General features: G+C 69.1%; 56 protein-coding genes, 1 tRNA gene and 1 other RNA gene (2 of these 58 running past the window's edge). 31 read left to right on the top strand and 27 right to left on the bottom strand.

What is annotated here, in order from left to right; translation table 11 throughout:
• On the bottom strand, window positions 1-2,153 hold the 5' portion of the coding sequence (locus tag CXY76_RS18685; RefSeq protein WP_104167133.1) for an Ig-like domain-containing protein. The gene continues 37 nt to the left of window position 1, outside the view; the window shows 2,153 of its 2,190 coding nt (coding positions 1-2,153); the start codon lies at window positions 2,151-2,153; its stop codon lies off the left edge, out of view.
• Window positions 2,154-2,433: 280 nt separating this feature from the next.
• On the opposite strand from CXY76_RS18685, the gene CXY76_RS18680 reads away from it, so the two are divergent.
• From CXY76_RS18680 to CXY76_RS18665, 4 genes are read left to right on the top strand one after another with little or no spacing between them, the layout of a single operon-like run.
• Window positions 2,434-3,054, top strand: a complete 621-nt coding sequence (locus CXY76_RS18680; RefSeq protein ID WP_104167131.1) for a TetR/AcrR family transcriptional regulator — start codon at window positions 2,434-2,436, stop codon at window positions 3,052-3,054.
• Window positions 3,051-4,298 (top strand): alanine racemase, encoded by a 1,248-nt coding sequence (locus CXY76_RS18675; protein WP_104167129.1) that lies wholly within the window; start codon window positions 3,051-3,053, stop codon window positions 4,296-4,298. The genes CXY76_RS18680 and CXY76_RS18675 overlap by 4 nt, the downstream gene beginning before the upstream one ends.
• Entirely contained in the window at window positions 4,295-5,605 is a 1,311-nt protein-coding gene (locus tag CXY76_RS18670; protein ID WP_104167127.1) for a D-arabinono-1,4-lactone oxidase, read from the top strand. The genes CXY76_RS18675 and CXY76_RS18670 overlap by 4 nt, the downstream gene beginning before the upstream one ends.
• A complete protein-coding gene (locus CXY76_RS18665; protein WP_104167125.1) occupies window positions 5,602-7,056 on the top strand; it encodes a glycoside hydrolase family 1 protein in 1,455 nt (484 codons plus the stop codon). Before CXY76_RS18670 ends, CXY76_RS18665 begins: the two co-directional genes overlap by 4 nt.
• A gap of 70 nt (window positions 7,057-7,126) precedes the next feature.
• Here CXY76_RS18665 and CXY76_RS18660 read toward each other — a convergent pair whose 3' ends face one another.
• Window positions 7,127-7,861 carry an ABC transporter permease gene (locus CXY76_RS18660; RefSeq protein ID WP_104167123.1) on the bottom strand — a complete coding sequence of 245 codons (735 nt, stop codon included), beginning with the start codon at window positions 7,859-7,861 and terminating at the stop codon, window positions 7,127-7,129.
• A complete protein-coding gene (locus tag CXY76_RS18655) occupies window positions 7,858-8,592 on the bottom strand; it encodes an ABC transporter ATP-binding protein (RefSeq protein ID WP_104167121.1) in 735 nt (244 codons plus the stop codon). Before CXY76_RS18655 ends, CXY76_RS18660 begins: the two co-directional genes overlap by 4 nt.
• 149 nt (window positions 8,593-8,741) lie before the next feature.
• Between CXY76_RS18655 and CXY76_RS18650 the strand changes: the two genes are divergently transcribed.
• Together CXY76_RS18650 and CXY76_RS18645 are read left to right on the top strand one after the other, a co-directional pair.
• Window positions 8,742-9,308 (top strand): LemA family protein, encoded by a 567-nt coding sequence (locus tag CXY76_RS18650; protein ID WP_104167119.1) that lies wholly within the window; start codon window positions 8,742-8,744, stop codon window positions 9,306-9,308.
• Between the two features lie 10 nt (window positions 9,309-9,318).
• Window positions 9,319-10,203 carry a M48 family metalloprotease gene (locus CXY76_RS18645; protein ID WP_104167117.1) on the top strand — a complete coding sequence of 295 codons (885 nt, stop codon included), beginning with the start codon at window positions 9,319-9,321 and terminating at the stop codon, window positions 10,201-10,203.
• 4 nt (window positions 10,204-10,207) lie between these two features.
• Here the strand turns inward: CXY76_RS18645 and CXY76_RS18640 are convergent, their stop codons facing one another.
• Window positions 10,208-11,413, bottom strand: a complete 1,206-nt coding sequence (locus CXY76_RS18640; RefSeq protein WP_104167115.1) for a winged helix-turn-helix domain-containing protein — start codon at window positions 11,411-11,413, stop codon at window positions 10,208-10,210.
• A 144-nt stretch (window positions 11,414-11,557) separates the two neighbouring features.
• On the opposite strand from CXY76_RS18640, the gene CXY76_RS18635 reads away from it, so the two are divergent.
• From CXY76_RS18635 to ilvA, 6 genes are read left to right on the top strand one after another with little or no spacing between them, the layout of a single operon-like run.
• Entirely contained in the window at window positions 11,558-12,697 is a 1,140-nt protein-coding gene (locus CXY76_RS18635) for an ABC transporter substrate-binding protein (RefSeq protein WP_104167113.1), read from the top strand.
• Window positions 12,698-12,704: 7 nt separating this feature from the next.
• On the top strand, window positions 12,705-13,547 hold the full coding sequence (locus CXY76_RS18630) for an ABC transporter permease subunit (protein WP_233200036.1): 843 nt from the start codon (window positions 12,705-12,707) through the stop codon (window positions 13,545-13,547).
• Window positions 13,544-14,416: an ABC transporter permease gene (locus CXY76_RS18625; RefSeq protein WP_104167111.1), complete on the top strand. Its 873-nt coding sequence runs from the start codon at window positions 13,544-13,546 to the stop codon at window positions 14,414-14,416. The genes CXY76_RS18630 and CXY76_RS18625 overlap by 4 nt, the downstream gene beginning before the upstream one ends.
• A complete protein-coding gene (locus tag CXY76_RS18620) occupies window positions 14,413-15,507 on the top strand; it encodes an ABC transporter ATP-binding protein (RefSeq protein ID WP_104167109.1) in 1,095 nt (364 codons plus the stop codon). Before CXY76_RS18625 ends, CXY76_RS18620 begins: the two co-directional genes overlap by 4 nt.
• A gap of 9 nt (window positions 15,508-15,516) precedes the next feature.
• The gene (locus tag CXY76_RS18615) at window positions 15,517-16,806 is read left to right on the top strand and encodes an AI-2E family transporter (RefSeq protein WP_233200034.1); all 1,290 of its coding nucleotides are present in this window, start codon (window positions 15,517-15,519) and stop codon (window positions 16,804-16,806) included.
• Window positions 16,803-18,059, top strand: a complete 1,257-nt coding sequence (ilvA, locus tag CXY76_RS18610) for a threonine ammonia-lyase (RefSeq protein ID WP_104167107.1) — start codon at window positions 16,803-16,805, stop codon at window positions 18,057-18,059. Before CXY76_RS18615 ends, ilvA begins: the two co-directional genes overlap by 4 nt.
• 61 nt (window positions 18,060-18,120) lie before the next feature.
• Here ilvA and greA read toward each other — a convergent pair whose 3' ends face one another.
• Both greA and CXY76_RS18600 read right to left on the bottom strand, forming a co-directional pair.
• Entirely contained in the window at window positions 18,121-18,609 is a 489-nt protein-coding gene (greA, locus tag CXY76_RS18605; RefSeq protein ID WP_104167105.1) for a transcription elongation factor GreA, read from the bottom strand.
• Between the two features lie 167 nt (window positions 18,610-18,776).
• Window positions 18,777-19,172 carry a DUF4307 domain-containing protein gene (locus CXY76_RS18600; RefSeq protein WP_158253943.1) on the bottom strand — a complete coding sequence of 132 codons (396 nt, stop codon included), beginning with the start codon at window positions 19,170-19,172 and terminating at the stop codon, window positions 18,777-18,779.
• Window positions 19,173-19,248: 76 nt separating this feature from the next.
• Here CXY76_RS18600 and mca point away from each other — a divergent pair, with 76 nt between their 5' ends.
• Both mca and CXY76_RS18590 read left to right on the top strand, forming a co-directional pair.
• The gene (mca, locus tag CXY76_RS18595; RefSeq protein WP_199190359.1) at window positions 19,249-20,112 is read left to right on the top strand and encodes a mycothiol conjugate amidase Mca; all 864 of its coding nucleotides are present in this window, start codon (window positions 19,249-19,251) and stop codon (window positions 20,110-20,112) included.
• On the top strand, window positions 20,109-20,372 hold the full coding sequence (locus CXY76_RS18590; RefSeq protein ID WP_104167101.1) for a hypothetical protein: 264 nt from the start codon (window positions 20,109-20,111) through the stop codon (window positions 20,370-20,372). Before mca ends, CXY76_RS18590 begins: the two co-directional genes overlap by 4 nt.
• A gap of 15 nt (window positions 20,373-20,387) precedes the next feature.
• On the opposite strand, the gene CXY76_RS18585 is transcribed toward CXY76_RS18590, so the two are convergent.
• Window positions 20,388-21,089, bottom strand: coding sequence for a hemolysin III family protein (locus CXY76_RS18585; protein ID WP_104167099.1), 702 nt, complete (start codon window positions 21,087-21,089; stop codon window positions 20,388-20,390).
• A gap of 76 nt (window positions 21,090-21,165) precedes the next feature.
• Here CXY76_RS18585 and CXY76_RS18580 point away from each other — a divergent pair, with 76 nt between their 5' ends.
• The 3 genes from CXY76_RS18580 (at window position 21,166) to CXY76_RS18570 (ending at window position 24,639) form a co-directional block, all read left to right on the top strand.
• On the top strand, window positions 21,166-21,945 hold the full coding sequence (locus CXY76_RS18580; protein ID WP_104167442.1) for an isoprenyl transferase: 780 nt from the start codon (window positions 21,166-21,168) through the stop codon (window positions 21,943-21,945).
• Window positions 21,942-23,090, top strand: a complete 1,149-nt coding sequence (locus tag CXY76_RS18575; protein ID WP_233200032.1) for an aminotransferase class V-fold PLP-dependent enzyme — start codon at window positions 21,942-21,944, stop codon at window positions 23,088-23,090. The genes CXY76_RS18580 and CXY76_RS18575 overlap by 4 nt, the downstream gene beginning before the upstream one ends.
• A gap of 199 nt (window positions 23,091-23,289) precedes the next feature.
• Window positions 23,290-24,639 (top strand): PhoH family protein, encoded by a 1,350-nt coding sequence (locus tag CXY76_RS18570; RefSeq protein WP_369826183.1) that lies wholly within the window; start codon window positions 23,290-23,292, stop codon window positions 24,637-24,639.
• A 71-nt stretch (window positions 24,640-24,710) separates the two neighbouring features.
• Here CXY76_RS18570 and CXY76_RS18565 read toward each other — a convergent pair whose 3' ends face one another.
• From CXY76_RS18565 to xseA, 5 genes are read right to left on the bottom strand one after another with little or no spacing between them, the layout of a single operon-like run.
• Window positions 24,711-26,126: an aspartate ammonia-lyase gene (locus tag CXY76_RS18565; protein ID WP_199190358.1), complete on the bottom strand. Its 1,416-nt coding sequence runs from the start codon at window positions 26,124-26,126 to the stop codon at window positions 24,711-24,713.
• Between the two features lie 52 nt (window positions 26,127-26,178).
• The gene (locus tag CXY76_RS18560; RefSeq protein WP_104167097.1) at window positions 26,179-26,817 is read right to left on the bottom strand and encodes a carbonic anhydrase; all 639 of its coding nucleotides are present in this window, start codon (window positions 26,815-26,817) and stop codon (window positions 26,179-26,181) included.
• Window positions 26,814-27,491, bottom strand: coding sequence for a DUF4245 domain-containing protein (locus tag CXY76_RS18555; RefSeq protein WP_104167095.1), 678 nt, complete (start codon window positions 27,489-27,491; stop codon window positions 26,814-26,816). Before CXY76_RS18555 ends, CXY76_RS18560 begins: the two co-directional genes overlap by 4 nt.
• Window positions 27,488-27,745: an exodeoxyribonuclease VII small subunit gene (locus CXY76_RS18550; protein WP_369826182.1), complete on the bottom strand. Its 258-nt coding sequence runs from the start codon at window positions 27,743-27,745 to the stop codon at window positions 27,488-27,490. Before CXY76_RS18550 ends, CXY76_RS18555 begins: the two co-directional genes overlap by 4 nt.
• A 15-nt stretch (window positions 27,746-27,760) precedes the next feature.
• Complete coding sequence (xseA, locus tag CXY76_RS18545) at window positions 27,761-28,987, bottom strand: exodeoxyribonuclease VII large subunit (protein ID WP_233200030.1); 1,227 nt, start codon at window positions 28,985-28,987, stop codon at window positions 27,761-27,763.
• Between the two features lie 131 nt (window positions 28,988-29,118).
• Here xseA and CXY76_RS18540 point away from each other — a divergent pair, with 131 nt between their 5' ends.
• Window positions 29,119-30,159, top strand: coding sequence for a 4-hydroxy-3-methylbut-2-enyl diphosphate reductase (locus CXY76_RS18540; protein WP_104167432.1), 1,041 nt, complete (start codon window positions 29,119-29,121; stop codon window positions 30,157-30,159).
• 6 nt (window positions 30,160-30,165) lie between these two features.
• On the opposite strand, the gene CXY76_RS18535 is transcribed toward CXY76_RS18540, so the two are convergent.
• Together CXY76_RS18535 and fbaA are read right to left on the bottom strand one after the other, a co-directional pair.
• Window positions 30,166-30,753, bottom strand: a complete 588-nt coding sequence (locus CXY76_RS18535) for a DUF6264 family protein (protein ID WP_104167093.1) — start codon at window positions 30,751-30,753, stop codon at window positions 30,166-30,168.
• A gap of 13 nt (window positions 30,754-30,766) precedes the next feature.
• Complete coding sequence (fbaA, locus tag CXY76_RS18530) at window positions 30,767-31,792, bottom strand: class II fructose-bisphosphate aldolase (RefSeq protein WP_104167091.1); 1,026 nt, start codon at window positions 31,790-31,792, stop codon at window positions 30,767-30,769.
• 227 nt (window positions 31,793-32,019) lie between these two features.
• Here fbaA and glpX point away from each other — a divergent pair, with 227 nt between their 5' ends.
• The gene (glpX, locus tag CXY76_RS18525; protein ID WP_199190380.1) at window positions 32,020-32,952 is read left to right on the top strand and encodes a class II fructose-bisphosphatase; all 933 of its coding nucleotides are present in this window, start codon (window positions 32,020-32,022) and stop codon (window positions 32,950-32,952) included.
• Window positions 32,953-32,970: 18 nt separating this feature from the next.
• Here the strand turns inward: glpX and CXY76_RS18520 are convergent, their stop codons facing one another.
• From CXY76_RS18520 to CXY76_RS18510, 3 genes are read right to left on the bottom strand one after another with little or no spacing between them, the layout of a single operon-like run.
• A complete protein-coding gene (locus CXY76_RS18520; RefSeq protein WP_104167087.1) occupies window positions 32,971-33,639 on the bottom strand; it encodes a pentapeptide repeat-containing protein in 669 nt (222 codons plus the stop codon).
• Window positions 33,639-34,088, bottom strand: coding sequence for a nitroreductase family deazaflavin-dependent oxidoreductase (locus tag CXY76_RS18515; RefSeq protein WP_104167085.1), 450 nt, complete (start codon window positions 34,086-34,088; stop codon window positions 33,639-33,641). The genes CXY76_RS18520 and CXY76_RS18515 overlap by 1 nt, the downstream gene beginning before the upstream one ends.
• Window positions 34,089-34,093: 5 nt before the next feature.
• Complete coding sequence (locus CXY76_RS18510; protein ID WP_104167083.1) at window positions 34,094-35,329, bottom strand: MFS transporter; 1,236 nt, start codon at window positions 35,327-35,329, stop codon at window positions 34,094-34,096.
• A gap of 41 nt (window positions 35,330-35,370) precedes the next feature.
• On the opposite strand from CXY76_RS18510, the gene prfB reads away from it, so the two are divergent.
• The 4 genes from prfB (at window position 35,371) to smpB (ending at window position 39,193) form a co-directional block, all read left to right on the top strand.
• Entirely contained in the window at window positions 35,371-36,477 is a 1,107-nt protein-coding gene (prfB, locus tag CXY76_RS18505) for a peptide chain release factor 2 (RefSeq protein WP_088456692.1), read from the top strand.
• A gap of 80 nt (window positions 36,478-36,557) precedes the next feature.
• A complete protein-coding gene (gene ftsE, locus CXY76_RS18500) occupies window positions 36,558-37,733 on the top strand; it encodes a cell division ATP-binding protein FtsE (RefSeq protein ID WP_104167081.1) in 1,176 nt (391 codons plus the stop codon).
• Window positions 37,730-38,644: a permease-like cell division protein FtsX gene (ftsX, locus tag CXY76_RS18495; protein WP_104167079.1), complete on the top strand. Its 915-nt coding sequence runs from the start codon at window positions 37,730-37,732 to the stop codon at window positions 38,642-38,644. Before ftsE ends, ftsX begins: the two co-directional genes overlap by 4 nt.
• Before the next feature lie 72 nt (window positions 38,645-38,716).
• The gene (gene smpB / locus CXY76_RS18490) at window positions 38,717-39,193 is read left to right on the top strand and encodes an SsrA-binding protein SmpB (protein ID WP_104167077.1); all 477 of its coding nucleotides are present in this window, start codon (window positions 38,717-38,719) and stop codon (window positions 39,191-39,193) included.
• A gap of 39 nt (window positions 39,194-39,232) precedes the next feature.
• On the opposite strand, the gene CXY76_RS18485 is transcribed toward smpB, so the two are convergent.
• A complete protein-coding gene (locus CXY76_RS18485; RefSeq protein WP_104167075.1) occupies window positions 39,233-41,062 on the bottom strand; it encodes an HNH endonuclease signature motif containing protein in 1,830 nt (609 codons plus the stop codon).
• A 360-nt stretch (window positions 41,063-41,422) separates the two neighbouring features.
• On the opposite strand from CXY76_RS18485, the gene ssrA reads away from it, so the two are divergent.
• Window positions 41,423-41,808, top strand: a transfer-messenger RNA (tmRNA) gene (ssrA, locus tag CXY76_RS18480).
• Between the two features lie 83 nt (window positions 41,809-41,891).
• On the opposite strand, the gene CXY76_RS18475 is transcribed toward ssrA, so the two are convergent.
• Window positions 41,892-42,728, bottom strand: coding sequence for a class II glutamine amidotransferase (locus CXY76_RS18475; protein ID WP_104167073.1), 837 nt, complete (start codon window positions 42,726-42,728; stop codon window positions 41,892-41,894).
• Window positions 42,729-42,925: 197 nt separating this feature from the next.
• On the opposite strand from CXY76_RS18475, the gene CXY76_RS18470 reads away from it, so the two are divergent.
• A complete protein-coding gene (locus CXY76_RS18470) occupies window positions 42,926-44,074 on the top strand; it encodes a YbdK family carboxylate-amine ligase (protein ID WP_158253942.1) in 1,149 nt (382 codons plus the stop codon).
• A 2-nt stretch (window positions 44,075-44,076) separates the two neighbouring features.
• Here CXY76_RS18470 and CXY76_RS18465 read toward each other — a convergent pair whose 3' ends face one another.
• The 7 genes from CXY76_RS18465 to CXY76_RS18435 form a co-directional block, all read right to left on the bottom strand.
• Window positions 44,077-44,955 carry an ABC transporter ATP-binding protein gene (locus tag CXY76_RS18465; RefSeq protein WP_104167069.1) on the bottom strand — a complete coding sequence of 293 codons (879 nt, stop codon included), beginning with the start codon at window positions 44,953-44,955 and terminating at the stop codon, window positions 44,077-44,079.
• A complete protein-coding gene (locus tag CXY76_RS18460; protein WP_104167067.1) occupies window positions 44,952-45,998 on the bottom strand; it encodes an iron chelate uptake ABC transporter family permease subunit in 1,047 nt (348 codons plus the stop codon). Before CXY76_RS18460 ends, CXY76_RS18465 begins: the two co-directional genes overlap by 4 nt.
• Window positions 45,995-47,026, bottom strand: a complete 1,032-nt coding sequence (locus tag CXY76_RS18455) for an iron ABC transporter permease (protein WP_233200028.1) — start codon at window positions 47,024-47,026, stop codon at window positions 45,995-45,997. The genes CXY76_RS18460 and CXY76_RS18455 overlap by 4 nt, the downstream gene beginning before the upstream one ends.
• Window positions 47,027-47,028: 2 nt before the next feature.
• Window positions 47,029-47,991, bottom strand: coding sequence for an ABC transporter substrate-binding protein (locus tag CXY76_RS18450; RefSeq protein WP_104167063.1), 963 nt, complete (start codon window positions 47,989-47,991; stop codon window positions 47,029-47,031).
• A 62-nt stretch (window positions 47,992-48,053) separates the two neighbouring features.
• Window positions 48,054-48,914, bottom strand: a complete 861-nt coding sequence (locus tag CXY76_RS18445) for a siderophore-interacting protein (protein WP_104167061.1) — start codon at window positions 48,912-48,914, stop codon at window positions 48,054-48,056.
• A complete protein-coding gene (locus tag CXY76_RS18440; protein WP_233200026.1) occupies window positions 48,914-49,666 on the bottom strand; it encodes a PIG-L family deacetylase in 753 nt (250 codons plus the stop codon). The genes CXY76_RS18445 and CXY76_RS18440 overlap by 1 nt, the downstream gene beginning before the upstream one ends.
• Window positions 49,663-50,892 carry a glycosyltransferase gene (locus CXY76_RS18435; RefSeq protein WP_104167057.1) on the bottom strand — a complete coding sequence of 410 codons (1,230 nt, stop codon included), beginning with the start codon at window positions 50,890-50,892 and terminating at the stop codon, window positions 49,663-49,665. The genes CXY76_RS18440 and CXY76_RS18435 overlap by 4 nt, the downstream gene beginning before the upstream one ends.
• Before the next feature lie 103 nt (window positions 50,893-50,995).
• Here CXY76_RS18435 and CXY76_RS18430 point away from each other — a divergent pair, with 103 nt between their 5' ends.
• Window positions 50,996-52,237, top strand: coding sequence for a GAF domain-containing protein (locus tag CXY76_RS18430; protein ID WP_146073502.1), 1,242 nt, complete (start codon window positions 50,996-50,998; stop codon window positions 52,235-52,237).
• A 16-nt stretch (window positions 52,238-52,253) separates the two neighbouring features.
• On the opposite strand, the gene CXY76_RS18425 is transcribed toward CXY76_RS18430, so the two are convergent.
• Entirely contained in the window at window positions 52,254-53,069 is an 816-nt protein-coding gene (locus CXY76_RS18425; RefSeq protein WP_233200024.1) for an inositol monophosphatase family protein, read from the bottom strand.
• Between the two features lie 114 nt (window positions 53,070-53,183).
• Here CXY76_RS18425 and CXY76_RS18420 point away from each other — a divergent pair.
• From CXY76_RS18420 to CXY76_RS18400, 5 genes are all read left to right on the top strand, one after another.
• Window positions 53,184-53,259: transfer RNA gene (locus CXY76_RS18420), tRNA-Lys, on the top strand.
• Between the two features lie 176 nt (window positions 53,260-53,435).
• Window positions 53,436-53,954 carry a peptide-methionine (S)-S-oxide reductase MsrA gene (msrA, locus tag CXY76_RS18415; protein WP_104167053.1) on the top strand — a complete coding sequence of 173 codons (519 nt, stop codon included), beginning with the start codon at window positions 53,436-53,438 and terminating at the stop codon, window positions 53,952-53,954.
• Window positions 53,935-54,642: a M23 family metallopeptidase gene (locus tag CXY76_RS18410; RefSeq protein ID WP_104167051.1), complete on the top strand. Its 708-nt coding sequence runs from the start codon at window positions 53,935-53,937 to the stop codon at window positions 54,640-54,642. The genes msrA and CXY76_RS18410 overlap by 20 nt, the downstream gene beginning before the upstream one ends.
• Before the next feature lie 79 nt (window positions 54,643-54,721).
• The gene (locus tag CXY76_RS18405; RefSeq protein WP_104167049.1) at window positions 54,722-55,582 is read left to right on the top strand and encodes a fumarylacetoacetate hydrolase family protein; all 861 of its coding nucleotides are present in this window, start codon (window positions 54,722-54,724) and stop codon (window positions 55,580-55,582) included.
• 42 nt (window positions 55,583-55,624) lie between these two features.
• On the top strand, window positions 55,625-55,963 hold the 5' portion of the coding sequence (locus CXY76_RS18400) for a hypothetical protein (RefSeq protein ID WP_104167047.1). 48 nt of this gene lie beyond the right edge of the window; only the first 339 of its 387 coding nucleotides appear in the window; the start codon lies at window positions 55,625-55,627; its stop codon lies off the right edge, out of view.

Here is a 55,963-nt window from a genome sequence, read left to right as displayed (position 1 = left end):
CAGGCGGCCACGCTCACGACGGCGAAGCCTGCCGCCGCCACCCACAGCAGAACCGCCGAGCCGGTGCCCGTCCAACGCGGGAGCATGGGGGAGAGCAGCGTGAACAGGGTGAGGAAGGCCGGCACCGTGAGGGCGGCCCAGATCGGCGGTGACCAGGCGAGGATGCTGCGTCCGCTGGTGTTGCCGATCGGGATGAGCACGAGCACGGCTGAGCCGATTGACGCCAGCACGACGGTGTTGGCGACCTCAGCGGCCAGGGTGCTCAGGAAGCCGTCGGCCGTCGGCAGGGTGCCGACGATCAGCAGCGCGGCCAGACCCAGGGCGAACAGGCTGCCGGCCCGGATGGCGGCCAGCTGGCCGCGTTGGGCCGCGCCGGGCCCCGCGCCGACGACGACACTGCCCAGCAGGCCGAAGAGCAGGGCGGGCTGCAGCTCGAACAGCCTGGAGGCGAGCGCGGTGACGGCGACGACCGCGAGATAACGCGGCAGGATCGTCGTGGTCACCTCGATGTGCAGCGCCCTGGACCCCCACCACTGCGGCACCAGGGTGGCCACGGTGTTCACGATCACGAGGGCGAGAGCCACGGCCAGCAGCAGCCTGAGGTACGCCGGTGTGGCGGACACCGGGCCCGACAACAGGACGAACACGGCCGCGGCGACTACGGTGCCGCCGTAGGCCACCCACCGGTTGACCCGCAGGGTCGGGGCGACCTCGAATTCCTCCCCGGCGCGGTTACGGCCCGCGAGCCGGTGGCCGCGAAAGACCGGCCGGCCGTCTCGCGCCCGGGTGATGGTGCCGGCCAGCAACCGGGCGGGCACCACGAGCAGCAGCAGGGCGCCCAGGGTGAGCAGCGCCGCTTGCAGCCAGGGGAACTGCGCCACGGTCCAGGGCGGGATCACCGCGGTGCTGAACTGGGTGGGGTCGTTCCAGCCGCCCGGCACGGTCAGTTCCGGCGGGACGGCCCCGGCCTGGTCGTCGCCGTCCTCGGGGACGCCCGGACGGGGGCTGGGGGAGGCGCTGCCCGGTGTTGACGTGGGGGTCGGTTGTGCGGTCGCTGTCGGGGCGGGCACGACGGGCGGGGCGGCGGTCGGTGTCGGCGCCGGTGCGGGCGCCGCGGTTGCGGTACCGAAGGTCACCCGGAACGCCGGGCTGCCGGCACTCACATTGCCGGCGGCATCCTGCTGCACGGCGCGCACGTCGTACGAGCCGTTCGCGACGCCGGACCCCGTGCACGACCACAGGCCGCCGGACACCACGGCGCTGCAGACCGAGTAGGCGCCGGCGAAGACCGTGACGGTGGCCCCGTTCTCGCCCCGGCCGGAGAACGTCCCGGCGGCGGAGGTCAGCGTGGCGTCGGCGACGGGATCCGTCACGACGGGAGCGGCCGGGGGGTCGACGTCGAAGGTCAGGCTGATCGGATCGCTCGCCCGCGACGACTCCGGGGCGCTGAACGAGGTCTGCTGCGAGGCTGTGATCTGCTGCGCCCCGCTCGGCACGGTGCCCTCCAGCAGGCAGGCCCATACCCCGGATGCGTCGACGGGGAACGAGCAGCTCGCTCCGGAGGCGAGAGTGGCGGTGACGGTGGCGCCGGGGTAGCCGGTGCCGCGTACCATCCCGCTCGAGGAGGAATGGCCGGTCGAGCCGCCCGTGACCGTTGGGGCCTGGAGTACCCGCACGGTGTGGGCCGCCGCGAGGCCGGGGTTCTCGGTCACGACCGCTCGCAGCTCGACGGCGGGTCCGCTGGGCAAGACCACTCCGGGGCACTGCCAGGCGGACGACCCGTCGACGGTGACGGTGCAGAGCGGAGCGCCGCCGGTGGAGAGCACGTCAATCTGCTGCCCGGGGTCACCGGTGCCGGCGACGGTGAGGCTCCCGGTCACGAAGGCGTTGGCGCCGGGGCTGTCGATGGTGGGCGCGGCGGGGGCGGGCGGCTCGGTCGGAGCCGGCTCCGGCGTCTCCGGCTCCGACGGTGCCAGCGACTCCCATGGCGACGAAGAGGCGCCGGGAGTGGCGCTTTCGGTGGGCGCCGGTTCGGCCGTGGGGGCAGGCGCCGTCTCGGTTGTGAGCGCCGAAGCCGGCGTGACCGCGCCGGCGAGCGGGCCGACGACCACGGCGCCGACGAGAGCAGCGAGCAGGACCCCGTACGACGCCACGCGCGTGCGTGTGGGTCGCCGAAGACCCCGACCGGTTCGTGTGTTCGACCCGTGCGCGCTGAAACGGCGTGAACTGAGCAATGTACTCCCTCAGACCATTCCATGGGCGATGGCCCGGAATGTCAATGTGGCGCGCCCGGCCGAGGAGATCCCGATGGATTTGTCACCTCCCCGGTGATCATCCGTGCCTCTGGTATCCGGGGGTCCCTGTGCGCCATACTGTGCACTGGGTCAACTGCCCCACTATTGAAACGTTGAGAACGCAGGACGAGGTGACCAGGTGACACGCATCCCCGCCGCGGACCGGCGCAGTGCCCTGGTGCGCGCCGCGTTGAGGGTCGTCGCCGATCGGGGTGTGGCCCAGGCCACGACTCGAGCGATCGTCGCCGAGGCCGGGATGTCGTTGGCGAGCTTCCACTACGCCTTCCAGAGCCGGGATGAGCTGATGGTCGAACTCATCCGGCATGTTGTGGACGAGGAAGCCACCGCCGTGCTGCCCGAGGCGCCCATCGAGGACGCCGACGGCCGGGGCGAGCGGGAGTCGCTGCGACAGATCCTGCGCGCCGGGTTGCAGCGCTACGCCGACCACGTGAGCGGCGATCCCCTGAGAGAGAAGGCCATGCTCGAACTCACCCAGTACGCCCTCAGGTCCCCAGAGCTGCACCACCTCGCCGTGGCCCAGTACGAGCGCTACCATTCCCTGGCGGCCGAGGCGTTGGACACCGCGGCCCGGCAGAGCGGCTCGGTCTGGCTGCATCCCGTCGGCGAGGTAGCCCGTCTGCTCGTCTCCCTCACCGACGGACTCACCATCGCCTGGCTGGTGGATCGCGACGACAGCGCCACCGCGAAGCTGCTCGACGTCACCGCGGACTCCGTCGCTGCGCTGGGCCGCCCCGCATGAGCCTCGACCTCTCCGTGCGGCCGGCCGGCACTGCGGATGCGACGCCGTGGCTCAGACCAGAGGAATACTGGCCGGGCCTGACCGAGGCCACCCGGGGCCTGGACACCCCCGTGGGCGCGCTGCACCTCGGGGCCCTGCGGCACAACACCCACGACATGCTCGGCCGCGCCCAGGGCACCCCGATCCGGGTGGCCAGCAAGTCCCTGCGGGTGCGCGGCGTGCTCGACGCCGTGCTCGCGCTGCCCGGCTACCGCGGTGTGCTCGCCTTCACCCTGGCCGAGGCCCTGTGGCTCGCCGAGACCCACGACGACATCGTGGTCGGGTATCCCAGCGTCGACAGGGCGGCGATCCAGAGGCTGGCCCGCTCGGCCGGCCTGGCCGCCCGGGTGACCCTGATGGTGGACTCGATCGACCACCTCGACCTCGTCGACTCCGTGATCGCACCGTCGCAGCGTGAACGCATCCGGGTCTGCCTGGAACTGGACGCCTCCTGGAACGCACCGGTGCTCGGCCACCTGGGCGTGTGGCGCTCACCCGTGCACACCCCGGAGGACGCCAGGGCGCTGGCCGTGGCCATCGTCTCCAGGCCCGGCTTCGAGCTGGTCGGGCTGATGGCGTACGAGGCGCAGATCGCCGGTCTCGGCGACCGGCCCCCTGGCCGCCCGGTGCAGGGCGGAATGAACCGGTGGGTGCGCAACCGGTCGATCGTCGACATCACGGCCCGGCGCGCCGCCGCGGTGGCCGCGGTGCGGCAGGTCGCCAACCTGGAATTCGTCAACGGCGGCGGCACCGGTTCGCTGGAGAGCACCCACGCCGACACCTCGGTGACCGACATCGCGGCCGGGAGCGGTTTCTTCGGCGGTCACCTCTTCGACAGCTACTCGGGCTTCCGGCCGGCCCCGGCCGCCGCGTTCGCCCTCTCCGTGGTGCGGAAGCCCACCGCGCAGACCGCGGCCATGCTCGGCGGCGGCTGGATCGCCTCCGGGCCGCCGGGGGCGGACCGTTCACCGCGCCTGGTCTGGCCGGAGGGGCTGAGCCTGGTGCCCCGCGAGATGGCCGGGGAGGTGCAGTCCCCGGTCACCGGTGCCGCCGCCGGCACCCTGCGGGTGGGCGAGCGCGTCTGGCTGCGGCACACCAAGTCCGGCGAGCTCAGCGAACACCTCAACGAATTCGCGCTGGTCGAGGACGGTATCGTGGTCGACATGCTGCCGACCTACCGAGGCGAAGGCAAGGCCTTCCTGTGACGGCCAGCGGCGCCCGCTGGCACAACTGGGCACGCAGCGAATCTGTCGTGCCGGCCCGGGTGGAGCGGCCGACCAGCGCGGCCGCCGTGCACCGCGCCGTGGTCGCCGCCGTGACAACGGGCGTGCGCATCAAGGCCGTCGGTGCCGGACACAGTTTCTCGGGCATCGCGGTTTCCCCCGGTGTGCAGCTCGACCTGGCCTGGGGCGGGCTGATCGACGTCGACGAGGCCACGGCCAGGGTGACCCTCGCCGCCGGCACCCGATTGCACCAGCTGCCCGCGCTCCTGGCCCCGTATGGACTCGCCCTGCAGAACATGGGCGACATCGACAGGCAGACCATCGCCGGCGCCACCTCGACGGGCACGCACGGCACCGGCGGCGGCTTCGCCGGCCTCGCCGCCCAGATCGTCGCGGTCACCCTGGTCACCGGCGACGGGTCGGTGCTGCGTGTCAGCGAGACCGAGAATCCCGAGCTGCTACCCGCGGTGCGAGTGGGGCTCGGCGCCCTGGGCATCCTGGTTGACCTCACCATCCAGTGCGTGCCGGCCTATCTGTTGCACGCCGTCGACGCAGCGGAGCCGTTCGAGGCCGTCCTGGACGGCTACCTCGAGCGCAGCGCCTCGGCGGACCACTTCGAGTTCTACTGGTTCCCGCACACCGAGACCGCCCTCACCAAGACCAACTCCCGGCTGCCGCCACGCACCGGCCGGGTTCCACTCGGCCGGCTGAACCGCTGGGTCGACGATGAGCTGCTCGGCAACGGGGTCTTCCGCGCCACCTGCACGGCAGGCCTCGTCGTGCCGCCGCTGGTGCCCAGGATCAACCGCCTCGCCGAACGGTTCACCGGCCGCCGGGACTTCACCGACCATGCGCACAGGGTCTTCGTCACGAACCGCACGGTCCGGTTCCACGAGATGGAGTACGCGCTGCCGCGGGAGGCGGTGCCGGAGGCGCTGCGCGAGGTGCGCGCCCTCATCCAGAAGCGCGGCTGGCGCATCTCCTTCCCCCTCGAGGTGCGTTCGGCCGCGGCCGACGACGTCTGGCTCTCCACCGGCTACGGTCGGGACACCGGCTACATCGCCGTGCACAGGTACTTCCGGGAGAACCCGCAGAACTACTTCGCCGACGTCGAGGCGATTATGCGCGCGCACGACGGACGCCCACACTGGGGGAAGATGCACAACCTGGATGCGGACATGCTCCGCCAGGTCTACCCGCGCTTCGACGACTTCCTCGCCGTGCGGGACCGGCTCGACCCGGAGCGTCGATTCACCAACCGCTATCTGGAAAGAGTCCTTGGGCCATGAGCAGCAACACCCCGGCGTCCCGCGCCTGGCAGCACCGGGCCGCCGAACTGGGCGATCGGCTCCCCACCGGTTTCCAGATCGGAACGGCCACCTCGGCCTTCCAGATCGAGGGCGGCGCCCGTGACGGCGGCCGCGGCGAATCCAACTGGGACGCCTTCACCCGCGAGCCCGGGCGCATCCTGGACGGCCAGAACGCGTCGGTCGCCGCCGACCACATCGGCAAGCTGACCGAAGACGTCACCCTGCTGCGGGAACTGGGCGCAGACAGCTACCGGTTCTCCTTCGCCTGGCCGCGCCTGCAGCCCGACGGCCGGGGGGCGCTGAACCGGTCCGGCCTGGCGTTCTACGACCGGCTGCTCGACCAGCTGCTCGGCAACGGCATCAGCCCGATGGCCACCCTGTCGCACTGGGACACTCCAGCAATGCTGCGCGGCGGCTGGCTGAACCGCGACACCGCGATGAGATTCGGCGACTACGCCCACCAGATGGGTGAGGTCTTCGGCGACCGCATCGACCGGTGGGTCACTCTCGCCGACCCGGCGACGGTGATGTTCAACGGCTACGCGATCGGCGTGCACGCTCCGGGCCAGGCCCTGTTGTTCGACGCGTTGCCGGCCGGCCACCATCAGCTGCTCGGTCACGGTCTCGCCGTGCAGGGCCTCCGCGCCGCGGATGTGCGCGGCGGGATCGGCATCGCCAACGCGCACTCGCCGGTGCAGAGCGCCACCGACCGGGAGGCCGACCGCGACGCCGCGGCCCTCTACGACCTGCTGCACAACCGGCTCTTCGCCGATCCGGTGCTGCTGGGCCGCTACCCGGACCCCGTCGGGGTGTTCGAGAACGAGCTGCGCTACCTGCACGAGATCGAACCCGACGACCTGCGCACCATCCACCAGCCGCTGGACTTCTACGGCGTGGATTACTTCCAGCCCAGCCGGGTGGCGGCCGGACCGGCCAAGCCGGTGCGCGCAACCGACGACCGTCCCGCAGAGGAACGCCCGATGATCAGCCGGCTGCCGTTCCACCTCACCGAGTTCCGCGAGCATCCGGTCACCGGGTACGGCTGGCCCAACGCCCCCGAGTACCTGCCGGTGCTGCTGGCCGAGCTGCGGGACCGTTACGCCGAGGCCCTGCCGCCGGTCTACCTCACCGCGGGCGGCGCGAGCTATCCCGACCGAACGGATGTCCGCGGCGCGGTGACCGACCTGGCCCGCATCGACTACCTGGCCGAGCACCTGATGGCGGCCGTGGACGCCGTCGCGCCCGGCGGGCCCGCCGAGGGCGTGGACCTCCGTGGATACTTCGTTTGGTCGCTGCTGGACGGCTTCGAATGGTCGGCCGGCTACACCCAACGCTTCGGCCTGGTGCACGTGGACTTCACCGACCCCACCCGCCCCCGCACCAAAAAGCTCTCCTACCGTTGGCTCCAGCAAGTCTTAAGCGCCCGCTAGGTCCGCGAACTGTGAGTTAAGCACCTAAAACGAGCCCGGATGCGTGCTTTTCTCACAGTTCGCGGAGGGGCTAGGGGGTTTTGCGGCGCAACGTGAGGGACGCCAGGACCACCGCGGCCACGATCCAGGCCACGATGGCGAGGAGCTTGCCGACCACGTAGGCGTCGTCCTCGCTGCCCGAGGCCACGGCGGTGAGGGCGTCGATGGCGTGTGAGAGCGGCAGCGCGTCACCGATCGCCTGCAGCACCTCCGGCAGCTGGTCGCGAGGCAGGAAGATGCCGCCGAGCAGGATCTGCGGGAACACCAGCAGCGGCATGAACTGCACCACCTGGAACTCGGTGCGGGCGAAGGCGCTCGCGAGCAGGCCGAGGGTGGTGCCGAGCACGGCGTCGGCGACCGCGACGGCCACCAGCAGCCCGATCGACCCGGCGATGTTCAGCCCGCAGACCGTGACGGCGAACAGCACCGCGATGCTGGACTGCAGCACCGCCAGCAGCCCGAACGCCAGCGTGTACCCCAGGATCAGGTCGCCCCGGCCCAGCGGCATCGACAGCAGCCGCTCGAGGGTGCCGGTGCGGCGTTCCCGCAGGGTGGTGATGCTGGTGACCAGGAACATCACGATGAACGGGAACAGGGCGATCATCGCCGGTCCCACGGTCTCGAACACCGTCGTGTCGGAGAAGATCCAGGCCACCAGCCCGATCAGAAGACTCGGCACAAGCAACAGCAGCACGACGGTGCGGGGGTCGTGCCGGATCTGGGTGAGGACCCGGCCGGCGGTGGCGAGGGTGCGGGACAGGTTCATTCGCGCTCCTCGATGAGGGTGAGGAAGGCGGCCTCGATGTCGGCGGTTCCGGTGGCCGCGAGCAGCCCGGCCGGGGTGTCGTCGGCGAGGACCTCGCCGTCGCGCATGAGCAGCAGCCTGTCGCAACGGGCCGCCTCGTCCATGACGTGGCTGGAGACCAGCAGGCTCGTTCCCTCGGCCGCCAGGCGGTGGAACAGCGCCCACAGGTCGCGCCGCAGCACCGGATCCAGGCCCACGGTGGGTTCGTCGAGCACCAGCAGCTCGGGGGAGCCGAGCAGGGCAACGGCCAGCGACACCCGGCTGCGCTGCCCGCCGGAGAGCGACCCGGTCAGCTGCCCCGCACTTGCGCCCAGGTCGGTCGCCTCGAGAACCCGGCCCACATCGGCACGGCCGGCGCCCAGCACGGCCCGGAAGTAGTCCAGGTTCTGCCGCACGGTCAGGTCGTCGTAGACGCTGGCCTCCTGGGTGACGTAGCCCACCCGCCGGCGCAGGGATGCGCTGCCGGCCGGCTGGCCGAACACCGACACCGATCCGGACTGCACGATCTGCACCCCGACGATGGCGCGCATCAGGGTGGTCTTGCCCGATCCGCTCGGGCCGATCAGCCCCACGACGAGCCCGGCGGGGATGGTGAGCGACAGGGCGTTCAGCACCTGCCGGGAGCCGCGCCGGGCGTGCAGGTCGGACACCGAGACGGCCGGCTCCGCAGGGGGCTTGACGACGTGTTCCATGTCTGCATTATTCGCCGGTCAGCGGCCAAAGTCACGCCCCTGGCGGCATGATTCCTTGGAGTGTCATGGGAAGCACATGGGAGCCCCAGCGTGCTTCGTTATGATGGGGGCTCTCAGCACCACAGGTTCAATCGCAAGGAGACGTTGCCATGGAATGGCTCATCCCGGTCCTCATCGTTGTCGTGATTGTGGCGATCGCGGGTATCTATCTGTGGGCGACCTACAACTCGCTCATCACCCTCAAGGTGCGAGTGGATGAAGCGTGGAGCGACATCACGGTTCAGCTCAAGCGTCGTGCCGACCTGATTCCCAACCTGATCGAAACGGTCAAGGGCTATGCGGCACACGAGAAGTCGGTTTTCGAGAACGTGACCAAGGCGCGCGCCGAGACTCTCTCCGCGCAGGGCCCGGTGGATGCCGCCGCGGCCGAGAACCACATGCAGACGGCCCTGAAGAGCATCTTCGCCGTCGCCGAGGCGTACCCGCAACTGCAGGCCAGCCAGAACTACCTGCAGTTGCAGGGTGAGCTGGTCGACACCGAAGACAAGATCCAGGCCTCCCGCCGGTTCTACAACGGTGGCGTGCGCGAACTGAACACCAAGATCCAGGTCTTCCCGAACCACCTGTTCGCGAAGAACCTCGGCTTCACCCAGCGCGAGTTCTTCGAGGTCAGCGACGCCGCGGCCATCGCCGAACCGCCCCGCGTGCAGTTCTAGAAGAGGACCCATGTACAGCGCGATCGCGCGTAACAAGCGCAACACTGTCTTCATCATCGTGTTGTTCGTGTTGATCATCTCCGGCCTCGGCTGGCTCGCCGGTGTCGCCTACGGAGTGCAGGGCCCCGGCGTGCTGATCCTCACCCTGGTGATCGCCGGCGGCTACGCGCTGATCCAGTACTTCGCGGCCGGTCGCCAGTCGATCGCCATGAGCGGCGGCATCCGGGTGAACAGCGTCACCGATCACCCCAGGCTGTGGCGCATCGTGGAGAACCTGTCGATCACCACGGGCACACCGATGCCCGAGGTGTACATCATCAACGACCCGGCTCCCAACGCCTTCGCCACCGGCCGTGACCCCAAGCACGCCATCGTGGCCGCCACCACCGGCCTGCTCGACATCATGGACGACGCCGAACTGGAGGGCGTCATGGCCCACGAGATCGGGCACGTGCGCAACTACGACATCCGCGTTTCGATGATCGTGTTCGGCCTGGTCGTGGCCGTCGGCTTCATTTCGGACATCTTCCTGCGGATGGCGTTCTTCGGCCGCGGCAACAACAACAACGGCAACCCCATCGTGCTGGTGTTCGGCCTGGTCGCCATGATCGTGGCGCCGCTGATCGCTTCGGTCGTGCAGCTGGCCGTGTCGCGTCAGCGTGAGTATCTGGCGGATGCCACCGGTGCGCTGACCACCCGGCAGCCGGATGCGCTGGCCAGCGCCCTCGCCAAGCTGGGCGAGTACGGCCGCCCGATGCGCAAGCAGAACACCTCGATGGCGCACTTGTGGATCGCCGACCCGCTCAAGCCCGGCGTGATGGACAAGCTCTTCGCCACCCACCCGCCGCTGACCGAGCGCATCGAGCGCCTGCACGCGATGGGCAGCACGTTCTAAGGAACTAGTCCAGCTCGGCGGCCAGACCGTCGGCGAGGGTGCCGCGGGGGACCACCTCGATGCCGGACAGCCCCTGCCACGCCGCGGTGCTGCGGAGCACCTCGGCCAGCCGTGCGGCGGTGTCGGCGGGCGCGGTGGGCTCGGCCCAGCTGGCCTGCACCCGCAGCACCCCGGCCTGCCTGTCGTTCTTGAGGTCGACACGGCCCACGATGGTGTCGCCGAGCAGCACCGGCAGCACGTAGTAGCCGAACTGCCGCTTCACCTGCGGCGTGTAGATCTCGATGCGGTAGTGGAAGTCGAACAATCGCAGCGCCCGCGCCCGTTCCCAGACCACCGGGTCGAACGGGCTGAGCACGGCCGCGGCATCCATCCGGCGGGGCAGCCGGGCGTCCCTGTGCAGCCAGGCGGCGCCGGCGGTGCCGCCGCGGCCCCAACCGGGAACCTCAACCGGAATCAGCTCCCCGGCGTCCTCGAGCTCCGCGATAGCGGTGCGGGTGGGTTCGGTGCGCAACCGGAAGTAGTCGGCCAGGTCCTTCACCGTGCCGATGCCGTGTGCCCGGGCCGCCTGACTGATGAGCGCACGGTGCGCTTCGGCGGCCGGCACCTCCCGGTCGAGCAACGCGGTCGGGAAGACCTGCTCCGGCAACGCGTAGACCCTCTCGAACCGTTGGCGTCCGCCGCTGACCACGTCGCCCCAACGGAACAGGGTCTCCAGGCCGATCTTCACGTCTGACCAGCCCCACCAGGGGCCGCTGCGCTTGTTGGCGTCGTGCTCGATGGCGCTGGCGCGCATCGGGCCGTTGGCGGCCAGCTCGGCCCGCAGCCAGGCCAGCATGGGGGCGTTCTCCTGCGACCAGTGGGCGTCGTCGGCGGCTGCCTTGTCGCGGTAGGCCTGCATCCGCCAGCGGAACAGCGGCCAGTCGTCGACCGGGATCAGCGATGCCTCGTGCACCCAGTACTCGGTGAGGCGCGGCTTGGCGCCGGTGCTCAATCTGTCGAGCTGGGCCTTGTCGTAGGGGCCGAGCCGGCTGAACGCCGGCACGTAATGGCTGCGCTCGAAGACGTTCACCGAGTCGATCTGCAACAGGCCGAGCCGCTCCACCAGGGCGCCGAGCTGCCGGATGCCGGGAGTGGGCGCGGGCGGACGGCCGAAGCCCTGGGCGGCAAGGGCGATGCGGCGGGCGAGGGCGGGGGAGATCGTCTGGAGCACGCCTCGACCCTACCGGCGGCGGGTGACATACGACGTTCACGCCGCGTTCAACCCCGCGGCAGACGTGCGCCACCCGCCGCTTCTAGTCTCGCAGCGACCGGTAACCAGCAGCCGAACGTCACACGCTCATACAACGGAGGACCCTTGCCTACCACCCGCACCCTGGCCGCTTCCCTCGCCGCGACCGCCATCGTCGCCCTCACCCTCACGGGCTGCGCGGGCGGCGCCGCCGAGGCGACCGGCACCGACGGTTCCGTCGACGCGGCCGCCGCCACCAGCATCTCCGCCTTCGGCGACCTGGCCGGCCTCGAGGCCGCCGCCATCGAGGAGGGCGCCCTGAACGTCATCGCCCTCCCGCGGGACTGGGCCAACTACGGCGCGGTGCTGGACCTCTTCGCCGAGAAGTACCCCGAGATCACCATCACCGAGGCCGCCCCCGACGGGTCCAGCGCCGAGGAGATCCAGGCCGCCGAGAACCTGGCCGGCCAGGACACCGCCCCCGACGTCTTCGACCTGGGCCTGGCCGTTGCCCTGGCCAACACCGACCAGTTCGCCCCGTACCAGGTGGCCACCTGGTCCGACATCCCCGACGCGCTCAAGGAAGAAAGCGGCCTGTTCGTGGGCGACTACGGCGGATACATGGCCGTGGGCTACGACCCCGACGCCGTGCCCGCACCGGAGTCCCTGGCCGACCTGCTCGGCGCCGACTATAAGGGCAAGGTCGCCATCAACGGCGACCCGACCCAGGCTGGTGCGGCGTTCGCCGCGGTCGGCCTGGCCGCCGTGCAGAACGACGGCTCCGTGGACGACTTCCAGGCCGGCATCGATTTCTTCGGCGACCTCAACGCCGCAGGCAACTTCGTGAAGATCGACCCGACCCCCGCCACCATCGCCTCGGGCGAGACCCCGGTGGTCTTCGACTGGGACTACCTCAACGTGGGCTACGGCACCCAGCTGGAGGGCGAGCGCAACTGGGAGGTCGTGGTCTTCCCCGGCACCGGTTACGCGGGCTACTACAACCAGGCGATCAACGTGGATGCGCCGCACCCGGCCGCCGCGCGCCTCTGGCAGGAATTCCTCTACAGCGACGACGCCCAGAACCTGTGGCTCGAAGGAGGCGCCCGCCCGGCGCGCGCCGACGCCATGGCCGCGGAAGGCACCATCGACGCCGACCTCTTCGACGCCCTGCCCGCCGTGCCGGACACCACAGTGGTTCCGACGGCCGCGCAGAGCGAAGCCGCGGCCACGCTGCTCGGCGAGAAGTGGGCCGCGGCTGTCCAGTAGGGTCCGTGTGCCGGCAGCAGCCTTCGGGCTGCTGCCGTTCGCGGTGTACGTGCTGCTCTTCCTGGCCCTGCCGACCCTGATCGCGGTCGGCACCGGCTTCGTCGGCAACGACGGCGGCTTCACCCTCGACACCGTTGCCGCGCTCGGCGACCCCGTGGTCCTGGCCGCCTTCGGCAGCTCGATCTGGTTGTCGGCGCTGACCGCGATCATCGGCGCCGTCGTGGGCGCCCTGGTCTGTTACGCCCTGCTCGGCGCCCGAACCGGCGGGGCGCTGCGCTCCACCGTCGATTCGCTCAGCAGCGTGATCGCCCAGTTCGGCGGCGCCATGCTCGCCTTCGCGTTCACCGCGACCATCGGCATCCAGGGCATGGTCACCCTGCTGCTGCAGGAGCGCCTGGGCATCGACATCTTCGCCGACGGCGTCTGGCTCTACGAGCTGCCCGGCCTGGTGCTGCCGTACATCTACTTCCAGGTGCCCCTGATGATCATCACCTTCATGCCGGCGCTCGCGTCGCTCAAGACGACCTGGGCCGAGGCCAACGCCACCCTCGGCGGCACCGCGCGCACCTACTGGCTGCGCATCGGCCTGCCGGTGCTGGCACCGTCGTTCCTGGGCAGCCTGTTGCTGCTGTTCGCCAACGCGTTCTCCTCCTACGCCACGGCCGCCACCCTCACCAGCCAGGGCGCGCAGATCGTGCCGCTGCAGATCCGGTCGGCGCTGACCAGCGAAACCATGCTCGGCCGGGAGAACCTCGCCGGGGCGCTGTCCCTGGGCATGATCCTCGTGATGACCGTCGTGATGATCGGCTACTCCCGTCTCCAGTCCCGCGCCGCGAGGTGGCAGCGATGACGGCGGGCATCCGCTCGGTGCGCGGCGTGGCGCACGCGCCCGGCCGGGCCACCCGGCTGCTCATCCTCGGTGCGGTCGGCCTGGTCTTCGCGGTGCCGATCCTGGCGATGATCGAGTTCACCCTGCGGCGCGGCCTCGTCGGCGGTTACGACTTCCAGCGCTGGATCGAGCTGTTCCAGAACGGTCTGACCGGCGAGTACGCGCCGGTTCTGGTGGCCCTGGCTAACTCGGTGGGACTGGCCGTTGGCACCGTCGTGATCGTGCTCGTGCTTCTGGTGCCGACGATGCTGCTCGTGCACATCCGGTTCCCGCGCCTCCGCCGCACCCTGGAGATCCTCTGCATCCTGCCGATCTCCATCCCCGCGATCGTGCTGGTGGTGGGCTTGGCCCCGGTGTTCAGCGGGCTGGCCCGGTTCGTGGGCAGCGGCGTGTGGACGCTGGCGTTCGCCTACGGCATCACGGTGCTGCCGTTCGCCTACCGGGCGATCCAGTCCAACCTCGACGGGGTGGACGTGCGCACGCTCAGCGAGGCGGCGCGCAGCCTCGGCGCCGGCTGGCTCAGCGTGCTGCTGCGGGTGCTCGTGCCCAACCTGCGCCGCGGCATCCTGGCCGGCGCGTTCATCGCCGTGGCGGTGGTGCTGGGCGAATTCACCATCGCGTCGCTGCTGAGCCGGGTCAACCTGCAGACCGCGCTCGTGGTGGTGAGCAAGAACGACCCGTACAGCGCCGTGATCCTCTCCCTGCTGGCGCTGTTCGTGGCATTCCTGCTCCTGCTGGCCATCGGCCGGCTCGGCACCGAACGTCGCCGGCCGGCCCGCGCAGACCCCACCACCCCGACCACCCCAACCTCCGGCGGAGTCCAGTCATGAGTCACACCGAAACGCCCGCACTGCAGCAGAAGGCCGTGCAGCAGAAGACTGTCGTCGAATTCTCCGGGGTGGCCAAGCGCTACGGCAGCCACCTCGCGCTGACCGAGTTCGACCTCACCCTGCAGGCCGGTGAACTCGTGGCCCTGCTCGGCCCCAGCGGCAGCGGCAAGACCACGGCGCTGCGGGTGCTGGCGGGCCTGGAGAGCTGCGACGACGGCCGCATCCTGATCAATGGCGACGATGTCTCCGGCCTGCCGACCAGCCGCCGCGACATGGGCATGGTGTTCCAGTCCTACTCGCTGTTCCCGCACCTCAGCGCGGGCGAGAACGTCGAATTCGGGCTGCGGATGCGCCGGGTGCCGTCCATCGAGCGCCGCGAGCGGGCCGCGGCGGCCCTGGCCCTGGTGGGCCTGGACGCCCACTACGGCCGCTTCGCACACGAGCTCTCCGGCGGCCAGCAGCAGCGGGTGGCCCTGGCCAGGGCGCTGGTCACCCGGCCCAGGGTGCTGCTGCTGGACGAACCGCTCTCGGCGCTGGACGCCAAGGTGCGGGTGCAACTGCGCGATCAGATCCGGCGCATCCAAACCGAACTGGGCATCACCACCCTGTTCGTGACCCACGACCAGGACGAGGCCCTCGCTGTCGCCGACAGGGTCGCGGTGATGCGGGACGGCCGGATCGAGCAGGTGGGCACGCCGGAGGAGCTCTACACCCGGCCCGCGACGCCGTTCATCGCGGACTTCGTGGGGCTGAGCAACCGGCTGCCCGGGGTGGTGCGGCACGGCTTCGCCGAGGTGCACGGGGTGGTCCTGCCGCTGCTCGACCCGTCCCACGCGGATGGCCCGGTGCGGGTCTTCGTGCGCCCGGAGGACCTGACGCTGGCCACCGCGGGCACGAGCCCGGCCGGCACGAGCCTGGCCGGTACCGTGCTGCTCTCCAGCTTCCTCGGCTCGTTGCGGCGCACCAGCGTGCAGCTCGATCAGGGCGGCACCGTCGTGGTGCAGCACGACGTGCGGGACCGGCCGATGGTGGGCGCGGCCGTGCTGGTGCGCTTTGCCGGTGCCCCCGTGCCGGTAGAAGCAGCGATCTAGACTGGTCCAGTGAGCACACCCACGGGAAGACCCGGCTGGTTCGGCCGCCGGCGCACAGTCCGATCGAGTCCCTCGGCCGCGCCGATCACGGCGGTCCTCACGCCCGTGCAGTCGGAGGCCAACGGCGTGGACGAGAACATCCCGGCGGGCATCCGCCTGGCCGGCGCCTGGGCGTGGCGCCTCCTCGTGATCGCCGCCGCGATCGCCGTGCTGCTGTACCTGATCGTGCAGCTGCGCTTCATCGTGATCCCGCTGCTCGTGGCCGTGCTGGTGTCCGCCCTGCTCGTGCCCCTGGTCGGTTTCCTCACCCGGCACCGCTGGCCCAAGGGGCTCGCCGTCGCGACGGCGCTGGTCGGCACCCTGGCGGTCATCGCCGGCCTCGTCACCCTGGCCGTCACCCAGATCGCGGCCGGGTCGGTGGGCCTGAGCGCCAGGTTCGCCGCGTCGTACGCGAACCTCAAGGAGCTTCTGGCGGCGTCGCCGCTGCAGCTGAGCAACGCCGAGATCAACGGCTATCTCAGCCAGGCCGTCGACGCCCTCCAGGCCGACAGCCAGATCTTCATCACCGGAGCGCTCTCGCTGGGGTCGTCGCTGGGGCACCTGGCCACCGGTGCGCTGCTCACCCTGTTCAGCCTGCTGTTCATCCTCATCGACGGTGCGGGGATCTGGAACTGGATCGTCAGAATCTTCCCCCGTCGGGCCCGGCCGGCCGTCGCCGGGGCCGGCGCCGCCGGCTGGCGAACCCTGGGCAACTTCGCCAGGGTGCAGATCCTGGTCGCCACGATCGACGCCATCGGCATCGGCGCCGGAGCCGCGATCCTGGGCGTTCCGATGGCCATCCCGATCGGCGTGCTGGTGTTCCTGGGCTCGTTCGTCCCGATCGTCGGCGCCGTGGCCACGGGCGCCGTGGCCGTGTTGATAGCGCTGATCTTCAACGACTGGTTCGTGGCGTTGCTGATGCTCGGGGTGGTGCTGCTCGTGCAGCAGATCGAGGGCCACGTGCTGCAGCCGCTGATCATGGGCACCGCCGTCAAGGTGCATCCGCTCGGCGTGGTGCTCGTCGTCGCGGCCGGTGCGCTGCTGGCCGGCATCCCCGGCGCCCTGTTCGCGGTTCCCGTCGCTGCCGTGCTGAACGTTATGATCAGCTACATCCATAGCGGCGCCTGGCGCGGGGGAGTGCCGCCGGCCGGCCCGGCGCCCGGCTCCATTCTGTGGCAGACGATTCCGCAGCGGCCGGGTTTCCGGCCGCAGCGCAGCGTGGCCGTCACCGAGAGCAGAGTAAGAGAGACCCGTCCATGACAGACACCCCCGCAGTTCTTGCCGGCACACCCCTGGCCGGCCCCACTCTGGAAGACTTCGAGACCGCCCGCACCGTGGTGTCGCGGGTGGCCGACGTCACGCCGATGGAAAGCTCCCGCTACCTCTCGACGATCCTCGGAGCGCCGGTCTTCCTCAAGTGCGAAAACCTGCAGCGCACCGGGTCGTACAAGATCCGCGGCGCGTACCACCGGCTGTCCAAGCTCACCGACGAGGAGAAGGCCCGCGGCGTCGTCGCGGCCTCCGCCGGCAACCACGCCCAGGGGGTGGCGTTCGCCGCCCGGGAGCTCGGCATTGAGGCGACCATCTTCATGCCCGTCGGTGTGGCGCTGCCCAAACTCCAGGCCACCCGTGACTACGGCGCCCAGGTGATCCTGCGCGGGCACACCGTCGCGGAGCCGCTCCTGGCCGCCGCGGAGTACGCCCGCGAGACCGGCGCGGTCCTGATTCCGCCGTTCGACCACCCGGATGTCGTGGCCGGAGCCGGCACCCTCGGCCTCGAGGTGCTCGACCAGATGCCCGACCTCGAGACCGTGATCGTGCCGATCGGCGGCGGCGGGCTCACCTCCGGCATGGCCAGTGTGCTCAAGCAGTACTCCGCGCGGCACAATCGTCGGATCCGGGTCATCGGGGTGCAGTCGGAGAACGCGGCGGCGTACCCGCCGTCCCTCGCCGCGGGGGAGGCCCTCGCGATCGACATCTCCCCGACCATGGCCGACGGCATCGCCGTGGCCAAGCCGGGCCTGCTGAACTTCGCCATCATCCGCGACGCCGTCGACGAGATCGTCACCGTCAGCGAGGACGACATGGCCAGGGCGATCCTGGTGCTCCTCGAGCGCGCCAAGCTCGTCGTCGAGCCGGCCGGTGCCGTCTCGGTCGCCGCCATCCTGGCCGGCAAAATCACCAACACCGGCCGCACCGTGGCGGTGCTCTCCGGCGGCAACATCGACCCGTTGCTCATGCAGCGCGTGATCAGCCACGGCCTGGCGGCATCCGGCCGGTACCTCAAGCTGCGGATCATGCTGCCCGACCGTCCCGGCCAGCTCGCCCGCATCTCCGAGCTGCTCGCCGAGGCGCACGCCAACGTCATCGAGGTGTTGCACACCCGCCACGGCGCCGGCCTGCAGATCAGCGAGGTCGAGTTGGACATCAGCGTCGAGACCCGCGGCCCCGAGCACCGCCAGCACGTCGTCGACACCCTGCGAGCCGCCGGGTACGATCCCCGCACCGACTAGCCCAGGCACACGAGAACGGCCGGCTGCGTGAGCAGCCGGCCGTTCGTGTCACCAGGGGCGATTAGCCCGTGAAGGTCTCCACGAGGTGGATCTCCACGGCGATCTGCTTGCCGTTGGGGGTTTCGTAGCTCGTCTTCGCGCCGACCTTGAGCCCGATGATGGCCTCGCCCAGGGGGCTCTTCTCGCTGTACACGTCAAGGTCGCTGTCGCCGGCGATCTCCCGGCTGCCGATGAGGAAGCGGGTCTCGTCACCGGCGATGGTGGCGGTGATGATGGTGCCGGGCTCGACGACACCCTTGCTTTCGGGGGCGTGGCCCACCTCGGCGGTGCGCAGCAGCAGAGTGAGGGTGCGGATGCGGGCCTCCATCTTGCCCTGCTCCTCCTTGGCCGCGTGGTAGCCGGCGTTCTCCTTGAGGTCTCCCTCGGAGCGCGCGGACTCGATCTTGTTGGCGATGTCCACCCGAGCAACAGTGCTGAGAGTGTCCAGCTCCGCAGCGAGGCGGTCATAGGCCTCCTGGGTTAGCCAGGTGACCGAGGTTTCGGTAGTCATGGTTCTCTCCTTCTCGTGCTGATCGGTGGTGCGCCGGCAGATAGTGCGCCGATGGTGCCGCGGAGCGGCCGTTCGTCGCTGGGCCCGTCACGGCCTAGTGCGTCACGGCCTAGTACGTCACGACATACAGCGGACGCCCCGACTTCTGTCAGGGCGAATACATCAGTCTAGGTCAACCAGCAGCGGTAAATCAATCCGGTGTTGCTCAACTCCGTCGTCTTCACGATCTCGGTGAACGAGCGGGTGTAGTCGGCGGACGGCGCCAGGTCGATGATCTTCCAACCCACCACGGTGAACGACTCGTTGAGCGCCTGCACGGCGCAGCTGGCGGCGTTCTCCGGCGGCAGCGACACCTCGAAGGTCACGCTGATGCTGTTCTCGTCGATGATCTGGTGCCTGGTGTCCCTGGCTTCGATCGCGGGGCCCGCGCCGTCCAGGCCCGCCCAGACGACCCAGCCGGTGAGGATCAACGCGAAGAGTCCCGCGACGACCCACAGCACCCGGCGGTCGCGGCGGGTGCTGCCGGGGGTTCGCCCATAGCGTTCGTCGAGGTTGCTGCTCACGGCCACACAGACTCCACACTCACGGTTCAACGATTAGGCTTGTACCTTAGGTTAGCTGGCATTTCTGAGGAGTTTCATGACCCTGCGGCTCTTGGCAGTGCACGCCCATCCCGACGACGAGTCGAGCAAGGGCGCCGCGACGTACGCGTACTACCGAAGCCTCGGCGCCGAGGTGCTCATTGTGAGCTGCACGGGTGGTGAACGCGGCAGCATCCTCAACGATGAACTGGCCAACGTGGCCATGGCCGAGCGTGACCTCGCCGGCCTCCGCCGCCGGGAAATGGCGGCCGCCCAGCAGGCGATGGGTATCCAGCACCGCTGGCTGGGCTACCAGGATTCCGGCATGGCCGACGACGGCGGGGTGCCGAAGAACTCCTTCGCCGATGTGCCGCTGGAGTACTCGGCCGAACCCCTGGTGCGCATCATCCGCGACTTCCGTCCCCAGGTGCTCATCACCTACGACGAGAACGGCGGCTACCCGCACCCCGACCACATCCGCTGCCACCAGGTCTCCGTCGAAGCGTTCCGTGCCGCGGCCGACCCGACACGGTACCCGGATGCCGGCGCGCCGTGGCAGATCGACAAGCTGTACTACGACCGCATCTTCAACCTCGAGCGCATGGACGCCATGTACCTCGAGCTCAGCATCACCGAACCGGACTCCGACCTGCTCGAACCCTTGGCCAGCGCCAGGGAACGGATGAGCGAGTACCCGAACCTGGCCACGACGCACGTGCCGATCGGTGACTTCCTGGAGGTGCGCGATGAGGCCCTGCGGTCGCATGCCAGCCAGGTGTCACCCACGAGCAGTTTCTTCTTCTGGCCCAACGACATGGTGCGCAAGGCCTGGCCCTACGAGGACTTCCAACTCGTCGAATCGAAAGTTGACACCGACATGCCCGAATCCGATCTCTTCAGTGGTGTGAGGGACGACGCATGAGCGGCCTCTTCTCGCCCGTGGCCGGCTTCATCCTGTCCAACACCCCGCCGCCCGAGTTCAACCCCGACACGGTCACACCGGGCCCCTGGGGCTTCTTCGCGATCTTCTTCGTCGCGGCCGTGACCCTGCTGCTGGGCATGGACCTGGCCCGGCGCATCCGCCGCACCACCTACCGTGCCGAGATGCAGGAACGGTTGCAGGCCGAGGTCGCCGAACGCGACGCGCTGGCCGCGCAGAAGAAGGACACGCCGGAGGCCTGATTCAGGGGTACGCGCCTACGGGTACAGCGGATGCGTGGCGATGATCAGGATCGCGAACCAGTGGCAGAGGAACGCCACCACGGTCAGTGAGTGGAAGATCTCGTGGAAGCCGAACACCCCGGGAATCGGGTTGGGCTTCTTGAGACCGTAGACGACGGCGCCGACCGAGTAGCAGAGCCCGCCGACCATGATCAGGGTCATCATCAGGGCGTCGGCCTGGAAGAAGTCGACGATGAACATCAACGCGCCCCAGCCCAGCGCCAGGTAGAGCGGCACGTACAGCCACCGTGGGGCGTTGATCCAGAACACCCGGAACGCGATGCCGAGGATGGCGCCGCCCCAGACCAGCGACAGAAGCAGCACGGCCTTGTCCGGCGGCAGCGCCAGCACCGTGATGGGCGTGTACGACCCGGCGATCAGCAGGAAGATGTTGGCATGGTCGATGCGCTTGAGCACCATTCGGGTGCGCGGCTGCCAGTTGAACCGGTGGTAGAGCGCCGAATTGCCGAACAGGAGCATCGAGCTGGCCACGAAAACGGCCGAACTCCACTTGGCAGCCGGGCCGTCGGCGGCGGCCAGGAGGATGATGCCGGCGACGATGGTCACCGGGAACGTGCCGGCATGGATCCAGCCCCGCCAGGTGGGCTTTTCGGGAACCGGATGCTCGATCTCGTCTTCGAGGAGGGGGAGATTCGGGATGTCGTCCGTAGAGGCCATGCAGTCAGGATACGGCAGCGCCGAAGGCTCCGCGGCGCGAACGGGGGCCGGATTGGGCTAGCGTAACTGTGTGCAGATGCGGCAATTCTCCCTCGGACGCGGACTCCTCTACAGGGTCTACCAGCGTCGGCTGCGTCGCGGGCTGACCGCCGCGGTCCTGCCGCGGCACGTGGCCATGATCATCGACGGCAACCGCCGGTGGGCCAAGCAGCTCGGTTACGACTCCGCCGCCCACGGTCACCGGGCCGGGGCCGCGAAGATGCGCGAATTCCTGGAATGGTGCGACGATCTCGGCATCTCCGTCGTCACGCTGTACCTGCTCTCCGCCGACAATCTCACCCAGCGTCCGACCGAGGAACTCGACGCCCTCTTCGAGATCATCGCGGACCTCGCCGAGGACCTCTCGCATTACCGCGACTGGAAGGTGCAGCAGGTCGGGTCGAAGAAATGCCTGCCCGGCCCTCTCGAGGGCGCCCTGACCGCCGCGGAGGCCCGCACGCACGCCAACACCGGCCTGCACGTGAACCTCGCCGTCGGCTACGGCGGCCGCACCGAGATCACCGACGCGATGCGCAGCATCGTCGCCACCCACCACGCCCACGGCGGCACCCTCGAGGACCTCGCGGAGACCCTCACCCCCGAACTCATCGGCCAGCACCTGTACACGGGCGGCCAGCCGGACCCCGACCTCGTCATCCGCACCTCGGGCGAGCAGCGCCTGAGTGACTTCATGCTCTGGCAGAGCGCGCACAGCGAGTTCTATTTCGTCGAGGCCCTCGGCCCCGACCTCCGCCAGGTCGACTTCCTGCGGGCCCTGCGCGACTTCGCCAAACGGCACCGCAGGTTCGGCGGGTGAGCGCGGTCCACGCGCCCCTCGCCGCCTACCTGAACGGCTTCACCGAAGACCCCGGCTACCTGGACTACGGCCGCATCGGACCCATGTCTGGTGCCGTCGTGGCCGAAACACGCGGCCAGACCGAGATCCTGGCCAGGGCCCGGTACGGCAGCCTCGGGCACTTCGGTGAGCAGGACCTGCGGATGCGCAACGCCGTGGCCGCGGGTCTGGGGTTCAGGGCCGACCAGATCGTGTCCCAGCCGAACACCAGCATGGGCCTCATGCACGCCATGTTCGGTCTGACCGGCGACGTGCTGCTCTCGCCGGCGGACTTCCCGAGCCTGCCGTTCGCGGCCAGCCGCGCCGCGGAGGCCCTGCACGTGGCGACACCGCTGTGGCTCACGGCTTCCGGCGGTGAGAACAGCGCGGGGCAGGTCACGCCCGGCCAGGTGCGCGACCAGCTCACCCCGACCACCGTCGCGGTCGCCGTCAGCCTCGTTGATTCCCGCACGGGCTTCAGGGCCGACCTGGAGGGCATCCGGCAGGTCATCGGTGACAGGCTGCTCATCGTCGACGCCATCCAGGGCTTCGGGGTGGTGGATGCCGCCTACGAGATGGCCGATGTCGTCGCCTCCGGCGGCCAGAAGTGGGTCAGGGCCGGTTGGGGCACCGGTTTCCTCGCCCTGAGCGACCGCGCCGTGGAACGGCTCACCCCGGTGGTGTCGGGCTTCACCGGCACCGAGCGTGCCGAACCGTGGGACGAGATACCGCCGCCGGCGCACGCGGCGTCGGCGTTCCGGGTCACCAACGGCGACGGCATCGCCCAGGCCAGGTTCGCCACGGCGCTCGAGGAGATCCAGGCCGCGGGTCTGCCCGCCATCGAGGCCCTGGTGTGCGCCAACGTCGAACGACTGATCGACCTGGCCGACCAGTTCGGCATTCCGGTGCTCTCCGCCAGGGATGCCAGGGAACGGGCCGGCCTGCTGGTGCTCGCCCCGCCCGCCGAACGCCTCACGGCGCTCGGGGCCGCCCTGCACAACCACGGCGTGGCCGTCACGACCCGCGGCGGCACGGTGCGGCTCAGCGTGCACGCCCACCTCGCCGACGAGACCGTCGACATGCTGCGCGGCGCCTTCACGGCGTACTCCGCCACCGGCGGGTACTGACTCCGCCGCCACCCGCGCGACGAAAGTTAACACCTCGTGACGTTGGGCGTGTCGTTTTTCCAATTCCCAGCCAATCGACGTACGTTCATCACATCAGGTATGGCACCTGATCGAGACGGCCACATAAGTACGGCTCGAGAAAAAAGCTTGTGGTCGCTCGCAAAGAATCCGCATCCTCGGGTGCGGGGTGGGAGTGGTTGTGACCGCTAATCGAACCGACTACCTGAACGAAGAACACACACCGTCAGGGGTCGACCAAACCGAGCGCACCTTCGTGCTGGACACCTCGGTTCTCCTGTCCGACCCGAAGGCGATCTTCCGGTTCGCCGAGCATTCCGTCGTGCTGCCGGTGGTGGTGATCACCGAACTCGAGTCCAAGCGCAACGACCCCGAGATCGGTTACTTCGCCCGGCAGGCGTTGCGGTACCTCGACGAACTGCGGGTCAAGCACGAACGACTCGACTTCGCCATCCCGGTAGGGGAGGGCGGCAGCCTGCGGGTGGAGCTGAACCACTCGAACATGTCGGTGCTGCCCTCCGGGCTGCAGCTGGGTGACAACGACTCGCGCATCCTGGCGGTGGCCATGAACCTGGCCAACGACGGGCTCGCCGTCACCGTGGTCTCCAAGGACCTGCCGCTGCGGGTGAAGGCCGCCTCGATCGGGCTGACCGCCGACGAGTACCGGCACGAGCTGGCGGTGGACTCCGGCTGGACGGGCATGGACGAGATCACCCTGAGCGCCGAGCAGGTCAACGACCTCTACGACAAGGAATCCCTGCAGACCCGCCTGGTGCAGGACATGCCGGTCAACACGGGCCTGGTGATCCACTCCGACCGCGGCTCGGCCCTCGGCCGGGTCACCGGCCGGGGCGAGCTGCGCCTGGTGCGCGGGGACCGCGACCTGTTCGGCCTGCACGGCCGGTCGGCCGAACAGCGCCTGGCGATCGACCTGCTGCTGGACCCGGAGATCGGCATCCTGTCGTTGGGAGGTCGAGCGGGGACGGGGAAGTCGGCGCTCGCCCTCTGCGCGGGCCTGGAGGCCGTGCTGGAGCGTCAGCAGCACCGCAAGATCATGGTGTTCCGGCCGCTGTACGCGGTGGGCGGCCAGGAGCTGGGCTACCTGCCCGGTGACGCGCAGGAGAAGATGGGTCCCTGGGGTCAGGCCGTGTTCGACACCCTCGGCGCGCTGGTCAGCGAGAACGTGCTCGAGGAGGTCGTCGAGCGTGGCATCCTCGAGGTGTTGCCGCTCACCCACATCCGCGGCCGGAGCCTGCACGACGCCTTCGTGATCGTCGACGAGGCGCAGTCGCTGGAGCGGAACGTGCTGCTGACGGTGCTCAGCCGCATCGGGCAGAACTCCCGGGTGGTGCTCACCCACGATGTGGCCCAGCGCGACAACCTGCGGGTGGGTCGCTTCGACGGTGTCGCGAGCGTGATCGAGACCCTGAAGGGGCATCCGCTGTTTGCCCATATGACGCTGACCCGGTCCGAGCGCAGCGCCATCGCCGCCCTCGTCACGGAAATGTTGGAAGGTAACGAGCTGGCCTAAGCGCACGAAAGCGGTGAAACGGTTGCCTCAGCGAAGCTGAAGCAACCGTTTCGCCGCTTTCGCGGTACGGGCTAACGCGCCTGCGGCGGCCGGGTCATGCTCAGCACGTCGAGGGCCGTGTCCAGCTGCTCGAGGGTGACCTCGCCGCGCTCGACGAAGCCGAGGTCGATGACCGACTCGCGCACGGTGAGGCCCTGGGCCACGGAGTGCTTGGCCACCTTGGCGGCGGCCTCGTAGCCGATCACCCGGTTGAGCGGCGTGACGATCGACGGCGACGACTCGGCCAGCGCGCGGGCGCGGTCGAGGTTGGCCTCAAGGCCGTCGACGGTCTTGTCGGCGAGCACCCGGGCGCCGTTGGTGAGCAACCGGATCGACTCCAGCAGAGCGGTGCCCATCACGGGGATGGCCACGTTGAGTTCGAACGCGCCGGAAGCGCCGGACCAGGCGATGGTGGCGTCGTTGCCGATCACGCGGGAGCAGACCATGAGCACGGCCTCCGGGATGACCGGGTTGACCTTGCCGGGCATGATCGACGAACCCGGCTGCAGGTCGGGGATGCTCAGCTCGCCGATGCCGGTGTTGGGGCCTGAGCCCATCCAGCGCAGGTCGTTGCAGATCTTGGTGAGGCCGACGGCGATGGTGCGCAGAGCCCCGGAGGCGTCGACCAGGCCGTCACGGTTGGCCTGGGCCTCGAAGTGGTCGATGGCCTCGGTGATCGGCAGTTCGGTCTCGTCGCAGAGCAGCTCGATGACCAGCTGCGGGAAACCGGCCGGCGTGTTGATGCCGGTGCCGACGGCTGTGCCGCCCAGCGGCACCTCGGCGACGCGGGGGAGCGCGGTGCGCACCCGTTCGATGCCCAGGCGCATCTGGCGGGCGTAGCCGCCGAATTCCTGGCCGAGGGTGACGGGGGTGGCGTCCATCAGGTGGGTGCGGCCGGCCTTGACGGCGGTCGCCCACAGTTCTGCCTTGGCCTCGAACGCCACCGCGAGGTGGTCCAGGGCCGGGATGAGATCGTCGATGAGCGCGCTGGTCACGGCGATGTGCACCGAGGTGGGGAAGACGTCGTTGGAGGACTGTGACGCGTTGACGTGGTCGTTGGGGTGCACCGGGCTGCCCAGACGCCGGGTGGCGAGGGTGGCGAGCACCTCGTTCATGTTCATGTTCGAGGAGGTTCCGCTGCCGGTCTGGTACACGTCGATGGGGAACTCGGCGTCGTGCCGGCCGGTGATGACCTCGTCGGCGGCGGCCGCGATGGCGTCGGCGATGCCTGCGTCGAGCACGCCGAGACGGGCATTGGCGAGGGCCGCGGACTTCTTGATGCGGGCCAGGGCCGCGATCTGGGCGGACTCGAGCACGGAGCCGGAGATCGGGAAGTTCTCGACCGCCCGCTGTGTCTGCGCGCCGTAGAGCGCGGCGGCGGGAACCCGGACCTCGCCCATGGTGTCGTGTTCGATCCGGAATTCTGTTTCAGCTGAAATGTCCACCACGGTGTGTCATACCTTTCGATTCATGCGGGTTGCCGGTCGGTGTCGAGAGTTCTTAGACGACGCCGACGACGAGGTCTGGATCTGCGCGGCCCTCGAGGAGCCTGTAGTTCGCACCGACGATAGCCAATGTACCTTCTGCGATGGCGGCGCTGATCATCTCCGAGCGCTGCACGAGCTCCGCCACGGTGTCGCGCAGGTGTTCCCGGCCCACGGCGGAGGCGTCGACGTCGTCAGGGTCGAGCGGGCCGGTTTTCGGTCCATTGACGCGGCGCACGGCCGGCACGATCTTCTCGATGATGGACTGGATGTGCGGGGGCAGCGCCACGGCGTCTTCGGCTTGCGAGTCGATGGCGGCTCGCACCGCGCCGCACCTGTCGTGGCCGAGCACCAGGATCAGCGGCACCTTGAGCACGGCGACGGCATACTCGAGCGAGCCGAGCACCGAATCGGAAATGACCTGGCCGGCGTTCCGCACGACGAACAGATCGCCCAGGCCCTTGTCGAAGATGATCTCGGCGGCCAGCCTGGAGTCACTGCAGCCGAACAGGGCGGCCATGGGGTTCTGCACGAACGCGGTCTCGGCGCGACGGTCGACGTCCTGGCGGGGGTGTTGCGGCGTGCCGGCCACGAAGCGCTCGTTGCCCGCGGCGAGGTCGTTCCAGACCTGGGCTGGTGTGGGAGTGTCAGTCATTCGTTGGAGCCGTTCTGTTCGGTGCCGGTCTGTTCGGTGTTGATGTGCTCGGCGACGGCGTCGGCCAACACGGTCAGTTCTTCGTCGGTGGCCGTGCCGATCAGGAGGTAGCTGCTGTCGCCGGCCTCGGTGACCAGGGCGGACTCGAAGTTGCCCCGGTCGGCGGCCGGCGCGGGATTGCGGTACACGTCCCAGTCCACGCCGTTGATGCTGATGGTGTCGGTCGGGTCGACCTTGTCGAGCTGTTCGGCCAGCCAGGTGGGGTTCGCGTCGACGGCCTGGGTGAGGCCGATGAACTCGTTCTTGGGGGTGAGCAGGCCGAGATACCAGCTCGAGACCCCGTCGTTGCCGCCCGGACGCCACTGGGCGGCGTTGGCACGCCAACCGACCGGCAGCGCGGGCACCACGAGGGGCTCGTCGACGCCGGGCTGCACCTGGGCGGCGACGGTGGCGTAGTCGATCTCACGGTCGAGGGGGGTGTCGCTGCGCGGCACGATCAGCACCAGCACGATGACCGCGCCGAGGGTCGCCAGCAGCGCGTAGACGAGGTTGTTGATGGTCTTGCGGGCCCGGTAGTTCTTGGAATTGGTGGCCAGCCGGGTGGCGCGTTCCTCCGGGGTCTCCGGGCGGCCGAGCTCCGCGACGACCCGCGGCGGCCGGGGGCTGCGGCTCATTCCGCGCTGGCCGCGCCGCGGGCGGCGTCCAGGCGCGCCTTGGCGCCGATCAGCCATTCCTCACAGCGGGTCGCGAGGGCTTCGCCCCGCTCCCAGAGAGCCAGGGATTCCTCGAGCGTGGACGCGCCCTGCTCGAGCACCGAGACGACACGGATCAGTTCGTCCCTGGCCTGCTCGTAGCTGAGCGAGTCGACCGCCGGAACGGTGCCGGGGGTGTTCGGAGTCGTGGCTGCGGGCGAAGTCATGTCATCCATCCTATTTCTTTCCATCTATTTCGAGACCGCGGGCACGGTGCCGACGCCCACGGTGATGAGGAGCTCGGTGCCGGCCGGCGCCTGGTCGCTGGAGCGCAGCACGGAGCCGCCCGGCAGCTGCACGATGGCGTAGCCGCGGTCCAGGGTGCCCTGGGGGGAGAGGGCGCGCAGCTGGGAGCGCAGCTCGACCACGCTGGAGCCGGCACGTTCGAGGGTGCGGTGCATCAGCTCGGTGCCGCGTGCGACGTACCGGGTGAGGTCCTGGGACCGGGTGTCGATGATCCAGTCGGCGCCGGCGAGCACCGGCCGGCTGCGCAACTGGCCGAGCCTGTCGACCTCGGTGGCGAGGAGGCTGGTGAGGCGGCTGCTCAGGCGCGCCCGCGCCTGCTGCACCCGGTTGAGCTCGTCGGAGACGTCGGGCACGACCCGCTTCGCCGCGTCGGTGGGGGTGGAGGCGCGGAGGTCGGCGACGTCGTCGAGCAGCGGCCGGTCGGCCTCGTGGCCGATCGCGCTGACCACCGGGGTGGTGCAGGCCGCGACGGCGCGCACGAGTGACTCGTCGCTGAAGCCGAGCAGGTTCTGGAAGTCGCCACCGCCGCGGGCGACGATGATGACGTCCACCTCGGGGTCGGCATCCAGCTGCCGGATGGCCGCGGTGACCTCACCGACCATCCGGTCGCCCTGCACGGCGGCGTGCACAACCCTGAAGTCCACGGCCGGCCAGCGCAGCTGGGCGTTGCGGAGCACGTCTTTCTCGGCGTCGGAGTCCTTGCCGGTGACCAGGCCGATGCGGTGCGGCAGGAACGGCAGCGATCGTTTGTGGGACACGTCGAAGAGACCTTCGGCCTTGAGCTGCGCGCGCAGGCGTTCGAGTCGTTCGAGCAGGTCGCCGAGACCTACGTGGCGCAGCTCGAAGACCTGCATCGTGAGGGTGCCGCCCTTGACCCAGTAATTGGGCTTGACCAGCGCGATCACCCGGTCGCCCTGCTTGAAGTCACCGGTCAGCCTGGCCTTCACCGACGACCAGACCGTGAAGCTCACCGTCGCATCCACCGAGAGGTCCTTGAGCTTGCCGTAGACGTTGCCGCCGCTGGCGCCCCACTGCACGATCTCGCCCTCCACCCAGGCGGTGCCGAGCCGTTCGATGTAACCGCGGATCTTGTTGGAAAGCACTGCGACGGGCCAGGGGGCGTCGACGGTGGGCGGCTCGTTGCCCGCGGCGGGCATCGTGACTGCGTTCATGGGGCTCCTGAATCTGGGTCTGAGTCTGCGTGTGCGGATGCCGGGATCTCGTTCAGACGCTCTGCTCAGACGCGCCCGCTTAGACTGTTCGGGTGAGTACCAGTACTAATGCGCCCGTGATCGGCCTTGGCATGCCCAGAATTCCAAGCCTGCACAACAGGCTCAAGGATACCCCGGTGGAGGGGCCGAAAAAGGTGCTGCTCGCGGCCCCGCGCGGCTACTGCGCCGGCGTGGACCGGGCCGTCATCGCCGTGGAGAAGGCCCTCGAACTGTACGGGGCCCCCGTCTACGTGCGCAAGCAGATCGTGCACAACACCCACGTGGTGAGCGAACTCGAGAAGAAGGGCGCCATCTTCGTCGAAGAAGTGGATGAGGTCCCCACCGGTTCGCACATCGTCTTCAGCGCGCATGGCGTGTCGCCGGCCGTGGTCAACGCCGCCGCCGCTCGTGGCCTGTCGGCCATCGATGCCACCTGCCCGCTCGTCACCAAAGTGCACCGCGAGGCGGTGCGCTTCGCTCGCGACGACTTCGAGATCTTGCTGATCGGCCACGAGGGCCATGAAGAGGTCGAGGGCACCGCCGGCGAGGCGCCGGAGCACACGACGCTGGTCGGCAGCCCCGACGAGGCCGACACGATCGTCGTGCGCGACCCGAACAAGGTGGTCTGGCTGTCGCAGACCACGCTGAGCGTCGACGAGACCATGGAAACCGTGCGCCGGCTGCGCGCCCGGTTCCCCAACCTGCAGGATCCGCCCAGCGACGACATCTGCTACGCCACCCAGAACCGTCAGGTGGCCATCAAGAAGGTCGCCCGCGACTCCGATCTGGTCATCGTGGTGGGGTCGGCGAACTCGTCCAACTCGGTGCGCCTGGTCGAGGTGGCGCTGGAATACGGCGCCAAGGCCGCCTACCGGGTGGACTACGCCAACGAGGTGAAGCAGGAGTGGCTCGACGGCGTGAACACCGTGGGCGTCACGAGCGGGGCATCCGTGCCGGAGGAGCTCGTGGAGGAGCTGCTGCGCGACCTGGCCGGCGCCGGTTACGGCGACGTTGAACAGGTCAAGACCGCCGAGGAAGACCTGCTCTTCTCGCTGCCCAAGGAACTGCGCAAGGACCTGCAGGGCAAGACCGACGCGCGTGCGCTCGGCGGCAGGGTCAGCCGGCCGGAGTAGAAGGCGTTACGGCTGGCTGAGGTACTCGAGCAACGCCGGGTCGCCGGCGAGCACGACACCCACGGCCGCGACGAGCAGCACGAACGCGACGACGCCGCCGATGATCGGAACGTAGAACGCGCGGCGGCCGCGCAGCAGCAGCAGGATCGATGAGACGGCCGCGGCCACCCAGACCACGGCCTGGCCGATGCTGCCGGCGCTGATGATCGCGGTGACGGAGTCCGTCACGGCGTACTCGCCCAGTTCGGCCTGTGCATAGAGCATGGCCCAGGCCTGCGGCAGGCTGCCGAGCATCGAGATGGTGAAGTAGGCGCCGATCAGCCCGAAGACCAGCAGGCTGATGGTGAGGGGCCGGTCCCAGGCCGGAGCCGTTCCCGGCTTCGCGGAGACCGGCCGTTCGGCCGATCCCCACGCAGCCCGGGCGGGTGTCGCCGTGGTGGAAACGACGGCAGAGGCCGCAGGAACGGGTTCGTCCTGCGGCGGGGTCCAGGTCCAGCCCTCCGGAGCCAGCTCGCCGTAGCGGGGCTGGGGGCGGTAGTCCACCGGCGGGGTTACCGCCGGGGTCTGGTCTGGAGCGTTCTCTGCCATCGTCATCCGGTTGTTTCTTCTAGCTGTTCGAGTGCCCGGCGGAACCGAGCTGGCGGGTGGCCTGGGCGACGCGAGCGGCCATGGCCGTCTCGGCAACCTTGCCCCAGGCGCGCGGGTCGTACAGCTTCTTGTTTCCGACCTCACCGTCGACCTTGAGCACGCCGTCGTAGTTCTTCAGCATGTAGTCGGCGATGGCGCGGGTGAACGCGTACTGGGTGTCGGTGTCGACGTTCATCTTCACGACACCGTTGGCGACGGCTTCGGCGATCTCGGCGTCGGTCGAGCCCGAGCCACCGTGGAAGACGAGGTCGAGGGGCAGCGCGCTGGTGCCGTACTTGGCGGCGACGCTGGCCTGGATCTCCTTCAGGAGCTCCGGACGCAGCTTGACGTTGCCGGGCTTGTAGACGCCGTGCACGTTGCCGAAGGTGAGGGCAGCCATGTAGCGGCCCTGGTCGCCGAGGCCGAGGGCCTCGATCATCTTGACGGTGTCGTCGAAGGTCGTGTACAGGTTGTCGTTGATGTCGCCCTCAACGCCGTCTTCTTCGCCGCCGACGGCGCCGATCTCGACCTCGAGGATGGCGTTGATCGCCTGGGTGCGCTTGATGATGCCCTTGGCGATCTCGAGGTTCTCATCGAGCGCGATGGCCGAGCCGTCCCACATGTGCGACTGGAAGATCGGGTTGAAGCCATCGGCGACGGCGGTCTCGGAGGCCGAGATGAGGGGCAGGACGAAGTCGTCCAGCGCGCCCTTGGGGCAGTGGTCGGTGTGCAGGGCCACGGTGACGGGGTAGTTGTCAGCAACGGCGTGCGCGAACTTGGCGAACGCCAGGGCGCCGGCGGCACGGTTCTTGACGGTGTGACCGGCGAAGTAGTCGGCGCCACCGGTGGTGACCTGGATGATGCCGTCGGAGCCGGCTTCGGTCAGGCCCTGGAGAACGGCGTTGATGGACTGCGAGGAGGAGACGTTGAATGCGGGGTACGCGAACCCCTTCGACTTGGCCTTGTTCAGCATTTCGGCGTATTGGTCTGGGGTTGCGATGGGCATTGCTTCTCCTCGAAATCGAGCGGGGGTGTCCGTCAAGTGTAGCGAGGGCTGCTGTGTGAGCGCTCGGGGTCCAAGGTCCCGCTCTAGGCGCGCTGGGTATGCTGGCCGGGTACCGGCGAAGTTCCGGCTCAGTCCCTCAGCAACCCACATACGATCTCGAAGGACACCAATACACAGTGACTACTGAACACGATTCCCTCTACCTCCACCCCGACCGCAGCCTCGGCATGGAGCTGGTGCGGGCCACCGAGGCCGCCGCCATCCGCGCCGTGCCGTTCATCGGCCGCGGCGACAAGAACGCCGCTGACGGCGCCGCCGTCGACGCCATGCGCAAATTCCTCGGCACTGTCGATTTCGACGGCGTCGTGGTCATCGGTGAGGGTGAGAAGGACGACGCGCCGATGCTTTTCAACGGCGAGCACGTCGGCAGCGGCCGCGGCCCCTCCTGCGACATCGCGGTGGACCCCATCGACGGCACCTCGCTTACCGCCAATGGGCGCCAGAACGCTCTGAGCATGATCGCCGTCGCCGACCGGGGCAGCATGTACGACCCCAGCGCCGTGTTCTACATGGACAAGATCGTCACCGGTTGGGAGGGCCACGGTGTTGTGGACCTGCGCCAGCCGATCGGCGAGAACATCCGCGCCCTGGCGAAGGCCAAGGGCAAGGACGTGTCCGACATGACCATCGCCATCCTCGACCGGCCCCGGCACGCCGGCCTCATCGACGAGGTGCGCGCCGCGGGCGCCGGTACCCGGTTGATGCTCGACGGCGACGTGGCCGGCGGCATCAACGCGGCCATCACCGAGACCCGGATCGACATGTGCGTCGGCATCGGCGGCACCCCGGAGGGCATCATCACCGCTTGCGCGCTGAAGGCGCTGGGCGGCTTCATCCAGGCCAAGCTGCACCCCAAGGACGACGAGGAGGCCCAGCGGGCCATCGACGCCGGCCACGACCTCGACCGCATCCTGGGCGTGAACGACCTCGTCACCAGCGACAACACCTATTTCGTCGCCACCGGCGTCACCGACGGCCAGCTGGTCGGCGGCGTGCGCAAGATGGGTCCGAAGATCCGCACCGAGTCGATCGTGCTGCGCGGCAGCACCGGCACCATCCGCCGGGTCGTGGCGGAGCACCTCGCGGAGAAGTGGCTCTAGGCGCCCTGCCCGGTACTACTACTCCACGATGATGCCCAGCTGCGCCGCGAGCAACGGAGCGAGCAGCGCGAGCTGGGCGTCGTCGATGGTGGCGCCCTTGAGCCCCTCCAGGCTGTGGATGGCCGAGAAGTCGCTGGAGCGGAGGTCCACGTCGTTGAGCCGTGCGCCGGCCACGTCGAGGGTGCCGATGCGGCAGTCGCGCAGTTCGAGCCGTTGCACCGTGGCGCTGGAGAGGTCGAGTTCGTCGATGATGCAGTTGGAGATGAGCACATCGGTCAGGGTGGCGTTGCGCAGGTTGACGAAGTCCAGCTTCGAGCCGTCCAGCTGCACGCTGCGCAGGTTGGAGTCGTACAGCTCGACCGAGCCGAGCCTGGAATGCTCGACGCGCACGTCGCGCCAGCTCGATCGTGGTGCGCTGAAGACCGCCGCGTGCAGTTCGGTGGCGATGCACTCGTTCCAGGTGCTGCCACGCAGCACGGTGGTGTTCAGGTCGACGCCGTGGAACTCGCACTCCGCGAACCGGGTGCCGGTGAAGTCCCGGCCGGAGAAGTCCACCCGGCTGTAGCGTTCGGCTTCCCGGTCGTCACCGCGGCCCACCAGGGCTCCGTCGTTGTCCTGCAGGTTGTCGAGGAGGATCCGGTCGAGCTGGGGTCCGCGGCGCTTGGACCGGGCCGGTGTCCTGGCCATCAGGAGGCAGGCTCGGCGACGGGCTCGAGCAGGAACACCGGGATGACCCTGTCGGTCTTGACCTGGTAGTCGGCATAGTCGGGGTACGCCAGCACGGCGCGCTCCCACCAGAGGGCCTTCTCGTCGCCGGTGATCTCCCGGGCGATCATGTCGCGTCGGACCGGGCCGTCCTGCACCTCGACCAGCGGATGCGCGAGCACGTTGGCGTACCAGACCGGGTTCTTCGGGCTGCCGCCGAGTGAGGCGACCGCGGCGTACCGGCCGTCGTGTTCGACGCGCATGAGCGGAGCCTTGCGGATCTTGCCGGACTTGGCGCCGAGGGTGCTCAGCACGATCACGGGCATCCCGCGCATGGTGGTGCCCGTGGTGCCGCCGGAGGTCTCGTACAGCTCGACCTGGTCGCGGACCCACTTCTCGGGGCTGGGCTCGTACTCTCCGTGCAGGGGCATGGCAGCTATCTCTCTCTTGGGGTGAATCGGGGGTGGCGCGGTGCGTATCGCGGAATGTAACGCCAGAGGACGCCGGCACCGACCAGGCCCACGACCCCCATCACACCGCTGGCCACTGACAGCGAGATCACCGCGGTGATGCCGGCGACGGCCAGGGGAGCGGCGGCGCTGCCGAAGTCGGCCGTGAACCGCCACGCGCCCAGGAACGGGGCCGGGCCGCCGGCCGGTGCCAGGTCGGCGCCCAGGGTCATCAGCAGGCCGCTGCCGATCCCGTTGGCCAGGGACAGGAACATGGCCACGGCGATGAACCACGCCACATTCTCCGGCAGGTCGTGGGTGAAAGCGAGGGCGAGCAGGCCCACCCCCAGCCCGATCATCGACGGGATCGCGGTCCACATGCGCCCGAACCGGTCCATGATCTGGCCGCTGGCGTAGAACAGCGCGAAGTCGATACCACCGGCGATGCCGATGATGAGTGCGGTGTCGGGTTCGTTGATGCCGATGCTGACCGCCCAGAGCGGCAGAAGCACCGTGCGGGTGGCCCGCATCGCACCGACCAGTCCCGCGCCGGTGCCCAGCCGCAGCAGCACACCCCGGTAACGCCAGATGGTGCTGAACAGGCCCGCGGTCTCCACGGCGGCGGTGGTGGGAGTGGTCTTCGCGAAGGTGATCGTCGGATCCGGCAGCAGCATGAGCACGAGGGCGGCGGCCACACAGCAGACGATGAACACCCAGAAGACGGCGGTGGTGCTGCCGGTGAGGTGGATGACCCCGGCCGCGAGGAACGGGCCGACGAACCAGCCGGCCCGGAAGACGCCGCCGAGGGTCGACAGTGCCCTGGCCCGGTAGGCCACGGGCACGTAGCTGGTCATGAAGGCGTGCCGGGCCAGCGCGAACACGGCCGTGGCCAGGCCGATCAGGAAGATGCCCACCAGCAGGACGATCGGGTTGGGGGCGATGATGCAGACCAGCACGGCGATGATCGCCAGCAGCGACGCCCCGATCATCGAGTTGCGTTCGCCGATGCGGGACACCACCGCGCCGCTGGGGATGTCGCCGACGAGTTCACCGACCATGACCATGGCCGCGATGAAGCCGGCGAAGGCCAGCGACGCGCCGAGACCGTCGGCCACCAGGGGGATCAGCGGGATCATCGCACCCTCGCCGATCGAGAAGAGCAGCGTGGGCAGGAACGCGGCCAGAGCCACTCCCCGGAGGCTGAAGGGGCGCTCGGTGCTCATCCGTTCGATGTTACCTCTCGCCCGGTAGGCTGGATTCCACAATGATTGAGCTGGATTTCTCTGAGCAGATCGCCGCGCTGCGGGCCACGTTTGACGACATCCGGTCGGTGATCGACATCGACAGGCTGAAGCTGGACATTGCCGAGCTGAGCGACCAGGCGGGTGCCCCCGACCTGTGGAATGACTCCGAGCACGCCCAGAAGGTGACCAGCGAGCTCAGCCACCGCCAGTCGGAGCTCAAACGCATCGACAGCATCGAGTCGCGTCTCGACGACCTCGAGGTGCTGGTGGAGCTGGCCAACGCCGAGGGCGACCAGGAATCGGCCGATGAAGCCACGGCCGAACTGCGCAGCGTGCAGAAGGTGCTCGGCGACCTCGAGGTGCACACCCTGCTCAACGGCGAGTTCGACCCGAACCCGGCCGTGATCACCATCCGGGCCGGGGCCGGTGGCGTGGACGCCGCCGACTTCGCCGAGATGCTCCTGCGCATGTACCTGCGCTGGGCCGAGCAGCACGACTACACCACCAACGTGCTCGACGTGAGCTACGCCGAAGAGGCCGGCATCAAGTCCGCCACGTTCGAGGTGAACGCGCCGTACGCGTTCGGCACCCTCAGCGTCGAGGCCGGCACGCACCGCCTGGTTCGGATGAGCCCGTTCAACTCCGCCGGCAAGCGCCAGACCTCCTTCGCCGCCGTCGAGGTGGTTCCGCTGATCGCCCAGGCCGAGGCCGTGGAGATCCCCGACAACGACATCCGCGTGGACGTGTTCCGCTCCAGCGGCCCCGGCGGCCAGTCGGTGAACACCACCGACTCCGCCGTGCGCATCACCCACCTGCCCACCGGCCTGGTGGTGAGCTGCCAGAACGAGAAGAGCCAGATCCAGAACCGTGCGGCGGCGATGCGGGTGCTGGCGTCGCGGCTGCTGCTGCTGCAGCGTGAGCAGGAGGCGGCCACCAAGAAGGAATTCGCCGGCATCATCACCGCCAGCTGGGGCGACCAGATGCGCAGCTATGTGCTCGCGCCGTACCAGATGGTCAAGGACCTGCGCACCGAGTACGAGGTCAACAACCCGTCCAACGTCTTCGACGGTGACCTCGACGGATTCATCGCCGCGGGCATCCGCTGGCGCAAGACCCCCACCGACTAGGGCCGCGAACCTTTGGACTTGCTGCTTGAGGCATGTCGCAAGTAGGTAAATCCCGGATGGCTGCCTAGGCTCGAAACGCCATGATCCGATTTGATCACATCACCAAGAAATATCCCGGTACGAACCGACCGGCCCTGAACTCAATCGACGTCGAAATTCTTCGCGGCGAGTTTGTCTTCCTGGTCGGAGCTTCGGGCTCGGGAAAGTCGAGCTGCCTTCGCCTGATGTTGAAGGAGGAGAAGCCGTCCAGCGGAAGCATTCACGTGCTCGGCCAGGACCTGCGCTCCATCTCCAACCGCAAGGTGCCCTACTTCCGTCGCAACCTCGGGGTGGTCTTCCAGGACTTCCGTCTGCTGCCGAACAAGACCGTCTACGACAACGTCGCGTTCAGCCTGCAGGTCATCGGTAAGTCCCGTGGGTACATCCAGGAGGCCGTGCCTGACACCCTGCAGATGGTGGGCCTGGCCGAAAAGGCGCAGCGTCTGCCGCACGAACTCTCCGGTGGTGAGCAGCAGCGCGTGGCGATCGCCCGCGCGATCGTGAACAAACCGCAGATCGTTCTCGCCGACGAGCCGACCGGAAACCTCGACCCCACCACCAGCGCCGAGATCATGTCGCTGCTGGCCCGGATCAACGCCGGCGGCACCACCGTGATCATGGCCACCCACGAGGCCGGCATCGTCGACAAGATGAAGCGCCGCGTGATCGAACTCGCCGCGGGGCAGATCGTTCGTGACGAGCGTCAGGGCGGCTACGCCACGGCGGCCATCCCCATGGTGCTGCCACCCGGCGAGCGGGCCGCGTCGCGGTCGTCGCGGATGCCGACCACGGGTGCGGCTCCGGCCGAGCCGCTGACCCATCCCGCGCCGGACGTGCTGCCTCAGGAGGTGGCATCGGCCGAGGTCGAGGCCGCAGCCGTTGCAGTGAACACCGCCCCGTCGGTGGAGCCGACGCCCGAACCGGCCCCGGTCATCGAACTGGCCGAGCCCGTTGCGGTCGTGGTTCCCACCCCGCCGGTCCCGGTCCCGGTCGTTGCCGAGCAGCCCGCGGCGGTTGACCGCCAGCCGGATGCTGACCGGTCCGAGCCCGAACAGGCGCCGGTTGAGCCGCCGACCTCCACAATGTCCAGGCCGGTGCTTCCGGTCACCCAGCACGACGAACCAGAACAGCTCACCCTGGCCGAGAAGCTCGGCCTGCGGGCTCCGGGCGAGAAGGCCGACCCCACCAGTGAGCAGAACGTAGGACCCACCCGATGAGACTCGGACTTGTGCTTTCCGAAGCATCCAACGGCCTGCGCCGCAACGCCTCCATGGTCGTATCGGTCGTGCTGGTCACGTTCATCTCGCTCACCTTCGTCGGTGCGGCGATCCTGATGCAGATGCAGATCGGCCAGATGAAGAACTTCTGGTACGACCGTGCACAGGTGGGCATTTACATGTGCACCGCCATCTCGCCGGGGGAGACCTGCACGGCGGGGGAGGCGTCCCAGGAGCAGATCGACTCGGTGGAGGCGCAGCTGGAGTCCCCGACTCTGGCGACCTTCATCGACAAGTACTACTTCGAGACGCACGAGCAGGCGTTCGAGAACTTCAAGACGCAGTTCGCGGGCAACCCCGTGGCCGACTATGTGACGGCCGAGCAGCTCAACCAGACCTTCTGGGTCAACCTCAACAACCCCGAGGACTCCGAGGTGCTGGTCGAGAGCCTGTCCGGCGTCGCCGGGGTGGAGAATGTCGCCGATCAACGCAAGTACCTCGATCAGATCTTCTCGGTGCTGAATGTGGCCAGCTACACCGCCATCGGCATCGCGTCGTTGATGCTCGTGGCGGCGGCCCTGCTGATCGCCACGACCATTCGGCTCTCGGCGTTCTCCAGACGCAAGGAGCTGGGCATCATGCGGCTGGTGGGTGCGTCGAACCGGTTCATTCAAACGCCGTTCATCCTCGAGGGTGTGTTCGCGGCGCTGCTGGGCTCGCTGCTGGCCGGTGGTGCGATCGTGGCGATCGTGCACTACTTCGTGCAGGGCTATCTGGGTGTCAGTCTCACCGGATTCGCCCTGGTCGGCCTCGACGATGCGTTCACCGTGGTGCCGATCCTGCTGGTGCTCGGCGCGGCGCTGGCCGCGGCGTCGGCCAACTTCGCGATCACCCGCTATCTGAAGGTCTGATCAGATCCACTAGACTGATGGGCTGCCCGGCGGTTGCCGGGCCGATTCACTGAACCGATCGAGGAGAATGCCGTGCCCAGGGAAAAAGGCGAGAAGGTCGTCGCGACCAATCGCAAGGCGCGCCACGACTACCTCATCGAGGATACGTACGAGGCCGGAATGGTGCTCAGCGGCACCGAGGTGAAGTCCCTGCGGGCCGGGCGGGCGTCCCTCGTCGACGGCTACGCGTTCATCGAGTCCGGTGAGGCGTGGCTGGACGCCGTGCACATCCCGGAGTACACCGCCGGCACCTGGACGAATCACCCGCCCCGTCGCAAGCGCAAGCTGCTGCTGCACAAGGCGGAGATCATCAAGATCAGCCACAAGACCAAAGAGGGTGGCTACACCCTCATCCCGCTGAAGATCTATTTCAGCGACGGCAAGGCCAAGGTCGAGATCGCGGTGGCCAAGGGCAAGAAGGAATTCGACAAGCGTCAGACCCTGCGCGAGCGCCAGGACAAGCGCGAGTCGGACCGCGCCATCTCCGCCCGCCGTAACCTCGGCGACTAGCTGAACCGAACCGAGCCGAGTCGACAGCGCACACTGCGGCTACTCGTCTTGTCTTCGGGTCTGGGGATCGTGCGTCCGGTGCTTTTCGGGGGTGCGCCACCTCCCGGTGGGGTCGACCCAGTGCGGGGCCTGCACCTGTGGCATCCCGGCCACCATCCGGATCTTCCACCCGCCGCTGTCGATGGTGTGGTGGTGGTACCAGCACAGCAGTACCCCGTTGCTCACGTTGGTCTTGCCGCCGGTCTGCCAGGGAATGACATGGTGCACCTCGGTCCATTGCGGTGGGCAGTCGCAGCCGGGGATGATGCAGCCGCCGTCGCGGGCTGTGATCATTTTGCGTTGCATCGGGGTGAAACAGCGGGCCTTGGAGCCCAGCCCGAGGACGGCGCCGTTTCCGCCGAAGAAGATGGGTTGGAAGCCGCCGTTGTCGATCATCTGGTTGATTGTCTTCATCGAGATCGGCCCGTCGACCCCGTCGATCCAGCCGACACCGGACTGCCGGAGGAGGTCGGCCGCGTTCACGTGCACCATCACCGCCGGGGGTGTGCCGCCCAGGGTCGGAGTGCGGGGATCCTGCGCCACCTGCACCAGGATGCCGCGGAGGATGTCGGCGCGCTTCTCGCCGCCGGTGCGTTCGTCGATCAGTTCGCCGGGCACGAGTTCACCGGCCTCGATGCGTTGCTGTACCTCCGCGGACGGGAACCGGGGTGCGGAGCGGGCGGACTGGAAGGTGTTGAACAGGTTCTGGATCACACCCTTGAGGTCCGGTGTCACGCCACCCCGCAGCGGGTAGAGGCCCCTGCTGAGCTCGCCGAAGGAGATGGTGGATTTGGCTTCCAGTTTGGTCGCGTTCGGGGCGAGACCGTCGGGGTTGAGCAATGCCTGCATCCGCACGGCCATGGGACGGAGGTCATCGGCCGGGTAGGTGAACCCGTCCGAGTCGCGGAGCCGACGGATCGGACCGGTGCACCCGGACCGGCTCCCACCGCCCGCGATCCCGGTGCCGGTGTCGCCGGGTCCGGGGATGCGGTCGAAGACCGACCCTGTCGCCCGCTCGACGAGGTTGACCTCGGCCGATTCGACGTCGGCCTGGTCGGCGTCAAAATGGCCGTGCACCTTGTAGTCGGTGAGCCCTTTCACGATGGCCTCAGCCGCATCCACCCCAAGCTCGCCGGCTTTCAGCGCGGCGGCAACCGCGGGGAATTCCGGCTCGAGCACCTGGCCACCCAGCACCCTCGGCGCCACCTTCTCACCCAACGCCAGCCGCCGTTTCATCTCCTGCCGCGACGCCAGGGTCAGCCGGACGAGCAGGTCGCTCTGGTGCGACGCACCCAACCGCCAGGCCATCGAGTCCCGGCCCAACCCGGGTCGCGACCGGTAGCCCACAACGGTCGCCGCGCCGACCCGGGCCGCATCCACCGGGCGGCCGGCGTGTTCGACCATCTGGGTGAAGGCCACCACCTCGGCGTCGCTGAGCGCGTCGAGGTCGATCGACTCCAGCACGGTCTGCACCATGCCCGCGGCGTCCTCGAGGACCCGGAGCTTGTCGCCGAAGGCGCCGGTGTGGGCGCGTTGGACCCCGGGCAGCTCGGCCGGATCCCGCCACTCGGGCTGCCCCTCGCTCGGGCCGCTACGCGGCTGACCGGGGTGGGTGCCGCGTGAACCACGGCGCCGAGCGCGGCCCTGAGCACCTCCGGCGGCGCCGGTTTCAGGGTCGGGTTCGGTGTCGGTGCTGCCTCTTGGGCTGGCGGCCTGCGGGCCGGCGATATCCGGCGCTGGGCCGGCCAGGCCGGTGTTCCAATCGTGGAGAGTCGAACCGGTGGGAGGAGTTCCCGTCGGTGCGGTGGAGCCAACCAGCTCGTCGTCCATAGCCTCATTCTCTCACGAATCGGAACTTTATGCGAGGAAATGTCAGCAATTCCTGGAACGACTATAGAAAGTCTTTTCGCCACAAAGAGGATTGCTCGCGGGTCTCGACAAGCTCGACCAGCGGAATGGGCGCGTTCCTTAGGACGGCGTGCGGGGTCTCGACAGGCTCGACCAGCGGAGGTGGGTGCGTCCGGCATCCGTCGCTAACGGGCCGGGCCGAAAGTGTTGTATCCTGAAAGGCCGTAGTGGTGAGCTGCAATGTTCGCCACTGCGGTTCTGGAAACAGGATTGGTAACTCAACAGCGTGTGACAACAACCGCGTTCTGCGCCGCTCATTGCGAGTCAGCAGCACGTGAACATGGGGATGATCGGTTTCGACATTGCCTGCGTAACTGTGAGAAGCGGGTCGAGGATGCAGGGTTAACTCGTTAACGATCTCTGCAAAACAATAAGTGCCAATTCAAACCGCACTGTCTCGCGTTCCGCTTTCGCCCTCGCGGCCTAAGTAGAACCACATTGAGACCGTCAGACCGGGAATGCTCTCTACCCGGATCCTGACGTCATTTAGAGAGATTGCTCCTATCCTGAGCCTCGGGGTATAGGGGGACTTAAACGAGGGCTGGGCTCGTCGGATCAGCTGCCAGTGGCAAGTTCCGGAGCCGAGTAGAACGTCTTCACTGGATACACCCGTAGAAGAAACATGACCACAGCAATGGACCGGGGTTCAATTCCCCGCATCTCCACCATTGGTTGTTGCCACACGCTGTTGACTGCCATCTCCAACACAAACGCCACCCCTCGAGGTGGCGTTTTGTGTAGCAGGATGCGCTCAGTCGGCCAGGAAGGGCTGATGCCGGTACCCGTCCAGGTCGAGGATGAGTGCGGACGACTCCGGCACCTCCACGAAGGCGCCGGGCAGATCGTTGAGCGGTTCCGAGACCACGACCTTCGCATTGTCGCCGAACGTGGCCAGTCGCTCCTGGTCGGGGTACATCTGGCGCAGTGCGGGGATGTCCGCCGAATGAAACAGCGACCGCGTGCGTCCCTGGGACGAGTAGCGGAAGGCCCACAGGGTGGCTCCGTCCGAGACGGCGATGGTGCCCTGCCAGGGAAGACGCACATCGTGGTCGTGGCCGACAGACTCGACGGTGCGGATGGCGCGCCCGATGGCGTCGATCGGGTCGTCGCGGAGACCATAGGTCAGCGCCAGATGAAAGAGCACCTCGGAGTCAGTTGTGCCGAGCACGTTCGGGTACAGCGACGGGTCGATCGCCATCGTCAGGTCGCGCCTGAGCTCGCGCCACCCCGCGATGGCACCGTTGTGCATGAACATCCAGTTCTCATAGCGATACGGGTGACAGTTCGTCTGCTGGATCGGCGGTGCGGTTGCCGCGCGAACGTGGGTGAAGAAGAGCGGGCTGGTGATCGACCGGGTGAGTTCTCGCAGGTTCGCGTCGTTCCAGGCGGGTTCGATGCTGTGGAAGAGCGCCGGTTCGGTGCCCTGCGGGGCGCCCGTTGGATACCAGCCGAAGCCGAAGCCGTCACCGTTCACGGTCTCGGCCCCGAGGGGAGAGTTCAGTGATTGCGCGACGATCGAGTGCTTGGCGTCAAGCACGATCGTCGAGGGACGCAGTGGTTCCCCGAGGTACGCCAGCCATCTGCACATTCGTCCTTCTCCCATCCGGCACGGCCGCGGTGGCGCGCACGCGACCATTGTGCACCTGTCCGCGGCGGACGGCCCGGAACCCGCAACACGGTGCCGCAGACCCCCATGGAAGGCCCTTGACCCCCATGCGGGGAGAGGCCACACTCGTCGCAGACGGTTCACACTGTCGTGATCCGACGGCGACGGGAGAGGTCATCGTGGCTACCTTCGGCATCGAAGAAGAGTTCCAATTCCTCGATCCTGACACCCTGTTCCCAGTGGACGTGGGCGCCCAGGTATTCGCGCGCCTGTCCGCGATGCCCCAGTGGCGCGATGTGACGCACCGGGAGTTCCTGGCCTCGCAGATCGAGCATGCCTCGGCGGTGTTCGAGCAGATGGACGACGCCCACACTGCCGTGACGGGCTTCCGACGCGCGGTCGCTGAGCAAGCGGCCGAACTCGGTGTGATGGTGGCGAGTATCGGCACCCCGCCCGACACGACGCCGTTCCCCTCGATCACCGACACGGAGCGCTACCAACGCATCGTGCGTACCATGGACGCCGTGATCGCCGACCACCAGGTGAGCGGACTGCACGTGCACGTCGGCATCCCGAGCCGGGAGGCGGGGGTGATCGTCCTGAATGCGGTGCGGCCCTGGTTGCCGCTCTTCACGGCCATAGCCTCGAACTCGCCGATGTGGCGAGGGCAGGACACCGGGCATGACAGCTGGCGCACGGTTTTGCTGCGCCGGTGGACGACCTCGGGCTGCCCGCCGGCGTTCCTCGACGCCGCGGACTACGACCGGCGGATAGCGCGGCTGCTGGGCATCGGCGGCACCGTCGACCTGGGTGTGATCATGTGGGATGTGCGGCTGTCGGAGCACCTGCCCACGATCGAGTTCCGGGTGGCCGACGCGCAGCTGAGCGCGCAGACCACGCTGTTCATCACCGCACTCTGCCGCGCGTTCGTGGCGCATTCGCTCGGGGCGCCGGACGCGCAGGCCGCCGCCGCGACCGCGTCCGCCCAGATGCCGTCCGAACTTCTCTCCGCTGCCTTGCTGCACTCGGCCCATCACGGGATGGGCCAGCAGGTCTTTGATCCGCTGCGCGGCGGGCTGGCCCCGGCGCACGCGTGCCTCCGCCGATTCGTGCGGATGCTCGAGCCCGAGCTCGTCGAGTTGGGCGACGCCGAGTTGGCGCGAGAGGCGAAGGCGCGCCTGCGGGTCGAGGGCACCGGTGCGGCGCAGCAGCGTGCCGCCTTCCAGCGGGGCGGACGGCCGGAACTGCGGCGACTGCTCACCAGAACAATGAGCCCGGTTCGGGGCGACGAGTGGGTCACGGTGGCCGCGGGAGCGGTCCTCGGCTGACCCTAGATCGTCTGTTCTGCCCGCGAACCTGCGCGCGAACCTGACGACGAGCTGGCCCCGGTGGCGACCGGATGCGGCAGCCGGGTGTCAGCGGGCACCACGAGGGGTGTGCCGGTGAGCGGGTCGCTGATGACGACATTGGCCAACCCGAAGACCTCGGCGACCAGCTCGGCGGTGATGGTCGTGCGGGGAGGGCCTTGGGCAACGATTCGGCCGTCCTGCATGGCGATGATGTTGGAGGCGTACCGCGCGGCATGGTTGAGGTCGTGGAGCACGGCCACGATGGTGCGGCCTTGGCCGTTGAGGTCGTGGAGCAGGTTGAGCACCTCGATCTGGTGCGCGATGTCGAGGTACGTGGTGGGCTCGTCGAGCAGGATCAGCGGCGTCTGCTGGGCGAGGACCATGGCAATCCACACGCGTTGCCGCTGTCCGCCGGAGAGCTCGTCCACGGGCCGGGTCGCCAGGTCGGCGACATTGGTGACCCGAAGCGCATCCGTCACGGCCGACTCGTCGGCTGCGGACCACTGGCGCAACAGGCGCTGGTGGGCGTAGCGACCGCGGGCGACCAGCTCGGCCACGGTGATGCCCTCCGGCGACACGGCGCCCTGCGGCAACAGGCCGAGGCGGCGGGCCGTGTCCTTTGCCGAGTACAACGCGATGTCCCGGCCGTCGAGCAACACGGTTCCCGCCGACGCGGGCAGCAGCCCGGCCGCGGCGCGCAGCAGCGTGGACTTGCCGCAGGCGTTGGGCCCGATGATCACGGTGAATGATCCGGGCGGCACCGCGACGCTCAGGTCGTCGATGACGCTGCGGCGGTCGTACCGCACGCCGAGGCCGACGGCCTGTAGGGGCGAGTCGGGAGGGCCGGTTGGTGAGCTCATGCTCTTCTCCTGGATTCGTGGATGAGGAGCCAGACGAGGTAGCCGCCGCCGAGAACGACGGTCACCACCCCCACGGGCACGGTCAGGGGCACCACATGCTGGGCGATCAGGTCGGAGCCGAGCAGCAACGCCCCGCCGACGACCCCGGTCGTGACGAAGGGGATGCCGGGGGACCTGGTGAGGCGGCGGGTGATCTGGGGTGCGGCGAGTGCCACGAAGGCGATCGGCCCGGCGACGGCAGTGACCACGCTCACCAGGCACACGGCGAGGGCGATTGCGGCGAGCCGGGCCCGTCCCACGGCCACCCCGGTGGCGGATGCGGCGTCGTCGCCGAGGTCGAGTTGCCGTACGGCGGGCGTGACCAGGGGCAGCAGCGCCAGCAGCACCACGATGCAGATTCCCGCCGGCACCGCTGTCGCGGCGGTGACGCTGTTCAGGGTGCCGGCACCCCAGGCCGACGCGAAGAGGGCGGTCTCCAGTTCCACCCGCAGCAGCATCCAGGTGTTGACCGAGGCGAGCATGGCCGAGATGCCGATGCCCACCACGATGAAACGGAAGCCGTGCAGTCCGCCGCGGTAGGCGAGCAGGTAGATGACGACGGCCGCCACCAGGCCGCCGATCAAGGATCCGGCGGTGAGCAACGGCCAGCTGCCGCCGAGCATGAGGAGGGCGACGAGCATTCCGGTGAAGGATCCGTTCGCCAGTCCGATGATGTCGGGGCTCGCCAGTGGGTTGCGGGTGACGGTCTGAAAAATGGCGCCGGCCACAGCCAGGGCGGCACCGAACAGCACGGCGGCGATTGCGCGCGGCAGCCGCCACTCCAGCACCACTATGCGCGGCAGAGCGTCGACCTGGCCGGTGAAGACTCCGACGACCTCGGCCAGCGTCATCGGGAAGTCGCCCAAGGCCAGGGCGAGCAGCGCGAGGAACACCGTGGCCAGGGCAACCACCGCACCGACCAGGGCGGAGCGCAGCCCGATGACGATACTGAGGCCCCGGATACCCACCACCACACGCCGTCGCCCGACGTCGAGGGCGCTCACAGCGCGGTCACCGTTCGGCGGCGCACCAGCGCGATCAGCACCGGGGCGCCCGCGAAAGCCGTCACGACGCCGACGGGCATCTCGCTCGGGAGCACCGCAATGCGGCCGAGCACGTCGGAGAGCAGCACGAGCACCGGGCCCAGCAGCATCGAGCCGAGCACGATGTGCCGCTGGTCGGTGCCGAGGGTCCACCGCACCAGGTGCGGCACGACCAGGCCGACGAACACGAGGGGCCCGGCCACGGCGGTGGCGCTGCCGGCCAGCAGCGTGACCGCCGCGAGCACGACCAGCTGGATGCGCCGCACGCTGACGCCCTGGGACCGGGCCACGTCGGACCCGAGCGCTATCGAGTTGAGCCCGGACGCGGCGCCCAGCGCCAGGGCCAGGCCCACCAGCACGAGCGGAAGCACCGGCAGCACCACGTCGAATCCGCGTTCCAGCAGGCTCCCGGCGCTCCAGCCGCGCATCCGGTCGAAGGCGTCGGGGTGGGTGAGGGTGAGCCCCGTGGTGAGCCCGGCGAAGACGGCGCCGATCGCCACGCCGGTCACCGTCAACCGCACGGGACCGGCCGCCTGGCCGCCGGCCGAACCGATCGCGTAGGCCGCGACCGTGAGAACGAGCGCCCCGGCGCAGGCGAGCCAGACGTGACCGAGCGGGCTGGTCACCCCGAAGAAGGTGATGCCGACGGCCACGACAAACGCGGCGCCCGCGTTGACGCCCAGGATTCCGGGGTCGGCGAGCGGGTTGCGGGTGAAGGCCTGCATGAGCGCGCCGGCGACGCCGAGCGCTGCGCCCACCACGAGTCCGGCCGCCGTGCGCGGTATCCGCTGGTCCCAGACCACAAATCGGGACTCGGCGGTGCCGCCCCCGAGGACGGTGTCGAGCACCGTGCCCGGGGCCATCGGATTGGCGCCGACGACCACCGAGAGCGCCACGGCGACGAGGAGCCCGACCACTGCCGCGCCGATCCAGGCCGCCCGGGTGGTCCCTCGGCCCACCCGAACCGCCGGCGCGACAATGGTCCCCACGGCTATTTCGAACCGGCCAGGATGCGGTCGATGTCGTCGAGCACCGTCATGCCGCCGAGCGGTCCGACGCCGGTGATCCAGAATGACTGGTCAACGACGTTCAGCCCGGGGAAGGATGCCGTGTTGGTTCGGATCGAGTCGGGCACGAGGGTGTCGTCGGTCACGTCGGTCGCCGATACGAGAACCAGGTCGGCCTGGGCCTCGAGCACGCGTTCGGGGGAGATGTCAACCGAGATCGACTCCTCCCAGTCGCGGTCAGGGATGGTCAACCCGGCGCACTCGAGAGTGCTCCCGGCGAATGAGGTGGGTCCGTACAGGGTGAGGATGCCGTCACGCGGGCGCACGAACTGGGCGGTCATGCCCGACGTGTCATAGGTCTCGGCGATTTCGGCGCAGCGGTCGTCGTACTCGGCGAGGAGCCTGTCGGCGCCCGCTTCGTCGCCGAGCGCGCGGGCAACCAGGGCGACGTTGTCGGTCCACGGGTCGGTCTGGCTGGCCATGAACACCGTCGGCGCGATGGACGAGAGCTGGTCGTAGAGCGCGGAGTGGCGCGACTCCGTGCCGAGGATAAGGTCCGGCTTCAGCGCCGCGATCTTCTCGATCGACGGTTCCGGCACGGTTCCCACCGTGGCGATCCCCGCCGCGGCGTCGCCGAGGTAGGCCGGCACACCCGCCGCTTCGTTCAACACGGCCGCGCCGACCGGGATGACGCCGAGCGCCACGGTGGTGTCCAGCTGCACAGGCTCCAGCACCACGACCCGCTGCACGGTGTTGGGAACCTCGGTCTCGCCGCGCGCGTGCTCGACGAGATGGGTGCCGGCGTCCGCCGTCGACGGGGTGTCCGAAGCACCCGCCGAGGGTGATGTCGTCGCGGTGCATCCGGTCACGGCGAACGCCACGACAACGGGCAGGGCGAGCGCGGCGAGGAATCGTCGTGACCGGTGCGGGGAAAGGGGCAGGCGCACGAGGGCGTCCTTTCGACAGGGGAGATGGCGATGACTATCGCGAATGGTTAGCTTAGCCTGTCCTAAGTTCCCGACCCGGTCGGGGCGTCCCGCGCACGGTCGTTCCAGTAGCCCTGGGCGTGTACCCGCTCCGGGGTGATCCCGGTCCGATGGAGCAGGTCGCGCAGCTGGGCGACCTGGCTGCTTTCCGTGGCCAGCCAGGCATAGAAGTCGTCACCCATTGCGGATGCGCCGGCTCCCGCGCCACGGCTCCACACCTCGACGGGCCGCAGGAGCGCAGACCCCTCGTCGGTCGAGCCGCGCCGGTGCACGGTCACGGCGTGACTCTGGAGGTCGCGGGTGAGCCAGGCGGCGTCCATCGGATCACCGGCTTCCAGAAATATCGTGGCCCTGACCAAGGGGTGCATGGCGGAGACGATGCCGCGGATGGCGGGAAACGCGGTCTCGTCGCCGGCCAGCAGCACCCGGGTGGCCACTCCGGGCGACCATTGGATTCCGTGCCGATTCTCGCTCAGCCTGCTGCTGGGCCCGGAGACGAGCAGCCGCTGGCCCGCCCTGGCGGACACGGCCCAGGCGCTTGCCGGGCCGGGCCTGGCGTGCACGTAGAAGTCGAGGTCGACCTCGCGCTGATCCGGTCGCACCGCGCTGGTCGTGTAGCTGCGGAGCGCCGGCCGGTCAGCGGCCGGGAGGTCCCGCCAGCGCCGGCGCCACTCCGATTCGTGCAGCTGCTCGTCGGCGAAGGCGGCCGGGTACGGGCCGGCCGGCACCAGGATCTTGATGCGCTGGTCGAGGCCGTGCGCCGCGAACCGATTGAGGTGGGCGCCCGTCAGCGTGATGCGCAGGAAGCCGGGGGAGAGCCGGCGGACCTGCCGCACCTCGGTGTCGAAGAGCGCGTTGGCCGAGGAGTGGAAGGGGGCCGGCATTACGCGTCGGAGGCGCTGCCGGGCCACAGCCGCAGCCCGACCGAGGTGCCGATCGCCTCGCGCTGGCCGCCGGAGTGCACGATTTCGGTGCCGTGCACGGTGAGCTGGCTCGCGTGCGCGCGCAGCGCATCCGTCACAACGGTGAGGTGCTGAGGCAGGTCGAACCATTCGCCGCCGGGGGTGGGAGCCTCCAGCACCTCGGCGAAGGCGGTGCCGGTGACGGCGCACGCTGCGCGGGCGGCATCGTGGGCACGCACGTGGTCTGGATGACCGTAACCACCGCCGTCGTCGTAGCTGACCACGAGGGCCGGCCGCAGCCCCATGATCAGGGCCGCGACATCGGCGGTGACTTCCGCCAGCGGGGCCACCGAGAGGGCGTCGTCGGCGGCGTCGTCCGCCGGCCCGGCCAGGCCGGGGCGAATCCACACCATGCCGGAGTCGCGGTAACGGCGGGGCTCGAGGCCGTCGACCCTGGCGGGTGGCTCACCGAGCCAGAACCGTTCGGTGATCCCCAGAATGCCCGCGGCCCGTTCGAGCTCCCGGTCCCGTTCCAGAGCCAGTTCCTCGGTGCCGGCCAGTGCCGTGAGCGGCCCGTCGACGACCTCGCCGCGTTCACCACGTGAACAGGTGAGCAGGAACACCCGGCTGCCCCTGGCGACGAACTCGGCGATGAGCGCGCCGGTGGAGATGGTCTCGTCGTCGGGGTGGGCGTGCACGAACAGCACCGACCGCCGGCCGTCGAGCAGGCTCACGCGCAGACCGGTACCGGCAGCAGGGCGCAGTAGACGTCGAGCAGGGACGCGGCCGAGCGCGGCCAGTCGAAGGTCTCGGCGCGCGCGCGGGCCGCCAGCGACAGGCGCCGGGCCAAGGCGGGGTCCGAGAGCACGTCGGTGAGCGCATCCGCCCAGACCTGCGGATCGCGCGACTCGATGAGCAGCCCGGTGTCGCCGTCGAGCACGGCTTCGCGCAGTCCGCCGGTGCCCTGGGCGACGACGGGAACACCGCTGGCGGCGGCCTCCAGCGCCACGAGACCGAAGGTCTCGGAGTGTGAGGGAACCAGCACCACCCGGGCGCCGCGGAGCAGGGCCGCCAGGTCGACGCGGGACCGTGGCCCGACGAAGCGCACCCCGTCCTTGATGCCATGCTGGGCGGCGAGCCTGGTGAGTTCGTCGATGTAGCCGTCGTAGTCGGCCGAGGCGTCACCCGCGATCACGAGCTCGGGCCTGAGGTGAGCCGGCACGGCGGCGATGGCCTCGATGGCCAGGTCGAGGCCCTTGAGCGGCTGCAGGCGCCCGGCGACCACCGCGTAGCCCCGGTCAGCGGTGGCCCGGCGGGGCGCTCCGGCTGCGACGGCGGTGAGTGGGTGGAAGAGAGAGCCGTCCACGCCGGGCGGCACGATTGCGATGCGGTCCATCGACCCGCCGAGCCGCCGCACGACGGTGTCGGCCTCGGCGGCGCTCACGGCTACGATCAGGTCGGATTCCCGGGCCAGCCAGGCTTCTCCGGCCATCCGTCCGCCGGACTCGGGGCGCTCGCCCGCCGACAACGGGGTGGCCTCGTCGGCGGCGATGGAGTGGAAGCTCTGCACGTGCGGCACGCCCAGCTCGCGGGCCAGGGGCAGCATCGCCATGCCGGAGAACCAGTGATGCGAGTGGATGACGTCCCACGGGCCGAGCTCGGCGGCCTGCGCGCGGAATTCGTCGATGAACCCCTCGTGGTCGCCCTTGGGCACCGAGCGGAGCGGTCCGGCGTCGAGGTAGCGCAGGGTGACACCGGCGCCCAAACGCCGGGCGGCGGGCATCTCGGGGGAGGAGCGACGGGTGAGGATCTCCACGTGATGACCCAGGGCGGCCATGGCCTCGGCCTGGTGCCGCACCACCACATTCATACCGCCGGCGTCCCCCGAACCGGGCTCGGCACCGGGGGAGGTGTGCAGGGAAACCAGGGCGATACGCAGGGGATCTGTAGCAGGGGACACTACAGAATCTTATGACACCGGCGGATGCGTAAGATGAGAGCCAGTTGTATGCAATGTCTGCGTGCGGCCGTCCGGTACCAACGGAATCGAGTTGGAGGGTCACGTGCGCGAAGTTCTGCGGTGCGCGATGGTCCCCGTGATGCTCGCCTGGCTGACCACTCTCGAGCGCAGGTTCCGCGGTATCCCGGTGCCGGCCGACGCCCCACAGGCCCATTCGCCGGGCATCGACAGCGACCGCATCCTCATCGTGGGCGGTGGCCCGGCCATCGGCTGGGGCGTACTCAGCCACAACCTGGCCCTGCCGGGGGCACTGGCCAGAGCGCTCACGGCCCGCACCGGTCGTGGTGCGGATGTCGATGTGATCGGCCGGTCGAGCATGACGCCGCGCTCCGCGCCCGAACACATCGATTTCGCCAACCTGTGGCGTTATGACGCCGTGGTGCTCACCCTCGGCATTGCCGATGCGGGCCGGCTCACGTCCACGCGGTCCTGGCGCACGGACCTCGGCAGCCTGGTCAATCAGATCCAGCGCTCGAGTTCCCTCGGCACCGAGGTCTTCCTCGCCGGGATCGCACCGCTGGCGTCGATGCCGGCCTTCAGCGGCCCGTTGGGCCGGCTGGCCGGACGTCAGGCGCTGCGGCTCAACGCCGTGAGCGAGGACGTGTGTGCCGGCGTCGACCGGCTGACCTTCGTGGGACTGCCGGGCACGCCGGTCGCCACCTCCGGCCGATTTCGGTCGGCGAGCGACTATGACTTTTGGGCGGAGGTGCTGGCCGATCGGATGGCCGGCTCGCTGGAGCCCCTGCGACGCGCCGACGGGGTAGCGGAACGCGAGGATCAGGGCCGCACGCCCGAGGAGATCGAGGCCGCGCGGCACCGGGCGCTGATGGCGCTGAACCTGCTCGACACCGCGCCGGAGGAGCGATTCGACCGCATCGTGGCGCTGGCCAGCTCGTCACTGGGCACCAGCGCGGCCGCCTTCACCGTTCTCGACGGTGACAGGCAGTGGCACAAGTCGACGGTCGGCCTCGCGGTCTCCGAGATTCCTCGCAGCGCGTCGTTCTGCACCGTCACCGTGCTCGAACCGGCCGCCCTGGTCGTGCCCGACGCGCTGCTGGACGACAGATTCCGGGACAACCCCCTGGTCGTCTCCGGCCCCAGGATGCGCTTCTACGCCGGATTCCCGATTGAATCCCCCTCGGGCGAACGCATCGGCGCCCTGTGCGTGTACGACGAGAACCCTCGCTCTCAGGAGGGAGTTGACGTGGTTCTGCTGCGCGAGTTGGCGTTGCTGCTGCAGAACGAACTCTGGCAGTGGGCCGGCGCCGCCATTCCGACGCCGTAGGAACGGCGCCGTTTCCTCAGGGAACCGGCGAGGCGATGGCCTCCAGGGCCTGCTGGTGCAGCAGGCCGTTGGTGGCCAGGGCGCTGCCGTGCCAGGGGCCGGCCGCGCCGTCGGCCGAGGTGAACACGCCACCGGCCTCCTGCACGATGGGCACCAGGGCGGCCATGTCGTAGGGCTGCAGGTCGAATTCACCGGCGATGTCAAGGTGCCCCTCGGCGAGCAGCATGTACGACCACATGTCGCCGTAGGCCCGGGTGCGCCACACCTGCCGGGTGAGTGACACGAGTCCGTCGAGCCGGCCGGCCTGATCCCACTGCTGGATGCTGCCGTAGCTGAGGGACGCGTCGGCGAGCGTCTCGACGCCGGAGACATGCAGACGCGTGGGCACGGCCTCGGGAAGGCGGGCATCGCTCGACCACGCGCCGCCGCCGGTCGCGGCCCACCAGCGCTTGCCCAGGGCGGGGGAGCTGACGACGCCGAGCACCGGCACCCCGTCGATCGCCAGGGCGATCAGGGTGCCCCAGATGCTGATGCCCCGGAGGAAACCGGCGGTGCCGTCGATGGGGTCGATGATCCACTGCCGGGTCGTCGACCCGGCCGTGCCGAACTCCTCACCGAGGATCCCGTCGCGGGGGCGCCGCTCGGCCAGGAGGGCGCGGATAGCGCGCTCGACGGCCTGGTCGGCATCCGTCACCGGGGTACGGTCTGGCTTGGTGGTGACGACAAGGTCGAGGGCCTCGAAGCGGGCCATCGAGATCGCATCGGCCGTATCGGCCAGCTCGAGGGCCAGCGTAAGATCATCGGCGAGGGTGGGCGGCAGGGTCTCGGTCACGCTCCCCAGAATAGTGACTGGTGCGCGACACGCCGATGCCAGCGCTCGATTGGCGCGAGCGAAGAAACAGATGGTAATGTCTCATGTCGGCAGGGAAGTCCCGCCGCGAAATACGCACCTCTAGCTCAATTGGCAGAGCAGCTGACTCTTAATCAGCGGGTTCCCGGTTCAAGTCCGGGGGGGTGCACCACACGAAGGAAAAGCCCGGCCGCGAGTATGCGGCCGGGCTTTTTCGTACCCGGAACGACCACTTAAACTGTGAGCAGGCTGAGTGTGACGCGGGCCCCGGAACAGGCTGGCACGTCGGCACGTTGTGCCCAGGGAATGTCCGCGTAACGAACGTCCACCACGGAGGAGAGAGACACTATGAGCACAACCACGCAGAAGGCGACCCTGGCCGGCGGCTGTTTCTGGGGCGTCGAGGAACTCGTGCGCAAGCGCGACGGCGTTCTCTCCACCCGGGTGGGTTACACCGGCGGCGACACTCCGAACGCGACCTACCGCAACCACGGCGACCACGCCGAGGCGATCGAGATCACCTTCGACCCCGAGCGCACCAACTTCCGTGAGCTGCTGGAGTTCTTCTTCCAGATCCACGACCCGTCCACCAGGGACCGCCAGGGCAACGACCGCGGCCGCAGCTACCGGTCGGCGATCTTCTTCGCGGATGCCGAGCAGGAGCGGGTCGCCCGCGACACCATCGCGGACGTCGACGCATCCGGCATCTGGCCCGGCCCCGTGGTGACCGAGGTGGAGCCGGTCGGCGACTTCTGGTTGGCCGAGCCCGAGCACCAGGACTACCTGCAGAACTACCCCAACGGCTACACCTGCCACTTCGTGCGGCCGGGCTGGGTTCTGCCGCGCCGTGAGCAGGCCGCGAGCTAACCAGACCCCAGCGCGGAGCCCGGTCCTGCTCGCGCTGCCGTTCGCGGGCCGGTGGCGGGCGGGCAACAGCCCGGCCCGCCGGGTGCCGAGCCATGGCACCGATCTGCTCGGCGAGCGCTACGCGATCGACTTCACCGGGGTGGATGATCGCGGGCGCACAGCCGCCCACCGCGACTGGGGCAGCTACTTCGGCACCGAACCACCGGAGCGGTTCTTCGCCTTCGGCCGGCCCATCCTGGCGCCGGCCGCCGGCGTCGTTGTCGACGTGCACGACGGCGAGATCGACCACGTGGCCCGGCGGTCACAGCTGAGCCTGCTGCCGTACCTGCTGGGGCAGGCGTCTCGGCTCCGCAGGGGAGTCGGAGCCATCGCGGGCAACTACGTCATCATCGCGCTCGCCGAGAGCGCCGGGTACGTCGCCCTCGTGCACCTGCGTGCCGGTTCCCTTCGTGTCCGTGCGGGCGACACCGTTCAGATCGGGCACCCGCTGGCTGACTGTGGCAACTCCGGCAACTCCACCCAGCCGCATGTGCACGTGCAGATCATGGACAGCCCGGACCTGTCCATCGCCCGGGGGCTGCCGGTGGCCTTCCGGCGCTACCGGGAGTGGCCGGCCGGCGCGACGCATCCCGAGCACCGGGAGATCGGCATCCCCGGCGAGGGGGCCATCGTCGAAGCCCTGGCGTAGCGGGGGTGACCACGATTGCGGCCGCAGCGTTGTGTACGGTCGTACTGACCCTCACACCAGCACCTTCGTCGGGAGACCCATGACCACGCTTCTTCGGCTCGGACCGATCGGACACGAGACGCCGGCGATTGAGGTCGATGGGGTTGTGTACGACCTCAGCCCGCTGACGGCGGACATCGACGGTGCCTTCCTGGCGGCGGATGGCATCGCTCGGGCGCGCGAAGCGGCCCGCAACTCGCTTCCCGTCCTGCCCGGTGCCGCCGCGTTGCGCGTCGGCGCGCCGATCGCCCGGCCCATGGCCGTGCTCTGTATCGGACAGAACTACGCGGCCCACGCTGCCGAGTCCGGGAACGCGGCACCGACCACACCGATCCTGTTCTTCAAGCATCCGAATACCGTCGTCGGAGGCTTCGACGACCTGGTGCTGCCCAAGGGGTCCGCGACGGTCGACTGGGAGGTCGAGCTGGGCGTGGTCATCGGCAAGCGGGCGAGCTACCTCGATTCCGTGGAGGATGCCCTCGACTACGTCGCAGGCTTCACGGTCAGTCACGATGTCTCCGAGCGCACCTGGCAGAAGGACCTCTCCGGTGGGCAGTGGTCCAAGGGCAAGATCGCCGCCGGATTCAACCCGCTGGGCCCCGGACTGGTGCCGACCGACGAGGTCGACCCTCAGGCGCTGCGGATCTGGTCGGCGGTCAACGGTGAGAAGCGTCAGGACTCCAGCACCGCTGACATGGTCTTCTCCGTGGCCTACCTGGTCTGGCACCTCTCGCAGTTCTCCGTGCTCGAGCCCGGTGACCTGCTGAACACGGGCACCCCCGAGGGCGTCGCCATGTCGGGCCGCTTCCCGTACCTGGCCGCCGGCGACACCATCGAGATGGGCATCGACGGACTCGGCGCCCAAACGCAACGCGTGGTGTCCTGGGAACCTGCCGACTGAGCACCCTTCGCGCCGCGGCCGGATCGCTCTACTGTGTAGCCCATGTCAACTCGACCCGGCCTGGTCACATTCATCGCGGTGATCGTCTATATCAACGCTGTGCTCACCATCATCGGCGGGGTCATCCTCCTCATCGCCGGTAACTCGGCGGAGGTAGACACCGCAGTGGGCGGCGCCGGACTGGCATTCGGCACCGGCGTCATCGCCATCGTGCTCGGCGTCATCACCCTCCTCGTGGCCCGGGGCCTGTTCCGCGGTTCAAACCTGTCCAGGGGCATCGTCGCCGGCCTCCAGATCCTCTCCGCGATCAACGGTGTCTTCAGCCTCGTACACGGGGAGGTGGCGGTGGGAGTGGTGAACATCCTGTTCGCCCTGCTTGTG

The sequence above is a fragment of the Cryobacterium sp. N22 genome (assembly GCF_002929555.1).
Classification (GTDB): Bacteria; Actinomycetota; Actinomycetes; order Actinomycetales; family Microbacteriaceae; genus Cryobacterium.
This window is presented reverse-complemented; position numbering and strand designations above follow the sequence as displayed.

Coding starts and splice junctions, on each gene's coding strand:
- CXY76_RS18445 (WP_104167061.1), bottom strand. CDS start 48,914: ATGCCGGCCCCCTTCCACTCCTCGGCCAACGCGCTCTTCGACACCGAG.
- CXY76_RS18510 (WP_104167083.1), bottom strand. CDS start 35,329: ATGAGCACCGAGCGCCCCTTCAGCCTCCGGGGAGTGGCTCTGGCCGCG.
- ftsE (WP_104167081.1), top strand. CDS start 36,558: ATGATCCGATTTGATCACATCACCAAGAAATATCCCGGTACGAACCGA.
- CXY76_RS18475 (WP_104167073.1), bottom strand. CDS start 42,728: ATGTGCAGATGGCTGGCGTACCTCGGGGAACCACTGCGTCCCTCGACG.
- CXY76_RS18485 (WP_104167075.1), bottom strand. CDS start 41,062: ATGGACGACGAGCTGGTTGGCTCCACCGCACCGACGGGAACTCCTCCC.
- CXY76_RS18540 (WP_104167432.1), top strand. CDS start 29,119: ATGCCCAGAATTCCAAGCCTGCACAACAGGCTCAAGGATACCCCGGTG.
- CXY76_RS18535 (WP_104167093.1), bottom strand. CDS start 30,753: ATGACGATGGCAGAGAACGCTCCAGACCAGACCCCGGCGGTAACCCCG.
- CXY76_RS18660 (WP_104167123.1), bottom strand. CDS start 7,861: ATGAACCTGTCCCGCACCCTCGCCACCGCCGGCCGGGTCCTCACCCAG.
- prfB (WP_088456692.1), top strand. CDS start 35,371: ATGATTGAGCTGGATTTCTCTGAGCAGATCGCCGCGCTGCGGGCCACG.
- CXY76_RS18405 (WP_104167049.1), top strand. CDS start 54,722: ATGACCACGCTTCTTCGGCTCGGACCGATCGGACACGAGACGCCGGCG.
- msrA (WP_104167053.1), top strand. CDS start 53,436: ATGAGCACAACCACGCAGAAGGCGACCCTGGCCGGCGGCTGTTTCTGG.
- CXY76_RS18645 (WP_104167117.1), top strand. CDS start 9,319: ATGTACAGCGCGATCGCGCGTAACAAGCGCAACACTGTCTTCATCATC.
- CXY76_RS18550 (WP_369826182.1), bottom strand. CDS start 27,745: ATGGATGACATGACTTCGCCCGCAGCCACGACTCCGAACACCCCCGGC.
- CXY76_RS18620 (WP_104167109.1), top strand. CDS start 14,413: ATGAGTCACACCGAAACGCCCGCACTGCAGCAGAAGGCCGTGCAGCAG.
- CXY76_RS18650 (WP_104167119.1), top strand. CDS start 8,742: ATGGAATGGCTCATCCCGGTCCTCATCGTTGTCGTGATTGTGGCGATC.
- mca (WP_199190359.1), top strand. CDS start 19,249: ATGACCCTGCGGCTCTTGGCAGTGCACGCCCATCCCGACGACGAGTCG.
- ftsX (WP_104167079.1), top strand. CDS start 37,730: ATGAGACTCGGACTTGTGCTTTCCGAAGCATCCAACGGCCTGCGCCGC.
- glpX (WP_199190380.1), top strand. CDS start 32,020: ATGGAGCTGGTGCGGGCCACCGAGGCCGCCGCCATCCGCGCCGTGCCG.
- fbaA (WP_104167091.1), bottom strand. CDS start 31,792: ATGCCCATCGCAACCCCAGACCAATACGCCGAAATGCTGAACAAGGCC.
- CXY76_RS18585 (WP_104167099.1), bottom strand. CDS start 21,089: ATGGCCTCTACGGACGACATCCCGAATCTCCCCCTCCTCGAAGACGAG.
- CXY76_RS18580 (WP_104167442.1), top strand. CDS start 21,166: ATGCGGCAATTCTCCCTCGGACGCGGACTCCTCTACAGGGTCTACCAG.
- CXY76_RS18560 (WP_104167097.1), bottom strand. CDS start 26,817: ATGACTGACACTCCCACACCAGCCCAGGTCTGGAACGACCTCGCCGCG.
- CXY76_RS18625 (WP_104167111.1), top strand. CDS start 13,544: ATGACGGCGGGCATCCGCTCGGTGCGCGGCGTGGCGCACGCGCCCGGC.
- CXY76_RS18465 (WP_104167069.1), bottom strand. CDS start 44,955: ATGAGCTCACCAACCGGCCCTCCCGACTCGCCCCTACAGGCCGTCGGC.
- greA (WP_104167105.1), bottom strand. CDS start 18,609: ATGACTACCGAAACCTCGGTCACCTGGCTAACCCAGGAGGCCTATGAC.
- CXY76_RS18655 (WP_104167121.1), bottom strand. CDS start 8,592: ATGGAACACGTCGTCAAGCCCCCTGCGGAGCCGGCCGTCTCGGTGTCC.
- CXY76_RS18555 (WP_104167095.1), bottom strand. CDS start 27,491: ATGAGCCGCAGCCCCCGGCCGCCGCGGGTCGTCGCGGAGCTCGGCCGC.
- CXY76_RS18675 (WP_104167129.1), top strand. CDS start 3,051: ATGAGCCTCGACCTCTCCGTGCGGCCGGCCGGCACTGCGGATGCGACG.
- ilvA (WP_104167107.1), top strand. CDS start 16,803: ATGACAGACACCCCCGCAGTTCTTGCCGGCACACCCCTGGCCGGCCCC.
- CXY76_RS18515 (WP_104167085.1), bottom strand. CDS start 34,088: ATGCCCCTGCACGGAGAGTACGAGCCCAGCCCCGAGAAGTGGGTCCGC.
- CXY76_RS18520 (WP_104167087.1), bottom strand. CDS start 33,639: ATGGCCAGGACACCGGCCCGGTCCAAGCGCCGCGGACCCCAGCTCGAC.
- CXY76_RS18590 (WP_104167101.1), top strand. CDS start 20,109: ATGAGCGGCCTCTTCTCGCCCGTGGCCGGCTTCATCCTGTCCAACACC.
- xseA (WP_233200030.1), bottom strand. CDS start 28,987: ATGAACGCAGTCACGATGCCCGCCGCGGGCAACGAGCCGCCCACCGTC.
- CXY76_RS18665 (WP_104167125.1), top strand. CDS start 5,602: ATGAGCAGCAACACCCCGGCGTCCCGCGCCTGGCAGCACCGGGCCGCC.